Origin of the sequence: Paractinoplanes globisporus DSM 43857 (assembly GCF_000379645.1) — a bacterium.
Classification (GTDB): domain Bacteria; phylum Actinomycetota; class Actinomycetes; order Mycobacteriales; family Micromonosporaceae; genus Actinoplanes; species Actinoplanes globisporus.
The window spans coordinates 57536-106355 of the sequence record NZ_KB903323.1 but is presented as its reverse complement, the minus strand read 5'-3'; the positions used below and the strand labels follow the sequence as shown (position 1 = coordinate 106355).

The window sequence follows — 48820 nt, the reverse complement described above, 5'->3', positions numbered from 1 at the left end:
TCACGGCCAAGGGGTCCGGACTGTCGCTTCTGTCGAGCAGCGGCGGCTTCCCGACCGGGCAGCCGGCCGCCGCGCGGTACCGCGCGGTCGCGCCCGGCTCCATCGACCTGTCCTCCCAGACCGACTACGCCTGCCTGCACACGACGCCCCCGTGCGCGGTTCCGATCGCGCTGTGGGCGGTGCACGTCCAGGTCGTGGACGTGTCGCACAGCGGCGGGCAGACCGTCACGACGACCACCGCGGACAACGGCCGCGCGCTCAGCCTGCGCGTCGGTGACACGCTCGTGGTGAGCCTGCCCAGCCAGTACGACCCACCCCCGAGCANCANCGGCGGGGTACTCGTCCAGCGCGACGTGAGCGGTGGCTATCCCACGAACCAGCCGCTNGTCGTCCACTACGTCGCCGCGGCGCCGGGACANGCGGACGTGACGACGAACACCGACTACCCGTGCGACCACGACCCGACCCCGTGCCCGGGACCGATCATGCGGTGGACGATCCACGTCACGGTGACGGCCTGACGCGTCGGGACGGCTCCACATCTGGTTACTGTGGGTGCATCTTCCCGTACGCCTCAGCTAGCGGCAGTGGGTTGATGTAGTCGCGGTAGGCGTGGATTTGGCCGTTCCGGAGATGGAAGACGGCTATCACTGACTGGTCCAGTGGGGCGCCGGTTTTGAGGACTGTGGCGTGGACGTCGTATTCGACTATGACGACGTCGGGGTCGGTGGTTTCGTGGATCACTACGTTGCGGTAGTCGTCGAATCTGAGGAAGCCCTGGGCCACCCTGGTCAGGTGGGCGCGGATCTCGGCGTGGCCCTGGACGCGGGCGGGCGCGCCCGGTGGGCGGTACGGCCACTCGATGTAGCCGTCGGGCGCCATGAGGGCCACCAGCGCCTCGACATCCAGAGAGCGGCCGGCCCGTAGTGCACGCTCGACGATCTCGCGGGACGTGACGGTCATGTTGAACGAGCGTAGAACGAAAGAGAGGCTCGGTCAACGGCCGTAGAATGAGCGTGTGACGGAACCGAGCCCGCGGCTGACCCGGGCGCAGCAGCGACGGCAGACCGAGGGGAAGATCCTCGCCGCGGCTCGGCAGATGTTCGCCGAGCTCGGCTTTGAGCGCACGACCATCCGGGCCGTCGCGAAGGCGGCCGGCGTGGACGGCGGCCTGGTCATGCACTACTTCGGGACGAAGGACGAGCTCTTCGCCCGGGCCGCCGAGCCATCCACCGGCGAGCTGACCGGCGCCGCCCCGGGGGAGATGGCCGAGGCCCTGCTCACCTCGCTGGCCACCCGGCTGGACGGCGAACCCGTCGCCTCCCTGGCCCTGCTGCGGTCGATGCTCACCAACCCCGACGCCGCCACACGCTACCGCGCCGCCGCCGAACCCCAGCTCGGCCAGATCGCCGCCGGGATCCCGGCCGACGACGCCCGGCTGCGCGCCGGCCTGCTCAGCGCCATCGTCCACGGCGTCATCATCGAGCGCTACCTCCTCCGGTTCGGGAGTCTGACCGACGCTTCGCCGGAGGAGATCATCGAGCTGCTCCGGCCCTGCTTTCAGCTCTTGGCCGCCGAACAAACACGCGCCGAGCAGCACGAATCCGCGGTGAATCCGCCGTGAAACCGGCCGCGCGCACTCTTCCCGGGAAAGCGAAACTCATCGGGAGGGAGCGGCGGCATGACCAGCGCAATCGCGGTCGACGGGCTGCGGAAGTCATTCGGGAGCACGAAGGTCCTCGACGGCATCGACTTCGAGGTCGCCGAGGGGACCACGTTCGCGCTGCTCGGGCCGAACGGGTCGGGTAAGACGACGACCGTGCAGATCCTGTCCACTTTGATCCATTCCGACGGCGGGCAGGTGCGGGTCGCCGGGCACGACCTGGCCGGCGAACCGCAAAAAGTACGCGGGGCGATCGGGGTGACCGGCCAGTTCTCGGCCGTCGACGACCTGCTCACCGGCGCGGAGAACCTGATGCTGATGGCCGACCTGCACCACCTCGACCGGGCGGAGGGCCGGCGCCGGACCGAGGAGTTGCTCGACCAGTTCGATCTCGGCGAGGCGGCCAAGCGGCTCGCGTCGACCTACTCCGGGGGCATGCGGCGCCGCCTCGACCTGGCGATGACGCTGATCGGCCGGCCGCGCGTGATCTTCCTGGACGAGCCGACGACCGGGCTCGATCCGCGGAGCCGCCGGATGATGTGGCAGACCGTGCGGGATCTCGTGGCCGGCGGCGTCACGATCTTCCTGACCACGCAGTACCTGGAGGAGGCCGACCAGCTCGCCGACCGGATCGCGGTGCTCGACGGGGGCAAGCTCGTCGCGGTGGGCACCCCCGAGGAGCTCAAGCGGGGGCTGCCCGGCGGGCACGTGCGCCTGACGTTCCCGGATGCGGCGACCCTGCAAGCCGCGGCCCGGGTCCTCAACAACCAACCCGACGACGAGACACTCACGATCGATGTGCCCGGCAGCGGCGTCCGCGAACTGCGGCTGCTGCTGGACAAGCTGGACCAGGCCGGTGTCGAGGTGGCGGACCTCTCCCTGCACACGCCCGATCTCGACGACGTCTTCCACGCCCTCACCGAGCGCGCCGAGGTGACCCGATGAGCGACGCGATGACGATGGTGCGCAGGAACTTCCGGCACACCCAGCGCAACCCGGGCGCGATCATCATGACGATCGGGCTGCCGGTCGTACTCCTGCTGCTGTTTGTCGGGGTTTTCGGAGGAGCGCTGCAGGCCGGCTCCCGGTCCGGAACCGACTACATCAACTACGTCGTGGCCGGTGTGCTGCTGATGACCGTCGGTTACGGCGCCACGACGACCGCGCTCGCGGTGAACCGGGACGTCACCACCGGGGTCATCGCCCGGTTCCGGACGATGGCGATCTCCCGCGCGTCGGTGCTGACCGGGCACGTCGTCGGGTCGACGGTACGCACGCTGCTCAGCGCGGTGCTGGTGGTGCTCGTCGCGTTCGCCCTCGGGCTGCGGGTCCACGGCGGCCCGCTCGGCTGGCTCGCCGCGGCCGGCCTCCTCGCGCTGCTCACGATCGCCATGACCTGGCTGGGCGTGGCCGCCGGGCTGTCCGCCAAGACGGCCGAGGGCGTGGCCCCGTTCACCCTGGTCATCCAGCTGCTGCCGTTCCTGAGCAGCGCGTTCGTGCCGCCGGAGTCGATGACCGGAGCCGTGCGCTGGTTCGCCGCGCACGAGCCGTTCACGCCCATCATCGACACGCTGCGCGGGCTGCTGCTCGGCACCTCGGTCGGCGACCGCTGGCTCGTCGCGGTCGGCTGGTGCCTGGTGCTCGCCCTGCTCGGCTATGTGTGGGCGCGCGCGCTGTTCAGGCGCGATCCCAACCGGTGACGAAGATCATCAAGACCCAGGCCGGCGTACGCGGAGACGGCCGACGCGTACGCCGCCGGGTCGGCTTCCATCGCGACCGAGCGCGCCCAGGCGAGCGACATGGTCGGCTGGAAGTCCTGCCGTACGCCGAATCGCTCCGCCAACGCGATCAGGTGCGCCTTGGCGCCGGCGTCCTCGGTCGAGACCGCGATGGCCAGGGCGAGCGTGCCGCAGCCGGGAAAATCCGCGGCCGACGCCGAGGGAAGCATCGCCGACAGCATGCCCGGCAGCGCCCCGGCGACGTCGGCGACCAGGTCGAGCCGTCCGTGCCGGGCATGGGCGACCACGGCGACCGCCGACACCTCCAGCGCCCACCGATCGTGGGTGTCCCGGAGCTGGTCGACGGCCTCCCGCCACAGTTCGAGGCCGCCGTCGATGTCGCCCCGGGAAAGAAGGATCTCGGCGCGGGCGCAGGCGTCGAACATCCGGCGGCCGGACTCCTCGAGCAGATCCGCGTCCCCGAGGTGGTCCAGTCCCTGCTCCGCCTCCTCGAACGCGCCGCGCTGCAGGTTGGCCAGCACGATCGCCCACCGGGCCCGCGCCGCACTGGGCCAGGCGCCGAGCTCCTCCATGAGTGACAACGCGGCGTTCAGATGGAGGTACGCCTCCCGTCCCGGGTCCACTTGCAGGCACAGCTCCCCGATCCGGGAGTGCGCGAGCGCCCGCATCCACGGGCCGGCGTCTCCCGTACGGTCGAGCATCCGCCGCGCCGACTCCAGCGCGCTGTCCAGATCGTTCGCGCTCTCGGCCAGGTAGCTGTGTGCGAAGTTGGCCGCCCCAGCGACCAGCGGCCGCTCACTGTCGCACAGCTCCCGCAGCGCCGCCAGGTTCGGCGCGCACAACGCGATCTGGGCGGCACCGACCATGGTGTCCGGGTCGGGCGGCGGCAGCCGGCGCAGCGTGACCAGCGCCCGGAGCGGCCGCGGCCCGCGGATGAGGAAGGCGCTCATCGCGCACCACACCGCCGCCGCCCGGGTCGCCTCGATGAGATCCGGCGCGGGCCGCAGCCGGGAGAGCGCCGGCGGCACATCGGCCGCGAGTCCCGCGAGCCGCGACAGGTTCGAGTCGGTGACCCACAAGGTGCCGAGCAGCGATGCCGCCGCCGCGATCGTGGCGTTGTCGTCCCGGTCGAAGGCGTACCGCAGCGCCTGCAGCAGGTTGTCCTGCTCCGCGCGGATCGCGTCGACGGCCCGGACGATCTCCGTGTCGAGACCCGAGTCGGGCTGCCGCATCGCGCAGTCACGCACCCACTCGAGGAACCGGTCGACGACCCGCTCGGTCTCCCCGGCCTCCTCCCGGCGCGCCACCCCGAACTCGCGCACGGTCTCCAGCATCCGCAGCCGGGTGCCCGCCTCCCCCTCGACCACCTGCAGCAACGACTGGTCCACGAGCCGCTCGACAATGCCGTCGTCCCCGGTCACGAACGCCGCCGCGTCCGCCGTGAATCCCCCCGAAAACACCGATAGCGTACGCATCGCCGACTGCGCCCCGGGTTCGAGCAGATGCCAGCTCCAGTCGATCACCGCGTGCAACGTCCGATGCCGCTCGGGCGCGTCCCGCCCACCCCCACGCAGCAGCGCGAACCGGTCGTCGAGCCGCTTGTTGATCTCGTCGACCGACATCACGCGTACGCGTGCCGCTGCCAACTCCGCGGCGAGCGGAAGCCCGTCCAACGAAGCGCACAACTCCCGCACCTCGGTGGGCGGAAGGCCGGCCGCAGGCCGAGCCGCCCGCGCACGCTGCGAAAACAACGCCACCATCGTCGTCAGGTCCAGGTGCGGAAGCGGATAAACCGCCTCCGAGGACAACCCGAGCGGCGCCCGGCTGGTGATCAGGATCCGCATCTCGGGAGTTCGAAAAACCAGCTCCCGTACGAGGTCAGCAGCCCCCGAAAGCACGTGCTCGCAGTTGTCCAACACGAGCAACCCGGCCCCGAGCGCCGTCACGATCCCGTCCACCGGCGACGGCGCGTCCCCCACGCCCACGGCCGACGCGACCTCCCCCAGGACATCGTCGTCCGTCGCCACGCCCGCGAGCTCCACAAAGTGCACGACCCGCTGCGGTGCCTCCCGCGCCACCGCGTGCGCGAGGCGAGTCTTCCCGAGCCCGCCGGCCCCGACGACCGACGTCACCCGGGCCTCCCGCAGCAGCCCGAGGACGGCCGCGATGTCCCCCGCCCGCCCCAGCAACGAATTCGGCTCGTGCCGCACCCCGCTCCGCAACACCGGCGCGTCGGCGGCCAACAGCTCCCGCTGCACCTGCTGAAGCGCCGCCCCCGGATCACTGCCCAGCTCGTCCCGCAGGCTCCGCCGATACTCCTCGTACCGCTCGAGCGCCGCCGAGTTCCCCACCACGGCCGCCTCGCAACGCAAGAGCTCGACCAGCAGCTCTTCGTCCCGGGTGCGTTCCTTCGCGAGCTCGGTCAGCGCCCCCAACGCCTCCCCCGCCAGCCCGAGCCGCGACAGGGCCAGCCCCTTGGCCCGCTCCAATTCCCCGCGCGTGTCACAACGTGCCGCCCTCAATTCCCCCAGCGGCCCGTCTCCCCCGGCTTCCGCCCCCTCGAACAGCGCAAGCCCCGCCTCGGCACTCGCCAACGCCGCCGCGTGCTCTCCCGCCCCCGCGAACCGCCGGCTCTCCGCCACCCTGACCAGCACCGCCGCCACGTCGACCTGCTCCTCGTCGAGCGCAAGCCGATACCCGCTGGCCGTACTGACGACAACCTCGGACCCCACCACGGCCCGCACCCGAGACACCAACGTCTGCAACGCCTTGGCCGGATGCTCAGGCAGCTCCTCGGCCCACAACGACTCCACCAGCCGCCCGGCCCCGCACCCCACCCTCAGCTCCTCGGCAAGCAACGCCAGCAGGCCACCGAGCCGCCCCCCGCGGATGGCCACCCCATCCCAGGAAACCGCCCCCAACAGCCTCAGCCGAACCACACCCGCCACGCTATCCACCCCACCCTGCACCCAGCGATCCCCGGCGAGTGCGATGCATCCAATAAGCTGATAATATAGTCAGGTTATTGGATAAGTCGCGGCTACCTCGAAGGACGAAGCAACCATGAGCAGAGCTGCCGCGCCACCCCTCATGGCCATCTTCCGCAGCCAGGTCCAGGCAGAGATTCTCACGCTGGTCATGCTCTCGCCCGGTCGGCACTCGATGTCCGACCTGGCTACCAAGCTTGATACTCCCTATGCCACGGTCCATCGGGAAGTGGAGCGCCTCGTCGACGCCGGTCTGATCAAAGACAGTCGCGTCGGACGCTCCCGGCTTCTGAGCCCCAATACGGCCAGCCCCGCTTACCGACCGCTCCGCGACCTCGTGCTCGTCGCGTTCGGTCCCCGAGAGGTCATCACACAAGAGTTCAGTAACCTGGACGGCCTCGAAGGTCTCCTGATCTACGGCTCCTGGGCCGCCCGATACAGCGGCCAGGACGGCCCAGAGCCCGGCGACATCGACGTCCTTGTCATCGGCAACGTGGATCGAGACGACGCCTACGACGCCGCCGAACGAGCACAAGACCGCCTGGAGCGCGAGGTGAACCCTCAGTTCTTCACCACTGCCCGCTGGCACGAAGGCAACACCCCGTTCCTCACCGAAGTGAAGCAGCGCCCGCTGGTCACGTTGATAGCGCCGCCCAAACCCACCCAGACAACCGTCGAGACCCGGAGTGAGACGCAATGAGCTGGCCGAAAAGGCATTGACGGCCGTTCTCCGGCAACAGGGCCTCCGGCCGACCCGCGAAGGCGGTCACGAGGTGGTCATCCGAGCGGCGGAGGCCCAACTCGTGCCACCCGCCGGACCGATTCTGCGTCCCTACCGGCGCCTCCGTCGCATCCGCGGTGGTGGTGACTACCAAGCCTCCGAAGGCGCCGTAAACCCGGAAGACATCGAAGCGGACCTTCCCGTCGCGGAAAGGATCGTCGACTCCGCCGCCGATGTCGTGCCTCATATGCCGGTTTTCACGCCGCGCCGCTAGGAAGCTCGCGGGCCGGGCATCAGGGCTTTCAGGATGCTTTCAGCGGCCCATCAGCGGTTCCCCGCACCCTGACATCGCCCGTTGATCGGTCCCGGTCGACGTGCGCACGGGGGCTGGAGGGCCGCGATGCACCTACCTCGGAGGACACACACTCGGACGTGGGCGCTCGTCGCCGCCGTCGCCATCGCGCTCCTCGGGCTGCCGGCGCCCGCGCAGTCCGCGCCGTCCGCGCCGTCCGACCCGGCCAACCCGGCCGACGTTCAGCCGGTCTGTGACACGGCGCAGGTCGGACATGTCACCTGCTTCGCCCTGCGCCGCGCCGACGTGGGCGGCGGTCAGGGGCTGCAACGCGCGCTCGCCCCGGCCGGCTTCGGAGCGGACGATCTGCGTTCGGCGTACGGCCTTCCGCCCGACGGCGGCGCCGGGCAGACGGTCGCCATCGTGGATGCGTACGACGACCCCAACGCCGAGGCCGATCTGGCCGTCTACCGCGCGCAGTTCGGCCTGCCCGCGTGCACCTCGGCCGACGGCTGCTTCCGCAAGGTCGACCAGCGCGGCGGCACCGGTTACCCGAACCGCGACTCCGCCTGGGCCGGCGAGATCTCGCTCGACCTGGACATGGTGTCGGCCGCCGCGCCCCTCGCGCACCTCGTGCTGGTCGAGGCGGACAGCAACCGGAACGAGGACATGCTGGCCGCGGTGGACCAGGCCGTCGCGCAGGGGGCGAAGTTCGTCTCCAACAGCTACGGCGAGGTGTACACCGGCAGCGACGAGGACCCGTCCGAGACGACCGACCTGGATGCGCACTACAACCACCCGGGCGTCGCGATGGTGGCCGCCTCCGGCGATCGCGGCTTCGGTGTGGTGTACCCGGCCGCGTCCCAGTTCGTGACGGCGGCCGGCGGCACCTCGCTGGTCCGCGACGACAGCGTCCGCGGCTTCTCCGAAACGGTCTGGAACAACGCCTACGGCGCGCCGGGCAGCGGCTGCTCGGCGTTCGAACCGAAGCCGGCGTTCCAGAACGACACCGGCTGCGATATGCGCGCGATCGCCGACGTGGCGGCCGTATCCGATCCGCTCACCGGCGTCGCGGTCTATGACACGTACGGCGTCGAAGGTTTTGGTTGGGGCGTTTTCGGCGGCACCAGCGTCGCGGCACCGATCATCGCCGGCGTCTACGCGGTGGCCGGCACGCCGGCACCGAACACCTACCCCAATTCCTATCCGTACGCCCACCGCACCGCCCTCAACGATGTGACCTCGGGGAACAACGGCTCCTGCACGACCTCGTACCTGTGCACCGCCGGCGCCGGATACGACGGCCCGACCGGCCTCGGCACCCCGGCCGGCCCGGAGGCGTTCGCGATCGGCCCGCACGGCACCCTCACCGGCACAGTGACCGACAGCGCCACCGGCACGCCGATCGGCGGGGCCGCGGTTCGCGCCGGCGGCAGCTCGACGATCACCGACGCGCAAGGGCGGTACACGCTCGTGCTGCCCGCCGGCACGGACGACGTGACCGTCGACGCGTACGGATACACCGGGGCGAACGCGTCCGGCGTGATCATCGCCGACGGCGCGACCATCACCAGAGACATCGCGCTCGACCCGTTGCCCCGCTCCACGATCAGCGGGACGGTGACCGACGGCTCCGGGCACGGCTGGCCGCTGTCCGCGAAGATCACCGTGGACGGGGTGCCGGGCGGGCCGGTGTTCACCGACCCGTACACCGGGCGCTACAGCCTCGCGCTCCCCCGGGGCCGGACGTACACGGCGCACGTGACCGCCAACTACCCCGGGTATCAACCGGTCGACTTGAGCCTGCCGCTCGGTTCCGACGACGTACACCGGGATCTGTCGGTGCCGATCGATGCCGCCGATTGCACGGCACCCGGCTGGACGACGCACTACGCGGGTGTCCACGAAACCTTCGACTCCACCGACACGCCGGCGGGCTGGACGGTCGGCTACGCCACCCCGCCCGAGGCCGATGGCTGGCATTTCGACGACCCGAAGACGTACCGGAACCGCAGCGGCGGCACCGGCCACTTCGCGATGGCGGACAGCCTCGGTAACCTCAAGCGCGAGGACACGACCCTCACCTCACCGGAGACGGATCTGTCCGGTGTGGACGATCCGGCGCTCAGTTTCGACACCGAATACCTCCCCTACTTCGGCCCCTCGACGGCCGACGTCGAGGTCAGCGCCGACGGCGGCACGACCTGGGCCGACGTCTGGCACCACGACACCGACGCGCTGGCCGGGCCGGCGCACGTGGACATCCCGCTGCCCGGCGCGGCCCACGCCGCGCGGGTCGTCGCCCGCTTCCACTACACCGCCACCACCGCGACCTGGTGGCAGCTGGACAACGTGCTGCTCGGCACGCGCAGCTGCGACAAGGTCGGCGGCGGGCTGGTGCTGGGCCGGGTGACCGACGCGAACACCGGCGCCGGTGTCGGCGGCGCCACGGTGGCCAGTGTGGACGTTCCGGCGGACAAGGGCACGAGCGCCGGCGACGGCTCTTACTGGATGTTCTCCTCCGCCACCGGCGGCCACCCCTTCACGGCTGCTCGGCGCGCATACAGCACGGTGACGCACACCGTGAACGTGGCCGCGGAATCGATCACCCGCAGCGACGTCGCGCTGCCGGCCGGTCGCGTCGCGGCCTCACCGGCGACCATCGGCAAGACGGTCGCCTGGGCCACGCCCACCACGGCCAAGCTGACGCTCACGAACACCGGGACCGCGCCGGCCACCGTGTCGCTGGCCGAACAGCCGGGCAACTTCCAGCTGCTCGCCCGCGGCGGCGCGGCACCGCAGGTGGTGAAGACGAAGGTCACGCCGCTCGCGCTGTCCGCCACCGCTTCCGCGAAGCCGGCCACCGCGGCTCCGGCCGACGTCAACCCGTCCGCCGCGCCGTGGACCTCGATCGCCGACTACCCGGTGCCGATCCAGGACAACCTGGTCGACGTGTTCGGCGGGAAGGTCTACTCCGCGTACGGCTGGGACGGGACCGCCTATGTCGCGGACCTCTACGTGTACGACCCGGACACCGGCACCTGGACCAAGCAGGCCCGGGCGGCGGACATCCGCGAGGCGCCGGTCGGCGGCTTCATCGCGGACCGGTTGTACGCGACCGGCGGCTGGGGCGCCGACCGCCAGCCCGACCCGAAGACCGAGGCGTACGACCCGGACACGAACACCTGGACGACGGTCGCGGACAATCCGCAGCCGGCGGCCGGGGCCGGATCGGCAACCCTGAAGAGCCGGCTGTACGTGATCGGCGGGTGCAACCGGTCCAGCTGCGGCCGCACCGACGTGCACGTGTACGACCCGGCGACCGACTCCTGGACCACCGCGGCCGACTACCCCGAGCCGATCTCCTGGCCGTCGTGCGGCGCCCTGGCCGGCAAGGTCTACTGCGCCGGCGGCACGACCACCGACGCGGGGGTGGCGCACACCTACGTCTACGACCCGGCCACGAACGCCTGGACCCAACGCGCCTCGATGCCGGCCGATCTCTGGGCCTCCGCACACGCCGCGGCGAACGGCCGCTTGCTGGTCTCCGGCGGAGCCATCGACGACGGCGTCGCCATAACCAACCAGGGCTACGCGTACGACCCGGCGGCCGACACGTGGACCAGCCTGCCGAACTCGAACGACACGCTCTACCGCGGCGGCAGCGCCTGCGGCCTGTACCGGATTGGCGGCGTGCCCGCCGGCCTGTTCGTGGCCCCGCTGCCCCGTTCCGAGGTGCTGCCCGGTTTCACCGACTGCGCCCCGGTCGCGGACGTGCCGTGGCTCTCCGAGAGCGCCACCCAGGTGACCATCCGCCCCGGCGGCCACACCACGGTCACCCTGACCCTGGACCCCACCGTCGCGTCGATCACCCAGCCCGGGACGTACCCGGCATCCCTGGTCCTGACCACCGACACGCCGTACCAGACCCCACCGGTGGACGTCACCATGACGGTCAAGCCACCGGCCACGTGGGGCAAGATCGCCGGCACCCTCACCAGCACCGACGGCAGGCTGCTGACCGGCGCCACCGTCCAGATCGAAACCTGGGCGAACAGCTACACCCTGAGAACCGACAAGACCGGCCAGTACGCCCTGTGGCTGGACGTCCGCAACAACCCCCTCCAGGTCATCGCGGCCAAGGACGGCTACCAGCCCCAGGTCAAGACCGCCAAAATCACCAGGGCCACAACCACGACGCTCGACTTCACCCTGAAACCGACGCCATAGCACCAGCCGGATGACCTTCAATGAGATCGCCCTGCGGCCGCCGCCCAGGTCGGCGTATCCACTGCTCATCGTCGGCGAGCGCGTCAGCCGGCGAAGTGCCGCGGCGTTGCGCGACGCCGGTATCCAGTTCGTCGACGCACTGGGGAACGCGTACCTCACGATCGACGACGTGCTTGTCGAGCTACAGGGGCGTACCGAGCCGGTCGGCCGCGTTCAGGCACGCAGTCCTCGTGCCGCCCAGCCCCGGCAGTCGGTCAATATCTTCAGTGCGCGTCGCTCGCAGGTCGCACTCGCCCTGCTCACATGGCCGGAACTCGCGACCGGAAATGTCCGGGCCGTCGCTACCGCCGCCGGAGTCTCACTTGGCCAGGCACACGACGCATTGACGCAACTCGAGCGGGCCGGATTTCTCGTGCCTGGCTCGAGAAGGCTGGATCGGACCGACGACCTGCTCGACTACTGGGCAGCCGCGTATCCGAGCGGCCTGGGCCGGCGACTGGAGCTCGCTCGATACCACGGCGACGCGACAACGCCGGTCAAGGTGCCGAGGGACGACCAGGCGCTCTATCTCAGCGGCGAATCCGCCAAGGGAACAATCCTCGTCAGTCCCGCAACGCTGACGGCTTACGTCGATGCAGTTGATCCCATGCTGCCCATCGTCAACCGATGGAGTGCCAGCCCCGGCCGTGTGCCGAACGTCTTCATCCGACAGAAGTTCTGGGTCTCGCCGCTCCCCGAGGAAGAGGAGCCCGCGCCAGGCGGGCGGAATGCCCCGTGGCCGCTCGTCTACGCCGACCTGATCGCGGTCGGCGATCCCCGCTTGAACGAGGCCGCGAGGGATTGGAGGACCCGCCGTGCTCGACCTGGCGAGGTGTGACCCGACGGTATTGCACCTGGTCGACGCCGTGGTCACCGAGCTCGTCGCAACGTCGACGCGCGTACGCCGCCTTGAAATTGGAAGCGTGGTTGGACCGCAGTGCGACCGGCGGGTACCGGGACGCCGTCGACATCGCAACGATCATCTACTGGTACGCGAAGTCCACCGAACTAATTGCGTATCTCTACGACGATCCCGAAGGTCAGGTCGTTCTGATCGACAACGGCTGATCCGAGCCATGGAGCGCGGCCTGGGACTCCCCAGTTCCGACTAACGCCACCTCGCCCGGCGCCCTCTCCCGACGGCGTAGATCTCCGGCCGGAGGAAGTTAGTCTCGGCTGCGTGCGGCCTGATCTGACCGAGCTGAGAGACCTGCTGACGCGGCATGCCGGGCAGACCGCGTTGGCGGGGGTCACGGTGCTGTCCTCGACGACGCCGACCGAGCCGATGACCGGCCTGATGAGCCCGACCTTCGTCGTGGTCGCGCAGGGCTCGAAGCGCACGACGATCGCCGATCAGGTGCTGACGTACGGTGCCGGGGATTTCCTGATCGCCTCGCTGGACCTGCCGGTCGTCGCCCACGTGGCGGAGGCCAGCCGGGAAGCGCCGTACCTCGTCGTCGGTGTGCCGCTGCGCCCGGAGCTGATCGCCGAGCTGGTGTTGCATGTGCCTTCCCACGCCGTCGGGGAGGGCCCCGGCTTCGCGGTCGGGCGCGTCACCGGCGACCTGCTCGATCCGCTCGTCCGGCTGCTCCGGCTGCTGGACCGGCCGGCCGACATCCCGGTGCTGGCCGCCGGCATCGAGCGCGAGCTGGTCTGGCGGCTGCTCACCAGCGAACAGAGCGAGCAGGGCGCGATCGTCCGGTCGATCGGGCTGGCCGACAGCAGCCTCGCGCGGATCGGGCGGGCGATCAGCTGGATCCGGGAGAACTACACCGACCTGTTCCGGGTCGAGGACGCCGCCCGCGTCGCCGGGATGAGCGCCACCTCGTTCCACCGGCACTTCCGGGCGGCCACGACGATGAGCCCGCTGCAGTTCCAGAAGCAGCTGCGCCTGCAGGAGGCCCGCAATCGCCTCCTGGCCGATCCGCACGGCGTGGCGGAGGTCGGATTCGCGGTCGGGTACGAGAGCGTCTCGCAGTTCACCCGGGAGTACCGGCGCCTGTTCGGCCTGCCGCCGGGGCAGGACGCGCTGCGGTTGCGCCGGGTGCCGCCGGCCTCCCGGCAGCCGGTTTGATCTTGGAAGGATCGGGCAAGCGATTGATCGTTCCGGGCTTTCCGCTCATTTCGGGGCGACGTGTACTGGGGTCATGCCGCTTGACCACTACCTCACCCTCGGCCGTTCCGGCCTGCGCGTCAGCCCGTTCACCCTGGGCACCATGACCTTCGGCGACCCCGAGGGCTGGGGCGCCGACGCCACCACCTCCGCCGCCATGCTCACCGAGTACCTGGAGCGTGGCGGCAACTCGATCGACACCGCGAACGTGTACACCGCCGGCAACTCCGAGCGGATCATCGGCGACTACCTGGCCGACCGGCCCGGCCTGCGCGACCGTCTCGTCCTGGGCACGAAGTTCTTCGCCTCCCTGCGCCCCGGCGACCCCAACGCCGGCGGCGCCGGTCGCAAGGCGATGATCGCCGCGCTCGAGGACTCGCTGCGCCGCCTGCGTACCGACTACGTCGACATCTACTGGCTGCACAACTGGGATCGCGCCACCCCCATCGAGGAGACGTTGCGCGCCCTCGACGACCTGGTCACATCCGGCAAGATTCGGTACGTCGGGGTGTCCGACCTGCCGGCGTTCAAGGCCGCCGAGGCCAGTCTCGTCGCGCAGTTCCGCGGGTGGGCGCCGGTCATCGCCATGCAGGTTGAATACTCGCTGCTGGCCCGTACGCCCGAAGGTGAACTTCTCCCGATGGCGCAGGAGCGTGGCATCGGCGTCCTGCCCTGGGGGCCGCTGCGCGGCAGCCTGCTCTCCGGCAAGTGGTCCCGGGGCGCCGCCGCCGAGACCACTCGCAGCTGGGTCCGGCCGACCGAGTCCGACTACGCCGTCATCGACGTCCTCGACGAGGTGGCCGCCGAGTCCGGTCACACTCCCGCCGCGGTCGCCCTCTCCTGGGTCCAGAACCGCCCGGCGATCACGTCCACCCTGATCGGCGCCCGCCGCCTCGATCAGCTCCGCACCAACCTGGACGCCGTCGACGTCGCGCTGACCGCGGACCAGACCGCCCGGCTCGATGCCGTCTCGACACCGACGCTCAACTTCCCGGCGGACAACAACCGTACGCTGGCTCCGGATTTGGCCTTTGCCGGAGCAACCGTCGACGGAACGGCGACCAAGGTGGCGCCGGCCCTGGCCGCCCGGCTCAATCGTTAACAGACCTTCCTATCCCGAGATATTCATGCTTCTATATCTCCACCCCTTATCTCGGGACTTGAATTAACCAGGAGTGGCTTGTGAGCGAGATCAGCCGCCGTCAGCTGCTGGCCGGTGTCGCCGGCGCGACGATCCTCCCGGCGACCGGCGTTCTCGCCGGCGCCGCGCCCGCCGCCGCCGCGCCCCCGGCCTCGGTCCTGCCGTCCCGGGCCGACGTGCTCGCGGTCGCGCGGCGGGTCAACGACCAGTGGATCGGCGCCCACGGCGACCCGGGCAACAACCAGTGGGCGCGGGCGACCTACTTCAGCGGCAACATGGCGCTCTACCGGACCACCGGCGAGCCGCGGTATCTGGCGTACGCCCAGCGGTGGGCGGAGCAGAACAACTACGCGATCAACAACGGCGTCGCCACGCGACACGCGGACGACCACACCGCCGGGCAGGTCTACTACGACCTGTACGACGTCGCGCCCGCGGCAAACAAGATCGCGGCGATCAACGAGTCGATCCGCCGGATGGTCCAGAACCAGCCGACCAAGGTGGACGACTGGTGGTGGGTCGACGCGCTGCACATGGCGATGCCGGTGTTCGTGCGGGTAGCCCGGCAGACCGGCGACGACGCTTACCTGCAGAAGATGTTCGCGCTCTACACCCACACCAAGCGGACCCGCGTGCTCTACGACTACACCAACGAGCTGTGGTGGCGCGACGAGGGCGCCAAGGCGGCCCGCTCACCCTCCGGCAAGCTGGTCTTCTGGTCCCGCGGCAACGGTTGGGCCCTGGCCGCGCATGCCAAAATCCTCAATCTCAACCCCGGCCTTGGTACGCGGTGGCCAGAGTACCGATACAACATCCAGGGCCTGGCCCGCTCGCTGGCGAAGGCCCAGCGCACGGACGGCCTCTTCAACGTGAACCTGGTCGACCCGGCTCACTTCGGCGGCCCGGAGACGAGCGGCACCGCCTTCTTCGCCTTCGGCCTGGCCTACGGCATCCGAACCGGCATCATCGACCGAGCAACCTACCTCCCGATGGTCGCCCGAGCCTGGAACGGCATGGTCGCCACGTCCGTGCACGCGGACGGCTTCCTCGGCTACGTCCAGGGCGTCGGCTACGCCCCCGAGTCCAGCCAGCCAGTGACCACCAATTCCACCGCCGACTTCGGCGTAGGCGGCTTCCTCCTGGCCGCCACCGAGGTAGCCAACCTGACCACCTGACGAATCGGCCTCATTGTGCGGTCAGCGTCCGCGAGGCGGTGGAGTTGGTGCTGGAGTACATGACGCGGGCGTACGACTGGAACGCATAGCTGCCCGCGGCCGTCGGCGTCACCCTGAACTCGATCGCGGCGGAGGCGCCGGATGGCACGCCGATGGCCCCGCAATAGATGAGCCTGGTCAGCCGGCGAGGGGTGCATCCGCCGGTGCCGGAGACTGCCGACACACTGACCCCGTTGGGCAGGTTGACACCCAGCGACACGTTGACCGGAGCGCCGGTGGTGTTGGTGGCCGTGGCCACCAGACCGGCGCTCGCGCCGACCGCGATGGTGGACGGCGTGATGGTGAGCCCGGCGACCACGGGCGTACCAGCGGCCGCCCCGCCGACGCCGACCAAGCCGGCGCCGATCAACGAGACGACGGCGAGCAGACCGAGTACCCGCCGGTACCCGATGGTTGCGCGATGTCTCATGGCGACTCCCTCGCCGCAAGGATGAGAAACAACGCTCACCTTCGCACGGGCCGCTGAGGCGAGCCTGAAACGGCGCTGGAACCGCCCCCGCGGGTCGTGAGATCGCGGAGTTGGTCAGCCGAGGGTTCCAGTCCGACGCCGACGATCCGATGTCACCATCCCGCACGCTCCCCCGCCGAGAAGTTGACTGCTGTCAATGGCGTTCGACGACGTCCGGGACGGGTCCGAGCATCTCGATGCCGTGTTGCGCGGCGAGGCTCAGCGCCGTCTCCATGGTCAGGTCGCCGTTGGCGGCCGCGGCCGCCGCGGCACGGGAGAAGCCCTCCATCGGCGCGCCGGGTGCGTGCACCACGAAGGCGACCGCGTCGGCAGTGGACTCGTTGCGAACGGTGTGCGGCGTACCGCCGGCGAGCGGAACGACGTCGCCGGCGACGGCCACCACCCGTCGGACACCGCCGGCCTCTCCGACATAGAAGGTGAACTCGCCCGCGCGCACGTAGTAGATCTCGCCGGGCTCGTGGCGGTGCATCACCGGCGGGCCGCCGCCCGGTCGCATCCGAACGTGAACGGCGAACAGTGTGCCGCCGGTCTGCGCGCCCGTGGCAAGAATCGTGATCTCGTCGGTGCCGAGAAGCACCCGCTCGGCCCTGGCCAAATCGACCGGCAGGTCGACAGGTAGCATGTCTATATCCATATTCCGCACGATAGACAGGCCCCCTGTCCATGTCAACACGCATTCCCACGCTTGCCGGTCGTCAGCGACCCGCCAACCTCGCGGTCCTGCTGCGCGAGACCTTCGTCGCCCTCAACGACCTGGCATTGCGCAGGCTGGCCGAGGACGGCCACGGTGCGGTCCGCGCCGCCCACGCCGCGGTGTTCCAATACCTCGACGACACCGGCACGACCGTCAGCCTGCTCGCCGAGCGCGCACAGATGACCAAGCAGGCCATGGCCGAACTCGTACAGCACCTGGAGTCGCACGGCTACGTCCAGCGGGTCCCGGATCCGACCGACCGGCGCGCCAAGCTGGTGCAACCCACGCGGCGCGGGCTCGAGGTCATCGCCCTCGCCCAGAGCATCGCGCCCGCGGTCGAACAGCAGATCAGAGCGCTCGTTGGCACAGACCGCATGCAGGCACTACGAGACGACCTCGAAACCATCCGACGCGCCGCCGCCGAAGCATGAATCACGGCGACCCGGCCCGCCACGATTGCGCACGATCACCCCGTTGGCCCTTCCAAAGAATTTTGAAGAACGCTGTCGGAATCCGGTCGCTCCGTTCGAGGCCCAGGTAAAGACCTCGAACGAAGGAAAGAGCGATGACCACGTACGCCACTCCCGACTGCACCTCGGCCGACCGGATCACCAAATCCCTGCTGGGCTACGGCGTTCTCGCCGGCCCGCTGTACGTCTGTGTCTCGCTGGCGCAGGCGCTCACGCGCGACGGCTTCGACCTCAGCAAGCACGCCTGGAGCCTCTTGGCCAACGGCGACCTGGGTTGGATCCAGATCATGAACTTCGTCGTCGCGGGCCTCGCGACCGTTGCGGCAGCCTTCGGGCTGCGCCGTGCGCTTGGTCGCCGGCTGGCGCCGACGTTGATCGCTGTCTATGGCGTCAGCCTCGTCGGCGCCGGCATCTTCCGCGCCGACCCGGCGCAGGGCTTTCCGGTGGGTACGCCCGAGACGACGCCGATCAGTTGGCACGGCGCGCTGCACTTCGTCGTCGGCGGCGTCGGCTTCCTCTGCCTCATCGTGGCCTGCTTCGTGCTGGCCAACTACTTCCGGCGGGAGGGGCAGCGCGGGCTCGGCTGGTTCTCCGTCGCCACCGGGGTGGTCTTCCTGGCCGGGTTCGCGGGCATCGCCAGCGGCTCACACGGGCCGACGACATTGGCATTCGTCGCCGCGGTCGGGCTCGTGTGGGCCTGGCTCGCCACGGTCTGCATCCACTTCTACCGCGCCCTCGCGGACACGACCGCCTGAATCACGACACCTCAAACTGAAAGGATTCGATCATGCGCTACCTGACTCTGCTCAAAGCGACCCAACCGGCCGGCCCACCGCCGCCCGAGCTGATGGAGGCCATCATGGCGCTCGGCGCCGAGGCGACCGCGTCCGGCGCTCTCCTCGACACCGCGGGACTGGCGCCGAGCGCCACCGGCGCCAGGGTGGATGTTGTCGGCAGCCGGCTGAGCGTCACCGACGGGCCGTTCGCCGAGGCCAAGGAGACGATCAGCTACGCGCTCTACGAGGTGCGATCCAAGGATGAAGCGATCGAGTGGGCATCCCGCTTCATGGGCCTGCACCGCGACCTGTGGGCGGGCTGGGAAGGCGAGACCGACGTGCTCAAGGTAATGGGTCCGGAGGATTTCGCGGGTCCCGCGTAGTCGGCCGATGAGGCAGGATCGGTAGCCGTGACGGCTACCGATCCTCGCCGCACGCTGGAGACCGTCTGGCGTATGGAGTCCGCGCGGATTGTCGCCGCGCTGGCCCGGCTGGTGCGCGACGTGGGACTCGCCGAGGAACTCGCACAGGACACGCTCGTCATCGCGCTGGAACAGTGGCCCATCGGCGGGGTGCCCGACCATCCGGCTTCCTGGCTCATGGCCACGGCCAAACACCGGGCCGTCGACGCTTTGCGCAGGCAGGGCCGGTATCGGGAAAAGCTCCAGCTCCTTGGCCACCAGACGCCTGACGCCGAGGACCCGGACATCGCCTCGGCCATGGACGACTACGTCGGCGACGACCTGCTGCGGCTTGTCTTCGCCACCTGTCACCCAGTGCTGTCGACCGAGTCCCGGGTAGCCCTGACACTCCGCCTGCTCGGCGGACTGACCACCGAGGAGATCGCCCGGGCCTACCTGGTGTCGGAGTCGACGGTCGGGCAGCGGATCACCCGTGCCAAGCGGACGCTGGCCGACAACCGGGTGCCGATCGAACTCCCGCCCCCGGCCGACGTGGCTCAGCGGCTGGCCTCGGTGCTCGAGGTGATCTACCTGATCTTCAACGAGGGGTACGCCGCGACGGCCGGCGACGACTGGATGCGGCCCGCGCTCTGCGAGGAGGCGCTACGCCTCGGCCGGATCCTCGCCACGTTGGCGCCGGATGAGCCCGAGGTGCATGGGCTGGTCGCGCTGATGGAGCTCCAGGCGTCCCGGACCGCCGCTCGAACGGCGCCGGACGGTGCCCCCATCCTGCTGCAGGACCAGGACAGGCGACGGTGGGACCGGTTGCTGATCCGGCGCGGGCTCAAGGCGCTCGCCGAGACCGAAGGCACGTACGGCCCGTACGTCCTACAGGCCTCGATCGCGGCGTGCCACGCGCGCGCCGCTCACGCGGACGACACCGACTGGCGCCGGATCGCGGCGCTCTACGAGGTGCTCAGACACGTCTCGCCCTCCCCGGTCGTCGACCTCAACCGGGCGGTCGCCGTCGGTCACGCGCACGGCCCGGCCCGCGGCCTGGAGATCGTCGACAGCCTGAACCTGCCCGGCTACCCGCTGGTGCCCGCCGTCCGCGGCGACCTGCTGGCAAGGCTGGGCCGCGCCGCGGAAGCCCGCCAGGAGTTCGAGCGCGCCGCCGCAATGACCCGGAACGTCCGCGAACGCGCCCTGTTCGAGGCGAGGGCCGCCGCACTGCACTGACCTCATGGCCGACACGAAGATCGCGAAGGACAAGGTCGGCGTCCTGCTCGCGTGACGCCGCCACGCTCCTCGCAACCACCGCACCGCGGGGCGTCCGGGGGCTCGGCCCCCGGAGCCGGAGGTGCTCGCTGCTTACTTGAACCCAGGCCAATGAACCAACGAGTCTGCGCGAGCGTCTCTCCGAGCCCGTGCTTCCGCCGCACCCTCGACTGCCCTGGCCTGCCGGCCAAGCACTGGACTAACCTCTTAGCTAAGGAGGTCGTCATGTCCGAGGCAGCCGCACAGTTCAACATCCACGACGCGAAGACCAACCTCTCGCGGATCATCGATCGCGTGGAGCACGGCGAAGAGATCATCATCAGCCGCTCCGGCAAACCGGTTGCCAAGGTAATCCCGCTGAACAGCAGGGTCGACCGGGCCGGCCGAGGCAGCCTCGCCGGCCAACTCACCATGGCGGACGACTGGGACTCTCCCGACGTGAACGAGGCCATTGCCCGAGACTTCGGGCTCGCTTGATGAGCCTGCTCCTCGATACCCACGTCGTGCTGTGGTGGCTGTCCGACGATCCCACGCTCGCCGCCGAGCTCAAGGACCGACTGGACCACGAGCCGGACGTCTACATCAGCGCCGCGACGATCTGGGAAGTGGCGATCAAACAGTCGATTGGAAAGCTCAAGCCGGACGATCTCCCCGAGCGTGTACGCGACAGCGGCTTCCGCCATCTAGATATCACCGCTGAATACGGCATCGCGGCAGCCCGGCTTCCCCTGCTGCACAGTGACCCGTTCGATCGAATGCTGATAGCCCAGGCGAAAACAGAACACCTGACGCTGGTCACCCGCGACGCCGAGATCGCAAAATACGACCTAGAAATTCTGGCGGCATAGCGCCCCACACACGAGAGGCGCTACGGGCCACCGACCGAGCGCAACCACCACCACCGCCCCCTTTGGTCGGGGCTCGGCCCGCTAAGCGGAAATATGGGAAGGCCCCGGTCTGCGCAGTCCGCAGACCGGGGCCTTCGCCTCCAGTGGAGATGCTTGCCGCTTACTTGAACCCGGCATCCTAGTTACTCAGACTCCGTTCGGTGCTCGCGTCGCCACAGCGTAAGTGCGTGCCGAGCAAGGTGGGTCAGGCGCCGCGGGCGGTCATCGCGGCCAGGCCGAGAGCCGTCATGGCGGCCTGGTCGCCGTCGGCGAACGCCATGGTCCGTGCCCACTGATACCGGCTTCCGGCGGTCTCGAAGACCTCGGCGGTCGCGATCAGCTTCGTCGCGTCGCCGCGCAGCAGCGCCTCGGCCCGGTCGACGATCGCCTCCGCTACGGTGTTTCCGGCGACCACCGCGCGGGCAGCGGCAATTCGCTCGGCGGTGTCGGTGCTGCCGGCCAGCACGGCGGCTTCCGCCTTCAGGGCGACGTACCAATGCAGCCAGATCCAGGTTACCCACCGCCACACCTCAGCGGGTTCCGGTTCCAGCCGCTGCAGCGCCTCATCCGGTCGTCCGAAGTGGAGGAGTTCGATCGCGTCGAAGACGGCCCGGTAGCCGTAGGTGTGCCCGGCCGGGGCGCCGAGCTGGCCGAGGATGCTCAGCCACGCGCGACGAGCATTCTGATCGCCGCGTAGACCGTGGATCATCGCCACCCCGGCGACGGCTGCGCCGAGCGCCGGCTTCGCGGGCCGCCCGGCCCGTTGCCATGATTCCCGGAACAGTTCGCTCAGGCCCAGCGTGTCGCCCGGATCGCCGGCCAGGGCGCCGGCCGTCATCCGCCAGCTGATCGCCCGGTGCCGCACCTCGGCCAGCAGCGGATGGTCGGCCAGCTGCCGGGCCCATCGCTGGGCGCCGGGCAGGTCGCCGGCGCCGAGACTGGCCTCGGCGACCTCACCGAGCGCGTCGACCAGTTCGCGGGCCGTCGCAGGGGTAACCGGCAGGGTCGACAGCAGCTCGATGCGGCGACGTGCGGTGGCAGCGGAACCGAACGTCTGCCCGGCCCAGCACTGGGCGCCCAGTAGCGCGTCCAGGGCAGCCGACTCGGCGAGCAGGTTCCCGGTACGCCGGGCCAGTTCCACCGCGCGTTCGGCGCTGGCCAACGTCTGCGGCACATCGTTCGTGGGCGAGCCGTGGCCGCCGCCGAACGCGTCGTGCACGACAGCCGCCTCGGCCAACGCGATCGCCGCCTGCGCGGCCGCATCGTCGCCGGCCGACTCCCGGGCCTGGTCGATGAGCGCCAGGGCTTGCGCCTGCGGGATCATCGTGGCGAAGCTTCCCGAGTATCGATAGGAGTCGGTGGCCGCGGTGGCGAGCTCGCGGGCGGCTTCGGCCGGGTCACCGGCTCGGCGGGCGGCGTCGGCGGCAGCCAGCCGGTAACGGTGCATCTCGTCGCCGCGCATGGCGCAGCCGGCAACGGTGGCCGCGTGTCGGAGCATCGCCGCGGCCTCGGCCGGGTCGTCGGCGAGGCCGGCGGCCTGCGCGAAACGCTGCTGCGACTCGCCGAGCAGGTTGCGGGTGAAGGTGAGTTCCGCGAGGCGTCGGGCCAGACGGTACGCGTCCGGGCGCCGGTCGAGGCGGTCGGCGGCCCACCCGAGAGCGGCCCGCAGATCGTCGGCGACTTTGTCGAATCGGGCCCGCCAGTCGGCGCGTACGTCGGAAAGGTCGGCGGCGCTGTCCAGGCACCAGTGCACATGCCTGGCGCGAGTGCTGTCCAGCTCGCCCATCTCGGCCAGCCGCTCGACGCCGTACTGGCGGACCGTCTCCAGCGCCCGGTATTCGATTGCCCGATGACAGTGCGACCATGAGCAGGTTCTGCTCGGCCAGCCGGGCCAGCCCGTCGGCAGTGGCGCCGATGTCGTGCCCGGCCACCTTCGCCGCCGCTGTCAAACCGAACGGCGACACAAAGACCGAGACGCGGTGCAGCAGCGCCCGGTCGTCCGGGTCGAGCAGGGCGTGGCTCCAATCCAGCGCCGCCCGTACCGATCGGTGCCGGTCGGCGGCCCGCGAGCCGCCGGTCAGCACGCGCAGCTGATCGGTGAGCCCGGCGGTCAAGCCCTCCAGCCCCAGCGTCGGCCAGCGGGCGGCAGCCAGCTCAATCGCCAGCGCGACGCCGTCCAGGCGCCGGCAGATTGCGGCGATGTCCTCGCGGAGCACCGGATCCGGACCGGCACCGACCGCCGTCGCCCGATCGAGGAACAGCGCGACGGCGTCGGACTCGGTCTCGCCGTCCAGCGACATCGGCGGCACCGCGTAGACGTGCTCGTACGGCACCATTGGTCGAGCCCGGCTAGTGGCCAGCACCGTCAGGCGCGGGCACCCGGCGAGCAGTCGCTCCACGAACGTGGCCACCCCGGACAGCACCTGCTCACAGTTGTCCAGGACCAGCAGCGCCTGGCGATCGGCCAGGGCGTCGATCACCGCCTCGCCGATGCCGCGACCCGGCTCCTCGCCGACGCCCAGCGCCCCGGCGACCGCGGTGACCACCATGCCGGAGTCGGTGACCGGCACCAGGTCGACGAACCACCCACCGTCGGCGTACTCACCGGCGATGTCGGCGGCGACGGTCACCGCGAGCCGAGTCTTGCCGACGCCGCCGGCGCCGACCGCCGTCACCTGCCGATGCGCTTTGATCATCTCGGCAAGTTCGTCGCGCTCCCGCCACCGGCCGACGAACGACGTCAGCTGCACGGGCAGAACCGGCGCCGACGCGGCCCGGCCGGCGGCGTCCGGCTCGGCGTACTCGGCGGCCCGCTGGGCCAGAACCCGCCGGTCCGGCACGTCCAGCTTGCGCAGCAACGACGAGACGTGACTTTCGACGGTACGCACGGAGATAAACAGCTTCGCGGCGATCTCGGCGTTGGTCAGGTGCTCGCCGAGCAGGCGGAGCACCTCCACCTCCCGTGCCGAGATGTCCTCGATCGGCCGCCCGGCTGCCAAATCGCGTACCCCCTGGCTGATGACTACGTGGTGAGATCCGTGGTGCTTTCCGTAGCCGGCACCGATGCCGCCGACCCCACCGTCACACGACGCTGATCACATCGGAGCTCACGAGTGACGGAGCGTGACTTATGACCGGCATTCCTGCCTGGGCTGGATCGTACGTCAGCCTGCTACGGCATCCCGTCCTGCGCCGCGTGCTGCCCGGCATGCTGATCTCCGCCCTCGGCGACGGCATGAGCATGGTGGCGGTGGCCTGGCTGGCGCTGGCGATCGCCCCACCGGGCCAGGCCGCGGTGTGGATCAGTCTGGCGGTGGCCGGATCGCGCTGCCGGCCCCGGTCGGCGCGGCCCTGCTGGCCGGTGTGATGCGGCGGCTGACCGCGTCCCAGCTGGTCGCGGCGGACGCGACGCTGCGGGCGGCGTCGCTGGGCACGGTCGCCGTGCTGGCCGCGGCCGGCCGGTTGACCCCGCTCGTCTACGTACTGCTGCTGGCGGTGTCATCGCTGCTGCACGCATGGGGAAGCGCCGGCACGTACACGCTGATCGCCGAGGTGTTGCCGGAGCAGGACCGCGTCGTCGGCAACGCGCTGCTGTCGACGTTCAACCAGGCGGCCTTCATCCTCGGGGCCGGCCCTGGCCGGCGCGCTGACCGCGCTGACCGGCCCGGGCTGGGTCATCGGCGCCGACGCGGCGAGCTTCGCCGTCCTGGCGGTCGCGTGCTGGCGCGGGGCGGCCCCGCCGACAACCGGTAGCACCCAGGCGGCCGAATCCGCCAGCGGGGGCTGGCGGGTGATCATCGACCGGCCACGCCTGCTCGGTCTGGTCCTCGTCACGTGCGCGTTCTTCCTCCTTTACGGCCCGGTGGAGGTGGCACTGACGGTCCAGGTCGCCGAAGGGCTGCACGGCTCGCCGAGCCTGCTCGGCCTCTACTGGACGGTCTTCGGCATTGGCGCGACGGTCGGCGCGCTCGGCGCCGCCGCGCTCCGCAACAGTTCGCTATGGAAGGTCGTGGCGTGGATCATCATCGGCTGGGGAGCGGCGCTGCTGCCGCTAGGCCTGACCGTGGCCGTCGTCCCGGGCCTGATCGGGCTGGGCATCGGGGGGCTGATCTACGGACCGTTCAGCGCGATCTCCACCGCCCTGTTCCAGGCGGCCACCCCGCCGCGGGCGCTGAGCCGGGTCCTCGCCGTGCGCACCGCGCTGACCACCCCGTCCACCGCGCTCGGCACCCTGCTGGGCGGCCCGCTGGTGACCGTCCTCGGCGGCCGGCAAACGCTACTGATCTCCGGACTGCTCACGATCGCCCTCGGGGCGACGGTCACCCTCGCCGTACGCGGGCGGCACGCCTACCCGGCGCTGGCCCCGAACACGCAGCCTCAGTAACCCACAACCCGTGGCCGCCACGGAGATGACGCCCCAAGACCTACGACGGCTTCAGCACTGCCGAGCACCGACACAGGAACGCGCGCCGCAACCACCACCAGGCGCCGCAACCACCGCACCGCGGGGCGTCCGCCGCTCGGCCCCCGGAGCGGAATACCGGAGCGGCCCCCGGCTCGCACTTTCCGCGAGCAGGGGGCCGCCACGGCGTGGGAGGTGATGACTGCGTACTTGAACCACGGCGAGCAGCCTCAACGGCTGCGGACGGTCCTCGTCCGGTGAGTGCATCGCACGGTCTTCGCAACTACAGTTGGTCACGAAGCGATGCGAGACGGACACCGTCGCGAACACGGGCCCAGTTGCGCCAGCCGTTGACCTCATAGCCAGCCAACGCACGAGCGGCACCTGAGGGCGACTCGAAAATCCGGCCGTCTTCCAGTTCGAGCGCTCCACCGGATGTGACGACCGCACGGTGGCTGACCCCTCGACGCTTCCAGATCAGCTCCTCATCCGCACGAAGAAGGCCGGCCTGTACTAGGGCGTTCAGCTCTCCTGCGCGACCATGGGCGGCAGGCGTAGCTGCCGTACCAATTTTCAACTCACGCCGCAGAACACTGTTCGGCGTGTCAACGAACGGCTTTGCGCGCCGTTGAAGCCAGTCATACACGTCATCGTCGACCCTGATTGTCGGCATCATCACGACCTCCTCATCGCAGGACACAATGTTATTCTGTGACAGACAGACAGTCAAGCAGCCGCCGGCTGCGCATTTTGGCGGCTGAAGCTCGACCAGCGCTCCAGCGCCGGGCTAACCTCTTAGCTAAGGAGGGGTCGTGATGCCCGACGCAGCTACGCAGTTCAACATCCACGACGCGAAGACAAACCTCTCGCGGATCATCGACCGAGTTGAGCACGGCGAAGAGATCATCATCAGCCGAGCCGGCACCCCGGTCGCGAAGGTAGTCCCGTTGAATCGCCGGGTCGACAGGGTTGGTCGGGGCTCCCTCGCCGGTCAGCTGGTCGTGGCCGAGGACTGGGACTCCCCAGAGGTGAATGAGTCCATCGCCCGGGACTTCGGTCTCGCATGAGCCTCCTTCTCGACACGCACGTCGTGCTGTGGTGGCTTACGGACGACCCCACGCTCGCCGCCGAAATCAAGGAGCGGCTCGACCATGAACCGGACGTCTACGTAAGCCCGGCGACGATCTGGGAAGTGGCCATCAAGCAGTCGATCGGCAAGCTCGACAAGCCGGCCGATCTCGCTGAGCGCATCCGCGACAGCGGCTTCCGGCATCTGAACATCACTGCCGAGCACGGCATCGTCGCCGGACGGCTTCCGCTCATCCACCGAGATCCGTTCGATCGGATGCTCGTCGCGCAAGCTCAGGTGGAGCACCTGACGCTAGTCACCCGAGACGCCGAGATCCCGAGGTACGACGTCGAAACGCTCGCCGTCTGACACCACGCGCGCGAAGACACTCACCGCAACTACCGCGCCGACGGTTTTCGAGGGCTGGGCCCCCGGAGCAGATATGACGAGGCGGCGCGGTCCGCGCCTTCCGCGAACACACGCCGCCCACCGTCTCGTGGAGGTGCTGTCCGCTCACTTGAACCGCATCGACGAAGCGCGCCGTCTGAGCACCGCGCTTCAGAACTACGTGCTTCCATCGTCGACAGGCTTGCGCCGTCGCAGGAACACTAATCCGCCCGGCGCCCGGCTGGCCTCCGCTTGCCCTTCGGCGTCAAGAATCTTCGCCGGTTCAATCGCCTGGCCTTGGAGGTAGGCCAAGTTGGCCAGGTGGGTCCGGTACCGATAGCGCACCCGAACGCACAACAAGTGGACGATTGCGGTTGTTATGCCGCCCAGAGCGCTTGCAAGGGCGGCGTACAACGTCCACTCCACGACTCCGCCCTCGCATTGCTCGTTTTGTTCCTCCCAAGAGCACTCTGCTCCACTGCAGAGCAGTATGCTCGCCCTAAGAGATCGATGCAATGCAGGGAGGCGGTCCACGTTGGTAAGATGGTCGGCTGTGGAGCAGCTTGACGCGTCTAGTGAACCGCCGCGTCAGGCCGCCGTACTTGCCGCCAACATTCGTAAACATCGCCAACAGCGGGGGTGGTCCGCTCGATACGTGGCTGAGCGGTGTGTTGCGGCCGGAATGGCATCTCTCACGCGAAGCACCTTGGCCAAGATCGAGTCAGGCGTCCGGGACTTCGTGACTGTCGACGAGGCCGCCGCGCTCGCCAACGTTTTCGGGATGACTCCTGGCGAGCTACTTGGGGAGCATCCACAAGACTCCGGCAAAGTGACGGGCGCTGACCTCGATGCGCGGACCACCGGTCGGGAAACAGCTGTGCCACACCGCGCTCAAGGTGTCGTGCAGACGGGAGATCGTGCCCAGGCGTTCGTGGCTGACACGGTGGCGTTGGGCTGGCCGTCGGCGGTGCCGGCACCGGCAGGCGGGTTGGCGGGATTGCCGAAGCCGCCGGTGCGTTCCTTCGTCGGCCGTGACGAGCAGTTGGCCGAGCTGGACCACCTGCTAGCGGCTGGTGCCGAGACGGTGGTACAGGCCCGTGCGGTACACGGACTGGGCGGAGTTGGCAAGAGCGAGCTGGCGCTACAGTTCGCCCACGCCCGCCGTGCCGACTTCCCGGTCGTGTGGTGGGTAATCGCGAACCATCCGGAAGCGATCGAGTCGGGGTTGGCGGAACTGACCTTTCGGTTACATCCGGATGCGCGGGTCGCAGCGACGGAGGAACAGGCGGCCAGCTGGGCAGTCGGTTGGCTTCAGTCGCATCCCGGCTGGCTGCTGGTCCTGGACAACGTGGAGCACCGTGGCGATGTCGAACCTCTGCTGGCTGATCTGAGTGGGGGTCATGTGTTGATCACGACCCGCCGGGATGTGGGCTGGGAGGACATCACCGACGGCAGTCTGCGGTTGGAGGTGCTGGGCTCGGCGGCGGCGGTCACGCTGCTGCAACGGCTGTCCGGCCAACATGATGCCGCGTCGGCGGAGGTGCTGGCCACGGAGCTAGGGTGCCTGCCACTGGCCTTGGAGCAGGCCGGCGCCTACCTGCGAGAGACCCGGACCGGCATGGCGGCTTACCTGCAACGACTACGCCAGGACCCGGCCAGGATGTTGGCGGCAGTCCCCGTCGACTCAAACGCCGAACGCGCGGTCGCCCGGGTCTGGACGATCACCCTTGCCCAGATCGCCGCGCGCAATCCGACGGCGGTGACTGTGCTGAACGTGCTGTCCTGCCTGGCACCCGATGATCTGCCCCGGGATGTGCTCACCCCGCTGGCCACGTCGGCCACCGACCTGGATCAGGCACTTGGGCTACTCGCCTCGTACAGCATGGTCACCCTCACGAGCAGCACCGTAACTATGCACCGGCTGGTCCAGGCCTCCATCCGCGCCGAGCTGCAAGCCGCACCCGAGGACACAACCGATACCTTCCTGGAGGAAGCGCTGCGCCAGGCCGGGCAGCTGCTGTCGCGAGCCGCACCGCATAGCAACCCGCAGACCACCGTCGAAGACTGGCCCCGCTGGGCAATTCTGAGCCCGCATGTCACCGCCCTCGCCACCCACTATGCGACCAGTTCCGACATTGAACTGGCCAACTTGCTAGGAAACACGGCAGTGTTTGAGAGCACCCAAGGCCGATTCCTGCGAGCCTTGGATCACCAGCGGCGAGCATTGGCCATCATCGAAGCCACGCTCGGCCCGGATCACGCCGTCACAGCCCTCGGCCTGGACAATCTCGCGAGCACATTGGCAGACCTTGGTCGAGCCGACGAGGCCGAGCCGCTGCAGCGGCGAGCGCTGGCGATAGGTGAAGCCGGCCTCGGTCCAGATCATCCGCAGGTGGCGACTGGGCTGGATAATCTCGCGATTACGCTCAACGATCTCGGCATGGCTCAGGATGCGGAACCGCTACAGCGGCGGGCGTTGGCCATCACCGAAGCAGCACTCGGCTCGACGCACCCACAGGTGGCGATTCGACTGAACAATCTCGCCTTGAGCCTGCGAAATCTCGGCCGGATCGCGGAAGCTGAACCACTGCAGCGGCGGGCGCTGGCAATTACCGAAGTCGCCCTTAGCCCGGACCACCCCGATGTTGCCACCTGGCTGGACAATCTCGCGATTACGCTGAACGACCTGGGCATGGCTCAGGATGCGGAACCGCTACAGCAGCGAGCGCTGGCCATCACCGAAGCAGCACTTGGCCCATACCACCCGCACACGGCAACCCGCCTCAATAATCTCGCCCTAAGCCTGCGAGACCGCGGTCGTGAAGTGGACGCAGAATCACTGCACCGGCGAGCGCTGGCAATTACCGAGACTGTCCTTGACCTGAACCACCCAGACACGGCGGCCCGACTCAGCAGTCTCACGCCAATCCCTCGAGGCCAAGGCGCGGCAATGAAAGCACAGCCACTGCACCGCCGCGTGCTAGCCGTCACAACCGCAATGATGTGGAGCCGAGATACTCCGCAAAGTAGCCAAGAAGCAGTTACTTAGGTCCACGTGCGCGTCGTGAGAATGGTGGGCGTCGCCCTTACAACGCGATCATAAGCGCAGACGGCCAGCTCTACGCGACGACCGCAACGTGGGGTTTCACGGGGTCGGCCAGCCCTGTCCGCACTTCCCGCGGACGGGGCTGGCCAAACACTCGTGGAGGTGCCGGGAATCGAACCCGGGTCCTTCGTTGTTTTGTCAGGGCTTCTCCGAGCGCAGCTCACTATGCCTCTACTCGCCCCTACCGATCACATGAGCAAGTCGGTATGACAGGGCCAGTCGCTGATTAATCTCGCCGTGCAGCCCCCGCGACCGGGGCCGGTTGGCCAACCTCCTAGCTGATGCCGGAGATCTGGGACGGAGGTGCTCCCAGCCCGACAGACCCGCTACTCGCCTCAGGCGGCGAGAGCGTACTGGTCAGCGCGATTGTTATCGGCGCTTATTGTTTTCCGACGACCGATTCTCGAGACGACGTCGGCTTCCTCGGCTCGCTTCCCCTGTCTCCACGTACGAAGTCGAAACCAGTCACCCCCTGGTCATGTGCAACCTTGCAATCTTAGCTCACTCCGCACCGGCCGCCCACGACGGTGCAGCCGGAGGGTCGGGCGCCGCCGCGGCCGCTCTTGCTGACCTGGTAGCCGAAGTTGACCGAGGCGCCGGCGGCTAGCGGGCCGCCGGTGAAGACGACGTTGTCGCCGCTCTGCGAGCCGTGTGCGCCCCAGGTGCCGAGCAGCCGCAGGTTGTTCAGGTCGCTGTGGCCGACGGTCACCTTCCAACTCGCGGCGCCGCTCCCCGTGTTCTGCACGCGCACCGACGCCACATACCCCTGGTCCCAGCTGGCCCCGACGCTCACCGTCGCCGAGAAAACATCGGCCGGCGGCGCGGGGGTCGTCGGCTTCGGCTTCGTCGTGGTCTTTTCCGGTACGGGGGAATGACTGGCCACCGTGGGCCGGGCCGACGTACGCGACGGCGTGGCGGACGGCGAAGCGGACGACGACGAGGCGACAGAGGGCGAAGGCGAAGGCGAAAACGCGGACGAAGAGGCGGACGCCGACGGCGAGATCGGAACCTGCGGCATCGACGGCAACGCCACCCGCGGCTGCCGAGCCGCCTCCGCCGGCCCGACGGCCCGCACCGCGACCCAGACGACCAGCAGAACGAGGACGGCCGCGGCGGCGCTCAGGAAGACACGGGCCGGACCGAGCGGACGCGCGGAGTGCTTTGCGGGCAAACGGGCCACCCCTTCGATGATCTAGGGCCGCCCGGCACAGTACCTGATCAGGACACGCCTTTGTTACGTCGGCCCAACGCCCTCGTGATCTCGCGCTGGGCGTCGCGGGTAGCCAGGTCCTGCCGCTTGTCGTAACTCTTCTTGCCCCGGGCCAGCGCGAGCTCCACCTTCGCGTACCCGTTGTGGAAATAGACCTGGAGCGGCACCAGCGTGATGCCCTCGTCGCGAAGCTTGCCCTGGATCTTCCGGATCTCGTCGCGGTTGAGCAGCAGCTTGCGGGTGCGCCGCGGCTCGTGGTTGGTCCAGGTGCCCTGGGTGTACTCGGGGATGTGCATGGCGTGCAGGTAGATCTCGCCGTCGCTCTCCTGCCCGAACGCGTCGGTCAGCGACGCGCGCCCGGCCCGCAGCGATTTGACCTCGGTGCCGGTGAGGGCCATCCCCGCCTCGTACGTGTCCATGATGGCGTAGTCGTGGCGGGCCTTGCGGTTGGAGGCGACCACCTTCCGCCCCTGTTCCCGTGGCATGCCGACGACCCCCTGCTGATCTGAAGCTGAACCGAACCCGCCAAAGCTAACAAAGGCAGGACGGCAGATATTGCAGGGGATTGCGTGGTACGCCATCGAAGCGCGTCTCGAAGTGCAGATGGTTCCCGGTCGACGCTCCGGTGGTGCCGACCCGCCCGATCACCTCGCCCCGGCGCACGTACTCCCCGACGTGCACGAGGATCGCCGACTGATGGCCGTAGCAGGTCTGGAAGACGACCCCGCCGAGCCGCCCGTGGCTGATGCAGGTGTAGTTGCCGTAGCCGCCGTTCCACCCGGCCCGGATCACGTGCCCGGTGGCGGCGGCGTGGATGGGCGTGCCGCGGGGAGCCGCGAAGTCGGTGCCGGCGTGCAACTGCCAGACCCGGTAGTACGGGTCGTATCGCTCCCCGAAGTCGCTGGACTTCCATCCGTTCACCGGCATGAGCAGCTGGCCCCCGCCGTACCGCCCCTCCCCCGACTTCAGCGCCCAGCCGCGCAACGCGGCCCGGATCCGCTGCTCCTCGGCGACCGCCTCCCGATACCGGGCGAGCACGGCGGCCCGCTGCGCGTTGGCCAGGCGCAGCGCGGCCTGCCGGCTGAGCATCAGCTGCTGCAGCGCCTGTTTCGCGCGCAGCGCCGCGACCTGGGCGCCCTTGGCCGCCATGAGCTTGCCCTGCGCCAGCGCCTCGGACTCCTCGGCCTCGCGCTTGGCCAGCCCGGCCTGGTCCTGCGCCGAGCGGGCGGTGCGACGGGCCTGGATCAGCCGGTCGGCGTCCTGCTGCTGGGTGCGCATGAGCTGGTCGACGAGGCTGAGCCGGTCCATGATGTCGGCCGGCCCGGTCGCCTCGACCAGCACGTTGATCCGGGAGAACGTGCTGCCCATGTAGGTGGCCTGGGCGATCTCGTCGACCCGGGTCCGCGCGTCGGCGAACTCCGCCTGGGCCTGCTGGTAGGTGCCGGCGATCTTGGCATAGGCGACGCGGGCCACGTTGGCCCGGCGCCCGGCCGTGTTGGCCGCGGTGATGGCGGCGGCGAGGGCGCCGCGGGAGGTGGCGACCCGGCGCTGGGCGGCGGGCATCGCGGCGGTGGCGGCCTGCAGGCGGAGTGCCGCGGCTCGCGCCTGGGCGGTCGCGTTCTCGAGTACGGCGGAGGCGCGGTCCACGGCCCGGGCGGCCCGCGCGGCGTCACCCGGGTCGGCGACCGCCGGGGACGGAGCGGCCATCAGGGCAACTAAGCACGCACATACCGCCAGAAGGGGCCTATGTCGGCATTTGGACCACACGGGGACTCACCGTACCCCCACTATCGGCCGAATTTGCCTAAAACGCCCAACGGCCGCGTTCCCCCGAGCAGGGAAACGCGGCCGTGGCAGCTGCAAACGAAGGCGTCAGACCTTCAGGTAGAACCGGAGCGTGATCCACGCGGTGACCGCGCTGACCACCGCGCCCACACCGGCCAGCAGCGGCAGCATCAGCCACACGTTGCTGTCGTGCACCGGGGTGAGGATCGTCGTGAGCGCCTGCAGCTTGTGATCCAGCAGCACGATCTTGCCGACGAACAGCACGATGAAGCCGATGACCGAGCCGATGACGCCGGCGACCACCGCCTCGAGCACGAACGGCGCCTGGATGAACCAGTTGGACGCGCCGACGAGTTTCATGACCGCGACCTCGCGCCGCTTGCTGTACGCCGCCACCTGGATCGTGTTACCGACCAGGAGCAGCGCCGCGACAGCCATGAAGGCCGCCACCCCCAGCGCGCCGAACTGGAAGCCGTTGAAGATGTTGAACACCTTGTCCAGCAATGTCCGCTGGTCGATGATGTCCTGAATTCCCTCGAGACCCTGCATCTGGTCGGCGAAGGTCTTGTACTGCTCGGGGTCCTTCAGCTTGACGCGGAACGACTCGGGCAGGCTGTTCGGGCCGACCGACTTGACGAAGTCGGGCGAGTCCGCCCACAGCTGCTGGAAGCGGTCGAAGGCTTCCTTCTGCGTCTCGTACGTCTTGTTGGCGACCAGTGGGTTGGACGTGATGGCCTGGTCGATCGCGGTCCGCTGCGCCGCCGTGACATCGGGGCGCAGGAAGATGGAAACCTCGATCTCGCCGTAGTAGTAGTTCTTCATCTGGTCGACCTGCATGTACAGCAGCACACTGGCGCCCAGCATGAACAGCGAGACCGACATGGTGATGATCATGGCGATCGTCATCGTGACGTTTCGCCACAGGCCCACCAGGACCTCGTTGAGGACGTACTTCAAACGCATCGGGGGGTTCCTTCCGGGACTCCGCGTCCCGCGATTTCGGGGGTCGGGGATTCGGCAGCGGAGCCGCGGGCAAGCTCAGCCGTAGACGCCACGGGCCTGGTCGCGGACAATCTGCCCGCTTTCGATCTCGATAACTCGCCGGCGCATCTGGTTGACGATGTTGGAGTCGTGCGTGACCATCACGACCGTCGTGCCGGTCCGGTTGATCCGGTCCAGCAGACGCATGATCTCGATCGAGGTGTCCGGGTCGAGGTTTCCGGTGGGCTCGTCGGCCAGCAGGATCAGGGGACGGTTGACGAAGGCCCGGGCCACGGCGACCCGCTGCTGCTCACCACCGGAGAGCTCGTGCGGGTAGCGGTGCTCCTTGCCACCGAGGCCGACGAGCTCGAGCACCTCGGGCACGACACGGCGGGCGACCGCCTTGGTCTTGCCGATGACTTCAAGGGCAAAGGCCACGTTCTCGTACGCGGTGCGGTTGGGCAGCAGGCGGAAGTCCTGGAAGACGCACCCGATCGAGCGACGGAAGTGGGGCACCTTCCACGATCGCAGGGTGGTCACGTCCTTCGCATTCACCATCACCTTGCCGTGGGTCGGCGTGACCTCGTGCAGCAGGAGCTTGATGATCGTCGACTTGCCGGAACCGGAGGGGCCGATGAAGAAGACGAACTCACCCTTCTCAATGCCCACGCTCACGTCGTCCAGCGACGGGCGAGACGCCTTGGGGTACGTCTTCGTCACGTTCTCGAGCTGAATCACGGGAAGGCAGTCTACGCGGTGTAACGAAATCGCCAACCCCGGCGGGTGCGCCAATCTGCACCGGCGGTGCCGGAACAGGCGTTTCGGGGCCCGGCGCCTGACCGAACGTTCAAGCGCCGTCGCCGTCCGTGGTCGATCGTGAATCAGCCGGCGATCTGGCTGGTCTTGCGCCAGCGGATCCCGGCCTCGATGAACTCGTCCAATTCGCCGTCGAACACCGCAGACGGGTTGCCCGTCTCCTGCTCGGTACGCAGATCCTTCACCATCTGATACGGGTGAAGGACGTACGACCGCATCTGGTCGCCCCAGGAGCCGGTGGTGTCGTGCTTGAGGCCGGCGAGTTTCGCCTCCTCCTCCTGGCGCTTGCGCTCGAGGAGCCGGGCCTGCAGAACTCGCATAGCGGACGCTTTGTTTTGCAACTGGGACTTTTCGTTCTGACACGTCACCACGATCCCGGTCGGGATGTGCGTGAGGCGGACAGCACTGTCCGTAGTGTTGACGCTCTGTCCACCGGGCCCCGACGAGCGGTACACGTCGACGCGGATCTCGTTTTCCGGGATGTCGATGTGGTCGGTCTGCGCGACCACCGGCATCACCTCGACGCCGGCGAAGCTCGTCTGCCGGCGACCCTGGTTGTCGAACGGGCTGATCCGCACCAGGCGGTGCGTGCCGGACTCGACGCTGAGCGTGCCGTACGCGTACGGCACCTTGACGGCGAAGGTCGCCGACTTGAGGCCGGCCTCCTCCGCGTACGAGGTGTCGTAGACCTCGGTCGGGTAACCGTGCCGCTCGGCCCAGCGCAGGTACATCCGCATGAGCATCTCGGCGAAGTCGGCCGCGTCCACCCCGCCGGCGCCCGCCCGGATGGCCACCACGGCCTCACGGGAGTCGTACTCACCGGAGAGGAGGGTGCGGACCTCCATCTCCTCGATGGCCTTGCCGAGCGCGACGATCTCGTCGCCCACCTCGGTGATCGAGGCCTCGTCGGCCTCGGCCTGGGCCATCTCGAGCAGCAGGCCGGCGTCGTCGAGCCGGGTGCGCAGGCGCTCCATCTTGCTGATCTCGCCCGAGACGTACGACAGACGGCTGTTGACCTCCTGGGCGCGCGCCTGGTCGTCCCAGAGGTCGGGCGCCGAGGCCTCCTCTTCGAGCGCAGCCTTGTCACCGCGCAGCTTGTCGAGGTCCAGCACGTTCTCGATGTTGCGCAGGGTGGCGTCCAACGCCTTGAGTTGCTCAGGAAAATCGGCAGCGGTCACGACAATCTAGACTACGCCGCCCGGCCGGCTCCGCGGCCGGGCGGTCCGGTCGGATCGTCAATTTGCCGGTGCCGTCTTGAGCCAGCTCAACGCGGCCTTGTGATAGGCGACGGCGAACTCGAGCGCGGCCGACCCGTACGCGTCGCCGTTCTTCTTCGCCTCCTTCGCCTGTTCCTTGGCCATGGCCAGCGCCTCCGAGTGGTACTCGCTGGCCTCGGTGTAGAGCGACTTGAGCTGACCGCCGGAGTGCTGTTCGCCGAAGGCGACCCGCAGCGCGACGGGATTGCGCAGCGTGTCGCGGCCGGGGGCCTCGGCGAGCCACCGGCTGAACGCACGCTTGCCGGAGGCGGTGATGGCATAGGGCTGGCTGGAACGGGGGCCGGGCTTGCCGAGCCGGACGAAACCCATATCGGCAAGAACCGGCAATTCGCGGTAGACCTGGCTCCGCGTCATCGACCAGTAAGGCCCGAGGCGGCGTTCGGCAGCCGCCATGAGCTGACCGCCGGTCATCGGACCCTCGTGAAGCAGGCCGAGCAAGGCGGCAGCCGTGGGATTGATTTGAGTGTCGGGCATGCCTTCTAAGCTGCCACTTTGTAGCGCCCACGTCCAGGATTTCGCCCGATCCGTCCAGTTTGCGTCTCCACAAACGACTGTCCCGCACAGACAGTCCGACCACGAGGGTCGAGACGGCGCGTTTAACCGACAAGCAGCCGTCTGACCAGCTAGAATGGGCCTAGCAAACCGGTCAGACGGCGATGCCGGGCAGCAACCGGCCAAAAAGGGACGAGCCGCCGCGCGCAAACCACGCGACGGCCCGTATATCCGGGTGATCACCCCATATGGGGGTAGCGCCACGCCGTCGGCGGCTCGAAGGTCTCCTTGATCGTGCGCGGGGAGACCCACCGCATGAGGTTCAGCACCGAGCCGGCCTTGTCGTTGGTGCCGCTCCCCCGGGCCCCGCCGAACGGTTGCTGGCCGACCACGGCTCCGGTCGGTTTGTCGTTGATGTAGAAGTTGCCGGCCGCGTAGCGCAGCACCTCCTGCGCCCGGTCGATCGCCGCCCGGTCGGTCGCGAAGATGGAACCGGTGAGCGCGTAATCGGCGATCGACTCGGCCTGGGCCATCGCCGGCTCGAACTCGTCGTCCGCGTAGACGTGCACCGCGAGGATCGGGCCGAAGAACTCGGTGCGGAACACCTCGTTGGTCGGGTCGGTCGACTCCACAAGCGTCGGGGCGACGAACCAGCCCTCGCTGTCGTCGGCCGTCCCGCCGGCCAGCACGGTGCAGGACGCGCTGTTCTTGATCCGGTCGAGGGCGCCGGCCAGCTTCGCGAACGACCGGCCGTCGATCACGGCGCCGCCGAAGACCGAAAGGTCGGTCACATCCCCGTACGCAATCGAAGAAACGGAGGCCGCGAGCCGGTCGCGGAGGCCGCCACCCTCCCAGAGGCTCCGCGGGACGTAGGCCCGCGAGGCCGCGCTGCATTTCTGGCCCTGGTACTCGAACGCGCCACGCACCAGCGCGGTGTGCAGCGCCTCGAGATCGGCGCTCGGGTGCGCGAAGACGAAGTCCTTGCCGCCGGTCTCGCCGACCAGCCTCGGGTACGACCGGAAACGGTCGAGGTTCGCGCCCACCTCGCGCCACAGTGTGCGGAACGTGGCGGTGGAGCCGGTGAAGTGGATGCCGGCCAGGTCCGGATCGGCCAGTGCCACCTCGGACACCGCGAGTCCGTCCCCGGTCACCATGTTGATCACGCCGGGCGGCAGGCCCGCGGCCTCGAACAGGCGCATCGTGAAATGCGCCGCGAACTGCTGGGTCGGCGACGGCTTCCACACCACCGTGTTGCCCATCAGCGCGGGCGCGGACGGGAGGTTCCCGGCGATCGCGGTGAAGTTGAACGGGGTGATCGCCAGGACGAAGCCCTCGAGCGGCCGATGGTCGAACCGGTTCCACACGCCGGGCGCCGACTGCGGCTGCTCGGCCAGCAGCCGCTCGCCGAAGGCCACGTTGAACCGCAGGAAGTCGATCAGCTCGCAGGCCGCGTCGATCTCGGCCTGGTAGCAGGACTTCGACTGACCCAGGATCGTGGCCGCGTTCAGCGTGTCCCGCCAGCCGCCGGCCAGCAGCTCGGCGGCGCGCAGGAAGACCGCGGCGCGCTCGGCGAACGGCAGCGCCCGCCAGGCCGGCGCGGCCTTCTTCGCCGCCTCGACCGCCTTGCTCGCGTCGGCCCGGGACGCGTTGCCGGTCGTGCCCAGCGGCACATGCCGGCGGTGGGGCTGCACAACGGCGATCTCCGGGCCGGACGCCATCCGCTGCACGCCGCCGATCGTCATGGTCAGGTCGGGCCGGGCCCCGCGCAGGTCGGCGATCCGGGCCTCCAGCGAGGCCCGTCCGGGTGTCCCGGGTCGATAGTCGCGAACCGGCTCGTTGCGCGGGACGGGCACGGCAAGCTGGGCGTCCATGTGGCACTCCTCGACGTGGTGGTCTGCTGAGTAGATCCGCCCGCCGGGGTCGCCGGGGCCGGAATCCTCATCCTCGCACCGGGGTCGGGCCGTGGGCGCCTCGCCGCGTACCCTGAGCCCCATGAGTGCCCAGGACACGACTCCGGACGCCGAGCGGTCCTCGTCGAACGGTCTCCTCCTCGCGCTCGCCGCGCTGATCTGGATGGCCGCCATGCTCTGGTCGGCCCGCGCCACCATCACCGGCCGGGGCGACGCCGAGATGGAGGTGACCTCGACGGCGTACGCGCTGCCCGGCGCGGTCACCGCGTCGCTGGCCACGGGCGCCGCCGTCGGGCTCGCAGTGATCACGCTGCTCACCCGCCGCCGCGACGTCGGCTCGACGCTGCGGTTCGCGGTCGCCACCGGCACCGGGCTGGTGCTCGGCCTGCTCGGCGCCCTCACGATCATCACGATCAACACCGACGGCTGGATCTACGCGGTCGTCGGCGGCACGATCGCGGCGGCCGCCACGATCGGCGGCGCCCTGGCCGGTTTCCGCCGGCCTCGGGTGCTGGCCGCGGTCTGCTGGGCGGCGATCGGGGTGTTCCTGGTCGGCTTCGTGCTCAACGTCTTCCAGGACCCGGTGCTCAAGGCGCTCGGCTCGGGCGACACCGACGTGTCGCAGACGAACGCCGCGAACTGGTTCACCTTCCTGCAGGCGTTCCTCTCCGGCTTGGCCGCCGGCCTCATCGCGTACGCGGTACTGCGCCGCGGCCGCCGACGCGCGCCGGGCGCCGAGGTGGCCTGGCCGTTCTACGCGCTCGCGGGCGCCGGCCCCGGCCTGCTGCTCGTGGTCGGCGAGGCGCTGACCCGCACGGCCGGGTCGCGGGTGCTGGAGCTGGCGGGCAAGGTGAGCGAGCTCGAGCTGGTGGTCCAGCAGATGCTCAGCGGCGCGCGGTTCAACAGTGCCCTGATCGTCCTGTTCGTCGGCGCGATCAGCGCGACGATCGCGATCGGCCGCACGATCCGCCCGGCCACCGAGGCCGAGGAGGAGGAACCGCCCGCCCCCGCGAAAAAGGCCCCCGCCGCGAAAAAGGCCGCTCCCGCCAAAAAGGCCACCCCGGCGAAAAAGTAGCCGTCAGGTCAGGGCGTCGAGTTCGGAGACCGCGTACCACTCCAGCTCGTGGTCCTCGGCGCCGTCGACCGTGAACTGAGCGTCCGGGTCGCCGGCCAGCGCCTCCTCGACCACATCAGCCGCCGCCGCCACCTGCTCGGCCGCGTCGGCGCCGTCCACGTGGATCGACGCCACCTCGGTGAGCGACACCGGCTGCGGCAGCCGCACCGTGCTCGACCCGAGCTCGACGTCCTCCCGCACCAGCGAGCCGAGCGGCACGTCCGCCGAGATCACCACCCGCCGCCGGGGCGCCGCCGGATCGTGCCGCAGCAGCTGCAGCGCGCCCTGGGCGGCCCGGGTGAAGGCGACGTACTCCAGCTCCTCCTCGTCGCCCTCCGCGTACCACTCGCGCAGCGCCGGGGTGACCGCGTGGGCGACCATCCCGTCACCGCCGAGCTTTCCGGAGGCGCGCAGGGCCGCGAGCATCGGCACGGTGGCCGGCACGTAGACCCGGACCAACTCGGTGATCGGCACGTCTCCTCCTGGATTGGGACCGTCCCCGTAGTACACCGCCACCGCGGCGCAAGGAAGGCCCATTCCACCAGTCGTGTCCCGATCGTGCCGCGCCGGGGTTTCAGCAGCCGCAGGCCGGTCCGGACAACCCCGCGACGGGGGCGGTGAGCGGGTCGGTGTCGGCCACAACCTCACCTTCCCGCGTACGCGTGGGAAGCCCCTCCCGGACCCAGTACTCGACGCCGCCGATCATCTCCTTCACCGAGTACCCGGCGAGCGCGAACGCCAGCGCCGCCCGGGTGGCGCCGTTGCACCCCGGACCCCAGCAGTAGGTGACCACCGGAACCGCCGGGTCGAGCAGCTCGGCGGCCCGCGCCCCGATCTCGGCCGTCGGCAGGTGGATCGCCCCCGGGATGTGACCCTGCTCCCAGGCCGCCCGGCTCCGCGAGTCGACGAGCACGAAGCCCGGCACGGCCTCGAGCAGGCCCGCCCGCACGTCGGACACATCGGTCTGGAAGTCAAGTCTCGCCGCGAAGAAGGCGGCCGCCCGCCCCGGCTCGTTCCGCGTGGCCGGACCCACGTTGTGGCTGGTCAGAGCAGATGTGATCGTCATGGACACGACGCTACGGAAGCCGCAAAGTGCAGAACATGCCCATTCCACGGCAGCTTTGACCTGTCACCGAGGAAAGCCCGGTACATTGCCGCCATGACCGTGGACTCCGCCCTCGACCGCACGGATTGGCGCCTGCTCGCCGAGCTGCAGCGCGACGGCCGCGCCACCTTCGCCGAGCTGGCGAGGGCCGTCGCCATGTCCGCCAGCGCCGTCGCCGAGCGCATCCGCCGCCTCGAGGAGGCCGGGGTGATCGCGGGTTACCAGGCCACCATCAACCCCGAGCGGGTCGGCCTCACGGTGATGGCCTTCGTCCGCCTCCGCTACCCCACCGGCAACTACCGCCCGTTCCACGCGATGCTCGACTCCACCCCCGAGATCGTCGAGGCGCACCACGTGACGGGTGAGGACTGCTTCGTCCTGAAGGTGCTGGCCCGCTCGATGCGCCACCTCGAGGAGGTGACCGGCCGCATCTCCGGCCTCGGCCCGGTGACCACGAGCGTCGTGTACTCCAGCCCGCTCTCGGCCCGCTCGATCGCCGACCCCACCCCGGCGCCCTAGAGCCGGGCCGCTCGGAGGGCCCGAGACGCCCGCCGCCTCCAGTGCACGGTGGGCGCCTCGGGGGCTAGATGAGGCGCAGAATCGTCGCGCACCACGCCTGCTGATGCAACTCCATGCGGAGGGCCATGGCCCAGGTGCGCTCCCCGGTCACGAGCGCCACGGCCGCCTCGACCGCGCCCGGCCGGGGCTCGCACAGTCGAAGCCGGATCACCGCCACGGGTGACGGGCGCCGCGGCTGGCGCCGGCCGGGGTGCTGGGCGGCGCGGCGCAGCTCGGCCACCCGGCGGGCGCCGACCAGGGCCTGGGTGACCACCGCCCCGGCGTCGGCCGGGACCGAGACGTGCCTCAGGTGGGCCGGTGGGCGATGACCGTTGAGCACCTCGACACAGAGCCGGACGAAGCGGTGCACCGCCAGTTTCGCGTCGTGCGACGCGCCCGCGACCACCGACCGTTGAGCGGAGACCGCCACCGCCGCACCCCCGAATACCCTCGCGGGAGGCTCGGCGGCCCGCCGCAGCGCGGCCGGCGACCAGTCGAGGGCGATCTGATGAGCCGACGCCCACACCGCGGGCTCGATCTCGTCGTCGAACGGCGGCTCGCACGGCGGCACCCGACGAAGGCTGATCGAGGGCCGGGGCCCGTTCGGAGCGATCTCAACAGTCCGCCTCATCCCGCACCTCGTCCCGTCCCGATGCCGTTCGCTTGCGTTTGCCTTCGTTTGCCTGTGACGGTCATTCTTCCGAGGGCGCGAGCGAGCGGTCAACGTGGCGGTCCAAGACCACCACCGATGCGAGAAGACGCCCAAACCGGGCGTGGGGGCCGGGGCGTGTCACTCGGCGGCATCCCGCTCGGTCAGCGGGTTGGCGAGCACCCATTTCGCGGTCTCGGCGTATTTCTGCTGGATGTACTCCTCCAGCTTGGCCCGCTCGACCCGCCACTGGCCCCGGCCGCCGACCTTGATCGCGGGCAGCTCGCCGCTGCGGACCATGTGGTAGACCTGCGAGTCGGACACGTTCAGCTCGGCGGCCACGTCCGACAGCAGCAGAAACCGCGGTTCCACGCGAGCACCTCCCCGATCCGATCGGCCAAGTTTGCCACCGTTTGCCTTCGACGGCTGCCCGGGGCGTACGGGAAAAGCGGCGCAAGCGAAACGGCCCGCCGGCGAACCGGCGGGCCGTTTCAAGAAACGATCAGGCAGCCCCGGGGGCGCCGTGGCAGCGCTTGTACTTCTTGCCCGAGCCGCAGTAGCAGGGGGCGTTACGCGACGGACCGTTCGACGACTCGGCCTGCCCCGAGGTGGAGCGGCCGCGCCCGCGGGAGGCCGGCGTGTGCGCCGGAGAGGCCGGCACCGGCGACCCGCCCGGCCCGATGCCCAGGGCCGGAGCCTCCGGCTGCTGGATGACCGGTGAGCCGTCGCCCGCCGCGCCGTCGATCGCGGGCGCCGTGTACTGCAGGTTCTGCGGACGGCGACCGCCGCCCAGGCCCTTGGCCCGCACCTCGACCCGGTCGGTGTCGGTCATGTTGTCGTCGCCGGGAGCGCCCACCGCGGACAGCGGAACGGCCTTGCTCGGGTCGACCGTGACGGACGGCGCCTCCTCGACCTGGACCTCGAGGTTGAAGACGAACCCGGCCGCCTCCTCCTTGATGCCCTCCATCATCTGGTTGAACATGTCGAAGCCCTCGCGCTGGTACTCCACCACGGGGTCGCGCTGGGCGTAGGCCCGCAGGCTGATGCCCTCCTGGAGGTAGTCCATCTCGTAGAGGTGCTCGCGCCATTTCCGGTCGATGACCGCGAGCAGCACCTGCCGCTCGAGCTCGCGCAGCGCCTCGGTGCCCAGCTCTTCCTCGCGGGTCGCGTAGGCCGCCGCGGCGTCGTCCTTGAGCTGCTGGGTGAGGTATTCCTGGTCGAGCGTGTTCCGCTCGCCGCCGGACTCCTCGACCACGTCGTCGATGGTGAGGGCGACCGGGTAGAGGCGGCGCAGGTTGGTCCAGAGCTGCTCGAGGTCCCAGTCCTCCGCGTACCCGTCGGAGGTCGCGGCGAGCACGTAGTCGCCGACCACGTCGTCGATCATGTTCTTGATCTGCTCGTGCATGTCCTCGCCGTCGAGGACCCTGCGGCGCTCGGCGTAGATGACCTGGCGCTGCTTGTTGAGGACCTCGTCGTACTTGAGGACGTTCTTGCGGATCTCGGCGTTCTGGCCCTCGATCTGGGTCTGCGCGCTGCGGATCTGCCGGGTCACCATCTTGGACTCGATCGGCACGTCCTCGGGGATGTTGAAGCGGTCCATGACCGCCTCGACCGCGCCGGCCCGGAACCGCTTCATCAGGTCGTCCTGCAGGGACAGGTAGAACCGGGACTCGCCCGGGTCGCCCTGCCGGCCGGAGCGGCCGCGGAGCTGGTTGTCGATGCGGCGGGAGTCGTGCCGCTCGGTGCCGAGCACGTAGAGCCCGCCGGCCGCGATCACCTCCTCGGCCTCCGTGTCGCAGGCCTCCTTCCACGCGGGAAGGACCTCCTCCAGAGCCTTCGCGTACTCGTCCGGGCTCTCCATCGGGTCGAGCCCGCGCTGGTGCAGCTCGGACGAGGCGAGGAACTCGGGGTTGCCGCCGAGCAGGATGTCGGTGCCACGACCGGCCATGTTCGTCGCGACGGTGACGCCGCCCTTGCGGCCGGCCTGCGCGATGATCGTGGCTTCCTGGGCGTGGAACTTCGCGTTCAGCACGCTGTGCGGGATGCCGCGGCGGCGCAGCAGGTGCGAAAGGATCTCGGAGTTTTCCACCGAGACGGTGCCGACGAGGACGGGCTGGCCGGTGGCGTGCCGCTCGGCGATGTCCTCGATGACGGCGTTGAACTTCGCCTTTTCCGTCTTGTAGATGACGTCGGGGTGGTCGATGCGGATCATCGGCCGGTGGGTCGGGATGGTCACGACGCCGACCTTGTAGACCTTGTTGAACTCGCCGGCCTCGGTCTGCGCCGTACCGGTCATGCCGCCGAGCTTCTCGTACAGGCGGAAGTAGTTCTGCAGGGTGATGGTCGCCAGGGTCTGGTTCTCCTGCTTGACCTCGACACCCTCCTTGGCCTCGATGGCCTGGTGCATGCCCTCGTTGTAGCGGCGGCCGTGCAGGATGCGGCCGGTGAACTCGTCGACGATGAGGACCTCGCCACTTTCGTTGACGATGTAGTCCTTGTCCCGCTTGTAGAGCTCCTTGGCCTTGATGGCGTTGTTCAGGTAGCCGACCAGCGGGGTGTTCACCGATTCGTACAGGTTGTCGATGCCGAGGCGGTCCTCCACCCGGGAGACGCCGCGCTCGGTGACGGCGACGGTGCGCTTGGCCTCGTCGACCTCGTAGTCGCCCTCGCCGTCCTTGCCCTTCTGCAGGCGGGCGACGATCCCGGAGAACTCCGAGTACCACCGGGCGGAGTGCTCGGCCGGACCGGAGATGATCAGCGGGGTCCGGGCCTCGTCGATCAGGATCGAGTCGACCTCGTCGACGATCGCGAAGTTGTGGCCACGCTGGACCAGCTCGTCCTTCGACCAGGCCATGTTGTCACGCAGGTAGTCGAAACCGAACTCGTTGTTCGTCCCGTACGTGATGTCGCACTCGTAGGCCGCGCGGTGCTCGGCGGAGGGCCGGTTGGGCAGGATCACGCCCACGGTGAGGCCGAGGAACACGTGAATCTGGCCCACCCACTCGGCGTCGCGCTGGGCGAGGTAGTCGTTCACCGTGATGATGTGCACGCCCTTGCCGCTCAACGCGTTGAGGTAGGCCGGGAACACGCCGGTCAGGGTCTTGCCCTCACCGGTTTTCATCTCGGGAATGTTGCCGAAGTGCAGGGCGGCGCCGCCCATGAGCTGCACGTCGAACGCCCGCTGGCCGAGCACCCGCTTGGCGCCTTCCCGGGCGACGGCGAACGCCTCGGGGAGCAGCGAGTCGAGCGACTCGCCGTCCTCGTACCGTTCCTTGAACTGCTGGGTGCACTCCCGCAACTCGTCGTCGGTCAGGTCGACGTAGTCTTCCTCGATCGAATTGACCGCATCAGCGATCGCCTTGAGCCGGCGCACCATGCGGCCTTCGCCGGCACGTAGGACCTTTTCCAATATCGACACGGGTCAGCGCTCCCCTAGACAGTCTGCCGAACCATCGTAGGCACCCTCCGTCGGAACCTGTGACCCGAGCCTCCGGTTAACCGCACAAAGGGGACGAAAGGCGGCATCGCGTTCGCTCTCGGCGCAGCAAATCCGGCAGGATTACCTCGAAACGGCAACATCAACAGGAGGATTCTTGAGCCCCGCGGAGATCAACGGAACCGGGGTGCGTCTTAGGGCATATCGCCCCGACGACGCCGAGGCGGTCGCCGCCGGATACGACGACCCGCTCAGCCACCGCTTTCTTCCACCGCTTCCGTCGCCGTTCACGCTGGCCCACGCCGAGCGCTTCCTCAGCGAGGGGGTCGGCGCGATCTTCGCGGACGGCGGCGCGGCGTACGCGATCGCCGACCCGGACACCGACGACCTGCTCGGCGGGATCGGCTTCGACAAGGTCGTGCCGAGTCGCGGCCAGGCCGAGATCGGTTACTGGGTGGGACCCTGGGCGCGCGGCCGGGGAGTGGCCACCGCCGCCGTGCGGGCGCTGAGCGGGCACGCTCTGGACGCCGGCCTGCACCGGCTCGAGCTGCTCACGCACTGGGACAACCCGGCGAGCATGCGGGTCGCGCTGGCGGCCGGCTTCCGCCGCGAGGGGGTACGCCGGGAGGCGCTGCCCAACCGCGACGGCGGGCGCGACGACCTGGTGGTGTTCGTCCGCATCGCCGGGGACCCGGACGAGCCGGCCCCGCGCCCGCTGCCCGACCTGCCCGCCGGCGAGCTCACCGACGGCGTGGTCACGCTGCGCCCGCTCGGGCCGGACGACTTCGACTTCCTCTTCGCGCTGCACAACCTGCCCGAGGTGTGGCAGACCAGCGTGCCCGCGGTGCCACCGGGCGCCGACGACGTGCGCCGGCGCTGCACCCGGGCCGCGGCGCACTGGCTGGAGGGCACCCGGGCCGACCTGGTCATCACCGAGGCCGCGACCGGCACGCCGGCCGGCGACATCGGGCTGTTCTACCAGGAGCCGGCCACCGGGCAGGGCATGATCGGCTACAGCATGCTGCCGGCGTTCCGCGGGCGCGGCTTCGCGACCCGGGCCGCCCAGCTGCTGTCGCTGTGGGCGTTCGCCGAGACCGACATCGCCCGCCTCATCGCGGGCACGCTGCCGACGAACGTGGGCTCGCAGCGGGTGCTGGAGAAGGCGGGTTTCCACCGGGAGGCGTACCTGAGGTCACGCCTGCCCGGCCCGGACGGCACCCGCCAGGACGACGTCCAGTTCGTCCTGTTGGCCGAGGACCTTCTCGCGGAAGGCCCCCGGCTTGACGGCTAGCGGGTCAGGCGGTCCCCTCTAGCGACAGAATGCCGTAGTCATACCCGCGCCGCCGGTAGACGACGCTGGGACGGCCGCTCTCCTTGTCGAGGAAGAGATAGAAGTCGTGGCCGACGAGCTCCATCTGGAAGAGCGCGTCGTCGACGGTCATCGGGTCGGCGGGGTGTTCTTTCTCCCGCACGATGCGCCACGGCTGGTCCTCGCCGTGCTCGGCCAGGACGCTCGTGGTGAGGGATGACGACTCCTCGGCCGTCTGGGCGAGGCTGAGGTCGGTGGGCAGGCCGGCGGTAGCGGCCGCCACCGATACGGGCGCGTGCCGCCCGCGGTGGACCCGGCGTCGGTCGGCCGAGCGGCGCAACCGTCCGTCGAGCTTGGTGATGGCGAAGTCCAGGGCGGCGTAGAAGTCCTTGGCGCAGGCCTCGGCGCGTACGACCGGGCCTCTCGTCATGACGGTGATCTCGACCCGCTGGCATGTGTCGGACTGGCGTGGATTGCGCTCGTGGAACAGCTCCACATCGGCCCGGATCAGTTTCTGGTCGTAACGCTCGACCTTGCTCAGCTTGTCGGCTACGTGTTCCCGGTAGTGATCGGGAACCTCCACGTTTCGGCCCTTGACGACAATGTCCACTCGTGACCTCCCCCAACGTGTTTGTTCTGCGGGCGCCCGGACGGCGTCGGTTGCCGGGGGGCGCCGAACTGCGACGCGGTTGCTGGTTACGGTGACGCCGGTGCGGTGCGCACCTTGCGTGACCGATCGCGAATGAGACGACTCCTTTCCGGTGGCGGACAGCTACGCGCTCTCCCGGTGGGCGGGTAAGCGATGACGCTTACCCTCGTCACCAAGACGCTAACGTGCCGATGCTCCCGCGTCACCCCTCGTTTCGGATAGCTGATCGCTGAGGTTCCGCCTTTTCGGTACCCGTGGGCGGTAATCATGCGAAACCGCTCTCCGCAACTGGGTGGCGGCCAGCACCGCGGCGCCCGCGACCTGCATGTCCGCCTCCTCGAGACGACGTCTTACCACGGCCAGGGTGGCCCCGGTCGTGACGATGTCGTCCACCACCACCAGCGTGCCCTTGATCGGCGCCGGCTGCCGGGAAAACCCGATTCGCCGGGAGCGGATTCGCAGCGAACTCTCAGCTGCCGCACGGCGTTGGGTGACGGTCAGTGACGCGGAGTCGGGTCGCGGTAACGCTTCGAGCGGCCGGGCCACGTCAGCCTCCCAGCCCGCGGCGCGCAGCCGGCGCACCGCCTGTGTGGCCAGCCGGGCCAGGTGGTCGCCGTGCCGCTCGCGGGCCGCGGCGGCGGTGGAGGGCACCGGGACCAGCGTGACCGGACGGCGGGGCGGGGCGAGCGCCACCACCGCCGTGGCGAGCAGCGCCCCGAGCGGCTGAGCGAGCCGGTGCCGGGCCCTTTCCTTGTACGCGAGCAGGACGCCCCGCAAGGGCCCCTCATACGCCCCTACGGCGACGCAGGCGGGAAACCGGGGTGGCGGTGGGGAGGGCGCCGTCCGGAACGGCCGGAGCGCCTCCAGGAGGGTCGCGCAGTCCCCGCACACCGCGTTCCGGAGCGGAACCCGCTCGGCGTCGCATCCCGCGCAGGCGGCGGGCAGCACCAGGTCGGCAAGATCACCGAGCAGTCCGGGCATCGGTCAGTCTCGGTGTCGGTCTCAGTAGAGGAAGAACGGCGCGGTCGGGTTCACCCCGGCCTGCGGGCTCGCGGGCGGCCCGGCCAGGTCGCCGACCGTGATCTTCACCGGCTCGCCGAGCACGTCCCACGCGTCGCCGGCCGCCTCGTAGGTCTCCGTGTCGGCGTTCTCCCCGCGGGTCAGCGGGTTCGACGGGTACGCCGTGAGGTACGTGACCGCCTCCTTGCCGATGTCGTCGAGGCGGCCGTAGGGCACCGCGCCGTCGACCGACACGTCCAGCACCGCGTACCGCTGGCCGTCGTCGCGCAGGCCGGCCACCGCGAGGTAGGTCTCGCTGCTCCAGGCCACCGCGGTGACCTTGCTGAGCGTCGGTGGGTAGAGCCGCTCGGGGGTGCTGATCGTGATGTCGTCGCCGCCGGTCTCGAGGGTCGCGCGGTAGAGCCTGCCGC

The 48820-nt window shown here is 69.6% G+C and carries 48 protein-coding genes, 1 other RNA gene and 2 pseudogenes (1 of these 51 only partly in view); 26 read left to right on the top strand and 25 right to left on the bottom strand.

The genetic code is table 11. The features are described from left to right. Positions 1-546: 546 nt before the first annotated feature. Positions 547-963, bottom strand: coding sequence for a nuclear transport factor 2 family protein (locus A3CQ_RS0135470; RefSeq protein WP_020515705.1), 417 nt, complete (start codon positions 961-963; stop codon positions 547-549). A gap of 55 nt (positions 964-1018) precedes the next feature. Between A3CQ_RS0135470 and A3CQ_RS0135465 the strand changes: the two genes are divergently transcribed. The 3 genes from A3CQ_RS0135465 to A3CQ_RS0135455 are packed head-to-tail and all read left to right on the top strand — an operon-like array spanning position 1019 to position 3363. Further along, entirely contained in the window at positions 1019-1624 is a 606-nt protein-coding gene (locus A3CQ_RS0135465) for a TetR/AcrR family transcriptional regulator (protein WP_020515704.1), read from the top strand. A 57-nt stretch (positions 1625-1681) separates the two neighbouring features. Continuing rightward, positions 1682-2608: a daunorubicin resistance protein DrrA family ABC transporter ATP-binding protein gene (locus A3CQ_RS0135460; protein ID WP_020515703.1), complete on the top strand. Its 927-nt coding sequence runs from the start codon at positions 1682-1684 to the stop codon at positions 2606-2608. Next, entirely contained in the window at positions 2605-3363 is a 759-nt protein-coding gene (locus A3CQ_RS0135455; RefSeq protein WP_020515702.1) for an ABC transporter permease, read from the top strand. Before A3CQ_RS0135460 ends, A3CQ_RS0135455 begins: the two co-directional genes overlap by 4 nt. Here the strand turns inward: A3CQ_RS0135455 and A3CQ_RS0135450 are convergent. Then, positions 3318-6341, bottom strand: coding sequence for an ATP-binding protein (locus A3CQ_RS0135450; RefSeq protein WP_020515701.1), 3024 nt, complete (start codon positions 6339-6341; stop codon positions 3318-3320). The two genes, A3CQ_RS0135455 and A3CQ_RS0135450, sit on opposite strands and share 46 nt — an antisense overlap. A gap of 124 nt (positions 6342-6465) precedes the next feature. Here A3CQ_RS0135450 and A3CQ_RS55190 point away from each other — a divergent pair, with 124 nt between their 5' ends. The 8 genes from A3CQ_RS55190 to A3CQ_RS0135415 all read left to right on the top strand — a co-directional run bounded on the left by A3CQ_RS55190 (position 6466) and on the right by A3CQ_RS0135415 (position 16100). Then, positions 6466-7089 carry a winged helix-turn-helix domain-containing protein gene (locus A3CQ_RS55190; protein ID WP_063713640.1) on the top strand — a complete coding sequence of 208 codons (624 nt, stop codon included), beginning with the start codon at positions 6466-6468 and terminating at the stop codon, positions 7087-7089. Beyond that, the gene (locus A3CQ_RS61265) at positions 7076-7384 is read left to right on the top strand and encodes a hypothetical protein (protein WP_157296726.1); all 309 of its coding nucleotides are present in this window, start codon (positions 7076-7078) and stop codon (positions 7382-7384) included. The genes A3CQ_RS55190 and A3CQ_RS61265 overlap by 14 nt, the downstream gene beginning before the upstream one ends. Before the next feature lie 126 nt (positions 7385-7510). Continuing rightward, a complete protein-coding gene (locus A3CQ_RS0135440) occupies positions 7511-11632 on the top strand; it encodes a carboxypeptidase regulatory-like domain-containing protein (RefSeq protein WP_020515699.1) in 4122 nt (1373 codons plus the stop codon). 10 nt (positions 11633-11642) lie between these two features. Continuing rightward, a complete protein-coding gene (locus tag A3CQ_RS0135435) occupies positions 11643-12509 on the top strand; it encodes a type IV toxin-antitoxin system AbiEi family antitoxin (RefSeq protein WP_020515698.1) in 867 nt (288 codons plus the stop codon). 89 nt (positions 12510-12598) lie between these two features. Next, a complete protein-coding gene (locus A3CQ_RS61260; RefSeq protein ID WP_020515697.1) occupies positions 12599-12739 on the top strand; it encodes a hypothetical protein in 141 nt (46 codons plus the stop codon). A gap of 112 nt (positions 12740-12851) precedes the next feature. Next, the gene (locus A3CQ_RS0135425) at positions 12852-13745 is read left to right on the top strand and encodes an AraC family transcriptional regulator (protein ID WP_020515696.1); all 894 of its coding nucleotides are present in this window, start codon (positions 12852-12854) and stop codon (positions 13743-13745) included. Between the two features lie 73 nt (positions 13746-13818). Further along, positions 13819-14886, top strand: a complete 1068-nt coding sequence (locus tag A3CQ_RS0135420) for an aldo/keto reductase (protein ID WP_020515695.1) — start codon at positions 13819-13821, stop codon at positions 14884-14886. A gap of 80 nt (positions 14887-14966) precedes the next feature. Continuing rightward, on the top strand, positions 14967-16100 hold the full coding sequence (locus tag A3CQ_RS0135415) for a glycoside hydrolase family 88 protein (protein WP_020515694.1): 1134 nt from the start codon (positions 14967-14969) through the stop codon (positions 16098-16100). A 10-nt stretch (positions 16101-16110) separates the two neighbouring features. Here the strand turns inward: A3CQ_RS0135415 and A3CQ_RS0135410 are convergent, their stop codons facing one another. Together A3CQ_RS0135410 and A3CQ_RS0135405 are read right to left on the bottom strand one after the other, a co-directional pair. Continuing rightward, complete coding sequence (locus A3CQ_RS0135410; RefSeq protein WP_020515693.1) at positions 16111-16569, bottom strand: hypothetical protein; 459 nt, start codon at positions 16567-16569, stop codon at positions 16111-16113. 193 nt (positions 16570-16762) lie between these two features. After that, positions 16763-17251 (bottom strand): cupin domain-containing protein, encoded by a 489-nt coding sequence (locus A3CQ_RS0135405; RefSeq protein WP_020515692.1) that lies wholly within the window; start codon positions 17249-17251, stop codon positions 16763-16765. A 41-nt stretch (positions 17252-17292) separates the two neighbouring features. On the opposite strand from A3CQ_RS0135405, the gene A3CQ_RS0135400 reads away from it, so the two are divergent. The 6 genes from A3CQ_RS0135400 to A3CQ_RS0135375 all read left to right on the top strand — a co-directional run bounded on the left by A3CQ_RS0135400 (position 17293) and on the right by A3CQ_RS0135375 (position 21096). Next, positions 17293-17754, top strand: a complete 462-nt coding sequence (locus A3CQ_RS0135400; protein WP_020515691.1) for a MarR family winged helix-turn-helix transcriptional regulator — start codon at positions 17293-17295, stop codon at positions 17752-17754. 134 nt (positions 17755-17888) lie between these two features. After that, on the top strand, positions 17889-18548 hold the full coding sequence (locus A3CQ_RS0135395) for a DUF998 domain-containing protein (protein WP_020515690.1): 660 nt from the start codon (positions 17889-17891) through the stop codon (positions 18546-18548). Positions 18549-18580: 32 nt separating this feature from the next. After that, complete coding sequence (locus A3CQ_RS0135390) at positions 18581-18952, top strand: YciI family protein (protein WP_020515689.1); 372 nt, start codon at positions 18581-18583, stop codon at positions 18950-18952. Positions 18953-18979: 27 nt separating this feature from the next. Then, positions 18980-20209: an RNA polymerase sigma factor gene (locus tag A3CQ_RS0135385; protein ID WP_026206566.1), complete on the top strand. Its 1230-nt coding sequence runs from the start codon at positions 18980-18982 to the stop codon at positions 20207-20209. A gap of 264 nt (positions 20210-20473) precedes the next feature. Continuing rightward, positions 20474-20725, top strand: coding sequence for a type II toxin-antitoxin system Phd/YefM family antitoxin (locus tag A3CQ_RS0135380; RefSeq protein WP_020515687.1), 252 nt, complete (start codon positions 20474-20476; stop codon positions 20723-20725). Then, positions 20725-21096 carry a type II toxin-antitoxin system VapC family toxin gene (locus A3CQ_RS0135375; RefSeq protein ID WP_020515686.1) on the top strand — a complete coding sequence of 124 codons (372 nt, stop codon included), beginning with the start codon at positions 20725-20727 and terminating at the stop codon, positions 21094-21096. The genes A3CQ_RS0135380 and A3CQ_RS0135375 overlap by 1 nt, the downstream gene beginning before the upstream one ends. Before the next feature lie 244 nt (positions 21097-21340). Here the strand turns inward: A3CQ_RS0135375 and A3CQ_RS62290 are convergent, their stop codons facing one another. After that, positions 21341-22921: a hypothetical protein gene (locus tag A3CQ_RS62290; protein WP_020515685.1), complete on the bottom strand. Its 1581-nt coding sequence runs from the start codon at positions 22919-22921 to the stop codon at positions 21341-21343. 1084 nt (positions 22922-24005) lie between these two features. Further along, positions 24006-24086 (bottom strand): annotated as a pseudogene (locus A3CQ_RS63245) (LuxR C-terminal-related transcriptional regulator); the annotation flags it as partial. Positions 24087-24265: 179 nt separating this feature from the next. On the opposite strand from A3CQ_RS63245, the gene A3CQ_RS63240 reads away from it, so the two are divergent. Genes A3CQ_RS63240 through A3CQ_RS63230 form a run of 3 tightly spaced genes read left to right on the top strand, consistent with a single transcriptional unit; the run spans position 24266 to position 25519 of the window. Beyond that, entirely contained in the window at positions 24266-24502 is a 237-nt protein-coding gene (locus A3CQ_RS63240) for a hypothetical protein (protein ID WP_026206565.1), read from the top strand. After that, positions 24433-24888, top strand: coding sequence for a hypothetical protein (locus A3CQ_RS63235; protein WP_245577479.1), 456 nt, complete (start codon positions 24433-24435; stop codon positions 24886-24888). The genes A3CQ_RS63240 and A3CQ_RS63235 overlap by 70 nt, the downstream gene beginning before the upstream one ends. Next, the gene (locus A3CQ_RS63230) at positions 24770-25519 is read left to right on the top strand and encodes an MFS transporter (RefSeq protein ID WP_342663723.1); all 750 of its coding nucleotides are present in this window, start codon (positions 24770-24772) and stop codon (positions 25517-25519) included. The genes A3CQ_RS63235 and A3CQ_RS63230 overlap by 119 nt, the downstream gene beginning before the upstream one ends. A gap of 301 nt (positions 25520-25820) precedes the next feature. On the opposite strand, the gene A3CQ_RS59625 is transcribed toward A3CQ_RS63230, so the two are convergent. Continuing rightward, positions 25821-26213, bottom strand: coding sequence for a DUF4357 domain-containing protein (locus A3CQ_RS59625; RefSeq protein ID WP_157296724.1), 393 nt, complete (start codon positions 26211-26213; stop codon positions 25821-25823). A 139-nt stretch (positions 26214-26352) separates the two neighbouring features. Between A3CQ_RS59625 and A3CQ_RS0135355 the strand changes: the two genes are divergently transcribed. The 3 genes from A3CQ_RS0135355 (at position 26353) to fxsT (ending at position 30042) form a co-directional block, all read left to right on the top strand. Beyond that, complete coding sequence (locus tag A3CQ_RS0135355; protein WP_026206564.1) at positions 26353-26604, top strand: type II toxin-antitoxin system Phd/YefM family antitoxin; 252 nt, start codon at positions 26353-26355, stop codon at positions 26602-26604. Beyond that, positions 26601-26975, top strand: coding sequence for a type II toxin-antitoxin system VapC family toxin (locus tag A3CQ_RS0135350; protein ID WP_020515682.1), 375 nt, complete (start codon positions 26601-26603; stop codon positions 26973-26975). Before A3CQ_RS0135355 ends, A3CQ_RS0135350 begins: the two co-directional genes overlap by 4 nt. Positions 26976-27372: 397 nt before the next feature. Beyond that, complete coding sequence (gene fxsT, locus A3CQ_RS55175; protein WP_084699369.1) at positions 27373-30042, top strand: FxSxx-COOH system tetratricopeptide repeat protein; 2670 nt, start codon at positions 27373-27375, stop codon at positions 30040-30042. A 151-nt stretch (positions 30043-30193) separates the two neighbouring features. Here fxsT and ssrA read toward each other — a convergent pair. The 9 genes from ssrA to pruA all read right to left on the bottom strand — a co-directional run bounded on the left by ssrA (position 30194) and on the right by pruA (position 38531). Continuing rightward, positions 30194-30572: a transfer-messenger RNA gene (gene ssrA, locus A3CQ_RS58535) on the bottom strand. Positions 30573-30595: 23 nt separating this feature from the next. After that, complete coding sequence (locus A3CQ_RS59620) at positions 30596-31279, bottom strand: cellulose binding domain-containing protein (protein ID WP_084699368.1); 684 nt, start codon at positions 31277-31279, stop codon at positions 30596-30598. A gap of 38 nt (positions 31280-31317) precedes the next feature. After that, positions 31318-31794 carry an SsrA-binding protein SmpB gene (smpB, locus tag A3CQ_RS0135320; protein WP_020515676.1) on the bottom strand — a complete coding sequence of 159 codons (477 nt, stop codon included), beginning with the start codon at positions 31792-31794 and terminating at the stop codon, positions 31318-31320. Between the two features lie 46 nt (positions 31795-31840). Beyond that, a complete protein-coding gene (locus tag A3CQ_RS0135315) occupies positions 31841-33016 on the bottom strand; it encodes a M23 family metallopeptidase (RefSeq protein WP_020515675.1) in 1176 nt (391 codons plus the stop codon). A 165-nt stretch (positions 33017-33181) separates the two neighbouring features. Beyond that, positions 33182-34057, bottom strand: a complete 876-nt coding sequence (gene ftsX, locus A3CQ_RS0135310; RefSeq protein WP_020515674.1) for a permease-like cell division protein FtsX — start codon at positions 34055-34057, stop codon at positions 33182-33184. Positions 34058-34132: 75 nt separating this feature from the next. Beyond that, the gene (ftsE, locus tag A3CQ_RS0135305) at positions 34133-34813 is read right to left on the bottom strand and encodes a cell division ATP-binding protein FtsE (RefSeq protein ID WP_020515673.1); all 681 of its coding nucleotides are present in this window, start codon (positions 34811-34813) and stop codon (positions 34133-34135) included. Between the two features lie 143 nt (positions 34814-34956). Then, positions 34957-36069: a peptide chain release factor 2 gene (prfB, locus tag A3CQ_RS0135300; RefSeq protein WP_026206562.1), complete on the bottom strand. Its 1113-nt coding sequence runs from the start codon at positions 36067-36069 to the stop codon at positions 34957-34959. A 57-nt stretch (positions 36070-36126) separates the two neighbouring features. Continuing rightward, positions 36127-36642, bottom strand: a complete 516-nt coding sequence (locus A3CQ_RS0135295; protein ID WP_026206561.1) for a PadR family transcriptional regulator — start codon at positions 36640-36642, stop codon at positions 36127-36129. 257 nt (positions 36643-36899) lie between these two features. After that, entirely contained in the window at positions 36900-38531 is a 1632-nt protein-coding gene (pruA, locus tag A3CQ_RS0135290; RefSeq protein WP_020515670.1) for an L-glutamate gamma-semialdehyde dehydrogenase, read from the bottom strand. Positions 38532-38652: 121 nt separating this feature from the next. On the opposite strand from pruA, the gene A3CQ_RS62280 reads away from it, so the two are divergent. After that, entirely contained in the window at positions 38653-39645 is a 993-nt protein-coding gene (locus tag A3CQ_RS62280) for a hypothetical protein (protein ID WP_020515669.1), read from the top strand. Positions 39646-39648: 3 nt separating this feature from the next. On the opposite strand, the gene A3CQ_RS0135280 is transcribed toward A3CQ_RS62280, so the two are convergent. Then, complete coding sequence (locus A3CQ_RS0135280; protein ID WP_020515668.1) at positions 39649-40158, bottom strand: DUF6912 family protein; 510 nt, start codon at positions 40156-40158, stop codon at positions 39649-39651. A 100-nt stretch (positions 40159-40258) separates the two neighbouring features. Further along, a complete protein-coding gene (locus A3CQ_RS0135275) occupies positions 40259-40750 on the bottom strand; it encodes a rhodanese-like domain-containing protein (RefSeq protein ID WP_026206560.1) in 492 nt (163 codons plus the stop codon). A gap of 93 nt (positions 40751-40843) precedes the next feature. Here A3CQ_RS0135275 and A3CQ_RS0135270 point away from each other — a divergent pair, with 93 nt between their 5' ends. Next, positions 40844-41308, top strand: a complete 465-nt coding sequence (locus A3CQ_RS0135270; protein WP_020515666.1) for an Lrp/AsnC family transcriptional regulator — start codon at positions 40844-40846, stop codon at positions 41306-41308. Between the two features lie 64 nt (positions 41309-41372). Here A3CQ_RS0135270 and A3CQ_RS0135265 read toward each other — a convergent pair whose 3' ends face one another. The 4 genes and pseudogenes from A3CQ_RS0135265 to secA all read right to left on the bottom strand — a co-directional run. Beyond that, a complete protein-coding gene (locus A3CQ_RS0135265) occupies positions 41373-41978 on the bottom strand; it encodes an Rv3235 family protein (RefSeq protein WP_063713638.1) in 606 nt (201 codons plus the stop codon). Positions 41979-42137: 159 nt separating this feature from the next. Beyond that, positions 42138-42368: a helix-turn-helix transcriptional regulator gene (locus tag A3CQ_RS0135260; protein WP_020515664.1), complete on the bottom strand. Its 231-nt coding sequence runs from the start codon at positions 42366-42368 to the stop codon at positions 42138-42140. 130 nt (positions 42369-42498) lie between these two features. Then, positions 42499-42828 carry an SEC-C metal-binding domain-containing protein gene (locus A3CQ_RS64365; RefSeq protein ID WP_444510683.1) on the bottom strand — a complete coding sequence of 110 codons (330 nt, stop codon included), beginning with the start codon at positions 42826-42828 and terminating at the stop codon, positions 42499-42501. Between the two features lie 65 nt (positions 42829-42893). Then, a pseudogene (gene secA, locus A3CQ_RS0135255) lies at positions 42894-45414 on the bottom strand (preprotein translocase subunit SecA); the annotation flags it as partial. Between the two features lie 175 nt (positions 45415-45589). On the opposite strand from secA, the gene A3CQ_RS0135250 reads away from it, so the two are divergent. Further along, complete coding sequence (locus tag A3CQ_RS0135250; protein WP_020515662.1) at positions 45590-46723, top strand: GNAT family N-acetyltransferase; 1134 nt, start codon at positions 45590-45592, stop codon at positions 46721-46723. Between the two features lie 4 nt (positions 46724-46727). On the opposite strand, the gene hpf is transcribed toward A3CQ_RS0135250, so the two are convergent. The 3 genes from hpf to A3CQ_RS0135235 all read right to left on the bottom strand — a co-directional run. Next, positions 46728-47351, bottom strand: coding sequence for a ribosome hibernation-promoting factor, HPF/YfiA family (hpf, locus tag A3CQ_RS0135245; protein WP_020515661.1), 624 nt, complete (start codon positions 47349-47351; stop codon positions 46728-46730). Between the two features lie 219 nt (positions 47352-47570). Then, positions 47571-48371, bottom strand: a complete 801-nt coding sequence (locus A3CQ_RS0135240; RefSeq protein ID WP_020515660.1) for a ComF family protein — start codon at positions 48369-48371, stop codon at positions 47571-47573. 21 nt (positions 48372-48392) lie between these two features. Then, positions 48393-48820, bottom strand: partial view of an LpqB family beta-propeller domain-containing protein gene (locus A3CQ_RS0135235; RefSeq protein WP_020515659.1) — the 3' portion only. Its footprint extends 1405 nt past the window's final position; 428 of the gene's 1833 nt are visible here — the last part of the coding sequence; its start codon lies beyond the right edge, outside the window; it ends in the stop codon at positions 48393-48395.

What these genes read in the sequence shown, in the direction of transcription:
- ftsX (WP_020515674.1), bottom strand. Translation starts at nt 34,057, where the DNA reads ATGCGTTTGAAGTACGTCCTCAACGAGGTCCTGGTGGGCCTGTGGCGA.
- A3CQ_RS0135240 (WP_020515660.1), bottom strand. Translation starts at nt 48,371, where the DNA reads ATGCCCGGACTGCTCGGTGATCTTGCCGACCTGGTGCTGCCCGCCGCC.
- A3CQ_RS0135400 (WP_020515691.1), top strand. Translation starts at nt 17,293, where the DNA reads ATGTCAACACGCATTCCCACGCTTGCCGGTCGTCAGCGACCCGCCAAC.
- A3CQ_RS0135315 (WP_020515675.1), bottom strand. Translation starts at nt 33,016, where the DNA reads ATGGCCGCTCCGTCCCCGGCGGTCGCCGACCCGGGTGACGCCGCGCGG.
- A3CQ_RS0135375 (WP_020515686.1), top strand. Translation starts at nt 20,725, where the DNA reads ATGAGCCTGCTCCTCGATACCCACGTCGTGCTGTGGTGGCTGTCCGAC.
- A3CQ_RS59625 (WP_157296724.1), bottom strand. Translation starts at nt 26,213, where the DNA reads ATGATGCCGACAATCAGGGTCGACGATGACGTGTATGACTGGCTTCAA.
- A3CQ_RS64365 (WP_444510683.1), bottom strand. Translation starts at nt 42,828, where the DNA reads ATGACCGACACCGACCGGGTCGAGGTGCGGGCCAAGGGCCTGGGCGGC.
- smpB (WP_020515676.1), bottom strand. Translation starts at nt 31,794, where the DNA reads ATGCCACGGGAACAGGGGCGGAAGGTGGTCGCCTCCAACCGCAAGGCC.
- A3CQ_RS0135455 (WP_020515702.1), top strand. Translation starts at nt 2,605, where the DNA reads ATGAGCGACGCGATGACGATGGTGCGCAGGAACTTCCGGCACACCCAG.
- A3CQ_RS0135380 (WP_020515687.1), top strand. Translation starts at nt 20,474, where the DNA reads ATGTCCGAGGCAGCCGCACAGTTCAACATCCACGACGCGAAGACCAAC.
- A3CQ_RS0135270 (WP_020515666.1), top strand. Translation starts at nt 40,844, where the DNA reads ATGACCGTGGACTCCGCCCTCGACCGCACGGATTGGCGCCTGCTCGCC.
- A3CQ_RS62290 (WP_020515685.1), bottom strand. Translation starts at nt 22,921, where the DNA reads ATGGGCGAGCTGGACAGCACTCGCGCCAGGCATGTGCACTGGTGCCTG.
- pruA (WP_020515670.1), bottom strand. Translation starts at nt 38,531, where the DNA reads ATGGACGCCCAGCTTGCCGTGCCCGTCCCGCGCAACGAGCCGGTTCGC.
- A3CQ_RS62280 (WP_020515669.1), top strand. Translation starts at nt 38,653, where the DNA reads ATGAGTGCCCAGGACACGACTCCGGACGCCGAGCGGTCCTCGTCGAAC.
- A3CQ_RS0135435 (WP_020515698.1), top strand. Translation starts at nt 11,643, where the DNA reads ATGACCTTCAATGAGATCGCCCTGCGGCCGCCGCCCAGGTCGGCGTAT.
- A3CQ_RS0135295 (WP_026206561.1), bottom strand. Translation starts at nt 36,642, where the DNA reads ATGCCCGACACTCAAATCAATCCCACGGCTGCCGCCTTGCTCGGCCTG.
- A3CQ_RS0135395 (WP_020515690.1), top strand. Translation starts at nt 17,889, where the DNA reads ATGACCACGTACGCCACTCCCGACTGCACCTCGGCCGACCGGATCACC.
- A3CQ_RS0135440 (WP_020515699.1), top strand. Translation starts at nt 7,511, where the DNA reads ATGCACCTACCTCGGAGGACACACACTCGGACGTGGGCGCTCGTCGCC.
- A3CQ_RS0135470 (WP_020515705.1), bottom strand. Translation starts at nt 963, where the DNA reads ATGACCGTCACGTCCCGCGAGATCGTCGAGCGTGCACTACGGGCCGGC.
- A3CQ_RS0135265 (WP_063713638.1), bottom strand. Translation starts at nt 41,978, where the DNA reads ATGAGGCGGACTGTTGAGATCGCTCCGAACGGGCCCCGGCCCTCGATC.
- A3CQ_RS63240 (WP_026206565.1), top strand. Translation starts at nt 24,266, where the DNA reads ATGACCGGCATTCCTGCCTGGGCTGGATCGTACGTCAGCCTGCTACGG.
- A3CQ_RS0135420 (WP_020515695.1), top strand. Translation starts at nt 13,819, where the DNA reads ATGCCGCTTGACCACTACCTCACCCTCGGCCGTTCCGGCCTGCGCGTC.
- A3CQ_RS0135350 (WP_020515682.1), top strand. Translation starts at nt 26,601, where the DNA reads ATGAGCCTCCTTCTCGACACGCACGTCGTGCTGTGGTGGCTTACGGAC.
- A3CQ_RS0135410 (WP_020515693.1), bottom strand. Translation starts at nt 16,569, where the DNA reads ATGAGACATCGCGCAACCATCGGGTACCGGCGGGTACTCGGTCTGCTC.
- A3CQ_RS0135460 (WP_020515703.1), top strand. Translation starts at nt 1,682, where the DNA reads ATGACCAGCGCAATCGCGGTCGACGGGCTGCGGAAGTCATTCGGGAGC.
- A3CQ_RS0135390 (WP_020515689.1), top strand. Translation starts at nt 18,581, where the DNA reads ATGCGCTACCTGACTCTGCTCAAAGCGACCCAACCGGCCGGCCCACCG.
- fxsT (WP_084699369.1), top strand. Translation starts at nt 27,373, where the DNA reads ATGCCGCCCAGAGCGCTTGCAAGGGCGGCGTACAACGTCCACTCCACG.
- A3CQ_RS0135355 (WP_026206564.1), top strand. Translation starts at nt 26,353, where the DNA reads ATGCCCGACGCAGCTACGCAGTTCAACATCCACGACGCGAAGACAAAC.
- A3CQ_RS55190 (WP_063713640.1), top strand. Translation starts at nt 6,466, where the DNA reads ATGAGCAGAGCTGCCGCGCCACCCCTCATGGCCATCTTCCGCAGCCAG.
- A3CQ_RS0135275 (WP_026206560.1), bottom strand. Translation starts at nt 40,750, where the DNA reads ATGACGATCACATCTGCTCTGACCAGCCACAACGTGGGTCCGGCCACG.
- A3CQ_RS0135405 (WP_020515692.1), bottom strand. Translation starts at nt 17,251, where the DNA reads ATGCTACCTGTCGACCTGCCGGTCGATTTGGCCAGGGCCGAGCGGGTG.